The organism is Vicinamibacteria bacterium, assembly GCA_035570235.1.
Classification (GTDB): Bacteria; Acidobacteriota; Vicinamibacteria; order Fen-336; family Fen-336; genus DATMML01.
Window position 1 is genome coordinate 1 of record DATMML010000022.1, and the last position, 41,343, is coordinate 41,343.

A 41,343-nucleotide genomic window follows, 5' to 3' on the forward strand; every position below is an offset into this window, starting at 1 on the left:
TACAGCCGACACTGCCTTCTTTACTCGAGGTCAACACTCGGGAATTCAAGGGTCTGGAGTGTTGTGGGTTGCACCGGGGGCGTCCGATGCTCCTCCTTTAACTCTCAGGCGCGGCAGCGCCCAGGCAAGGCCTGCGCTTGGCCTTGACGCCCTCGGAGGTCCCACTCCGCCACTCTTGTAATGCAACTCAGCGATGGCCGCGGAATGCCGCGATCTCGGGCTGGGGCGGATCGGCTAAGGAGGAGGCGCGAGATTGACGGCCCTTGGCCTGACCGTAATCGACAGTCAACGTCACAAGAAAGCTGTTGCTGTCGGTCCCGAACAAGTCTCCCACGCGGCTTCGGCCCATGTTGCCCACATAGGCGAAATCCAATCGGAACGGGGCGAACTTTCCTGAAAGGCCGACCGTAGGGGAGGTCTCGTCCAGACCGCACCTTGCCGTGAGCCGCCCCTGCAGCAACACCTGTTCGAAGCCCAGGTTGGGGTGATAGACGAGTGTGTGCGTTCCAGCGAGAGCGTTCTGGCGTTGGAGACGGGTTGCGCCGACATCGACCAATGCCCCCTGCCATGGGGAGATGGAAACGCCCAACCGGTACTCCGTGGTGTGGACCATGCCCTCATTGACACCTGCAGAGTCGGTCCGGCGCTCAAGGTCCCTGTTCAACAGACCCCGAAAGCCGAGGAGCACCCGCTTCTCGGGTTGCCAAGCCACACCGAACCCGCCGGATGGGCGCCACTCCGTTTCGTACCGTACACCCTTCTGCTGAGGGCTCTGGTTGGCTTCGAATTGGGACGTCTCGTGAGACAACAGCACGCCGACGGAGAGTCCTTTTCCCAACGGCATGGCAATCTTCGAGAAGACGGCATGATCGGAACCCTTCCCGATCAGTGGAACCGAACCGGGGCCCAGCCCCGGAGCCTTGGCCGTGAAATGCACATCGTTGGTGTCCTGGAACATTGCGATCACGTAGATCGTCAGGCCATGCCAAAGGGAGGGCGTGGTCAGGCCGACGGCCGCAAAATGGAAGTCGTTGCCGTTCGTGTAATGGGTATCTCCGTAGTCGACGAGCGCTGTGTCCGCGTCCCGCCACACGAGGGCATAGTTACCCCAGGTAGCCCCGTCCCCGCCGAAGCCGATCGAACGGACCCCTTTCTTGATCTGGCCGGATGAAAACTCGCGTATCGAGAGCTCTGGCGACTGGGCGTGTGCCCAAGCCGGAAAAGCACAAACACTCCCCACGAACACGCCGAGCGCCGGCCAGGAGAACCGGGGTCGCCTCGCTTCGCACCCGCCAAGCCCGAGAGCGCCCGAGGCTCCGGCCTTCTTCTTGCGACACCGGGGTCTTGCGCTACCACCTTTCATCACACCCCACCAGTTAGGCGAGAAGGAATTCAATCCTTGGCGACTTAACCCCTATCTCCAACGTGGAAACCCAGACCTCTGATTGTCATCGTCTCTACTTGCGGTGTCGACGCGATAGGCGGACAGATCAGATGCCCGAAGGCCCGGGTCAGATGATAGCGACAGCGCTCGCCAAAAACACTTCTCCCCCCTGTCTCCGGCCTCTGCACCAACTGACGCAGGCGGCGTTGGGCATGCGCCCCAGGCGGACAGAGTCGCTTAAGATAAAGAGGAGACCTTCCATGCAACTCAGATGTCTTTCGGTGCTCATTGTCACGACTGCGTTCGCGGTGATGAGCCAGCCCGCCCGGACGAGCAGACTGCCTACGAAGGCTTCGGCCCAAGCTTCCCCATCTACGCCAATGGCGGTACCGGCTTCAGCGGTCCCTGGACTCAGGGCGGATTCAACCTGCACCAGATGGTGCACCTCAACTGCACGTTATCGTCGAACACCAAGCCGCCGCTGCTGCTCCTGGGGCATCTGCTCCGCCCCTAAGTCCTTACCGATGCTGTCATAGCAAGGGGAACGACGCTTTCTCCTTTAGGCTGGCATTGGATGTGCCACTCTGCGCACGGGGGCTCGTGTACCCCCCCCAACTCCTCCTGGAGGGGAGATAACGACATGCTGAAGAAACTCGCTTTGCTGGTCGCGTTTGTCTTCGCCTTCGGCGTCACCATGACGCTGCCGGTCGCTGCTCAGGCACAGGAGAAGAAGGAAGACAAGAAGGAAGACAAGGCCGAGAAGAAGGCGGACAAGAAGGAAGACAAGAAGGAAAAGAAGGACAAGAAGAAGGACAAGGCCGAAAAGAAGGCGGACAAGAAAGAAGACAAGAAGGAAGATAAGAAGGAAGACAAGAAGTAAAAGTAGACCCGCTTCGAACGTCCTTCAGCACGAAAGGGGGGCTACCCGGCCAAGAGTAGCCCCCCTTTTCCTGTTTCTCGTTCCCTTCCGTGAGGAGCCACCAAACACTCGCTTAGATTCGTAGCATTGCCCAGGAAGAGTTGCGCTCAGAAACCGATTGCGCAAACTCACCGTGAAGGAGGCCCCTGGAGTCACCACACCGGCAGAGTCAACGTCCCGGCGGGACTCGTCGACGGACGCGTCATCGATCGCAATCCCTAGGTTCGGTTCTCAACCCCGGTGAAGGGCCAGCGCCGAACCCGCCAGGACCAGATGACGAAGAAAACGAGGCCGACACTGAGCGTCCCGAGGCCGAAAAGGATCACCCTCGGCTCCGTGGTGGCAAAGACAAAGATCCAACCGCCCAAGGCGACAAGGCTCGGCAAGGGATAGAGCCAAATCTTATAGGGGCGGGACATGCCCGGCTTGCGCCTTCTCAGAAGGGCAACCGCCCCGATCTGGCCCATGAACTGGATGAGGATCCGGGTCGTGACGAGGGCGTCGATCACCAAGCCCAGGGAGAGGAAGCTGCACGCGATCGCGATGAGGCCAACCACGAGCAGGGAGATGTAAGGGAAGGGTCTTTTCGGGTGGAGACGGCCAAACGCCCGGAAGAAGTACCCGTCGTTGGCGGCGGCGTAGGGGATGCGAGAGTAGCCGAGGAGAAGGGCGAAGACGGAGCCGAACGCCGTCCAGAGGATTGCGGCCGTGAAGAATGACGCGACGGTCTTGCCGTAGATCTTCTCCATGAAAATCGAGACCACGAACTTGGACTGCGGGTGGTCCCCCGGGGGGACGAACTCCCGCCAGGGGACGACGCCGATCACGGAGAGGTTGATCGCGAGGTAGATGAGGGCCACCCCCACGATGCTGAGCAGGATGGAGCGAGGGATCACGCGCCCCGGATCCTTTACTTCGTCGCCGATGTAGCAGATGTCGTAGTAGCCAAGGTAGTCGTAGATGCCGACCCGCGACGCCGCCCCCAGGCCGATCAGGAAGCCGAGCGAGAAGTTGAATGCTCCGGGCGGGAAGTCGAAGGCGAGCCGCGGGTCGAAATGCCGGGCGCCGCTCACGATCACGGCCAGGGTGGTCAGGATCGTCCCCCCCCAGAGAGCGAGGGTGAGGGGGCCCAGGGATCCCAGAGGCCGGTAAAGGAGCACGAGGTTCAGGACCCCCACTCCCGCCGCCACGAGCGCGAAGTCAAAGTCCGTCAGGGACGGCCACAGGTAGCCAAGGTACTGCGAGAACCCGATGTATCCCGAGGCGATCTCCAACGGGCCGCTCAGGATGAACTGCCAAATGAAAAGGAAGGCGGCGAGCCGGCCCCACGTCTCGGGGCCGTACCCCTCCCGCAGGTAGACGTAGGTCCCGCCTGACCCGGGCATGGCCGCTCCCAGCTCGCTCCAGACCATGCCGTCCGGAATCACGATCAGGAGGGCGACCAGCCAGCCCAACATCGCCTGCGGCCCGCCGAGGGCGCCCATCAGGAGGGGGATCGTGATAAACGGCCCCACTCCGATCATGTTCGTCATGTTGAGGGCCGTGGCTTGGAGCAGGCCAAATCGGCGGGGTAGCGCCGGACGGCCGTCGCGTGCGGAAGGCCCGAAGGCGTCGGGATCCGTCGCTGGCGGGGTCATGGAGTTCTCCAAAGAGGGGTCGTGCGACACAGGGTCCGCTTACGCCGGGATCTACGGGGCCGCCGGCCCCATTCCGGGGTCATCTCGTGACGGCCCCGATCCTATACGATGCGGGTGCCCAAACGGGCCGGGGCTCGACGCGTGCTCGACGAGGGGTCGCCCGTGGGCCGGTCGGGCCCAACGAGAGCGTTCAAGACGCGCCTGCTGGTAAAGCGAGACCTGTCCCGACCGGCGGTGTGCGGCTCGTCCCGCTCGTCAGGGTGGAGGGTCACCCTGAGCTGGCCGCCCCCCAGTTCCCTCGCCGTCGACAGGTTCCTTAGCGAGGGTGGGCGGGGTTCCGTCTAGGGGAAGCGTGAACTTGAATGACGCCCCGCCGCGGGGACGATTCTCAACCCAGATACGCCCACCATGGGCCTGGATGATGGCCCGGCAGATGGCGAGCCCGAGGCCCACGCCGGGCCGTCTCTCGCTGGACGCCCGGCGGAAGGGCTCAAAAATGCGCCCCTCCTCCCCGGGGGGGATGCCCGGCCCCTGATCGGCCACCTCCACCAGGATCTCCCCGTTTCCCGCCCGAGCCCCGATCTCGATCTCGGCCTCGGCGGCCGTGTATTTGAGCGCGTTCTCGAGCAGATTGACGAGGACCTGCTCGACGAGCACGGTGTCGAGGGGCACAAGGGGCAGGTTCTCCGGCAAGTCCGTCCGCACCCGGCGCCCCCGCAGCCTCTCCTCCATCTGGGTGAGGGCGGCCCCCACCGCCTCCTCGAGCGGCTGCCATTCCTTGTTCAGGGTGATGGCCCCCGCCTGCAGGCGGGTCATGTCGAGCAGGTTGCGAACGCGTCGGTTGAGCCGCTCCGCCTCCTCGCGGATGGTTTCCAGGAGGTCGTGCCGCACGCTGGAGTCGAAGGAGACCTGTCGGTCCAGGAGAGTCGTGGCCGCCCCCTCGATGGCGGCGAGCGGGGTGCGAAGGTCATGGGAGACCGAGCTCAAGAGCGCGCTTCGCAGCCTTTCGCGCTCGGACTCCAAACGCACGCGCTGTGTTTCCTCGACCAGGCGGACGCGCTCCAGGGCCACGGCGGTCTGGGCCGCGAAAGCGTCCAGCAAGCGTCGCTCTCCCGAATCCTCCAACCGGCTGCGGTCCTTGGGAACGATGCTGAGAACTCCCAGCTTCCCTCGCGAGGTCACGAGGGGGAGGTGGAGGCCCAATGCACCCGGGAGCGTGCTCGTGGAGAGGCCTGCTTCGCGCCCGTTGGTCCACACCCATTGGGCGACGCCCCTTTCCTTGGTGTCGAGATCCAAGCGCTCGTCCGTCCGAAAGAGGACCTTCAGCCCGCCCGCCTCGTCCGGTGCCCAGATGGCCACCGCGCTGTCGAAGAGGCGGGCGATATGCCGCGCCGCCCCTTCGATCAGGCCCCGGTTCTCCATGCTTCGGGCCAGCTCCCGGCTCATGTCATAGAGAGCGGCGGTGTGCCGTTCCCGCTCCCGCGCCGCCTGCGCCTGGTTACGGACCCGGCGGGTGAGATCGCTGATCACGACCGCCACCAGGAGCATGACCACGAAGGTGACCACGTGCCGGAGGTCGCTGACGCTGAACGAGAAGTAGGGGGGGATGAAGAAGAAGTCAAAGGCAAGTACGCTGAGGGCGGCGGAGAAAAGGGATGGGCCGTAGCCCAAGCGGAGCGAGGCGATCACGACGCTCAGCAGATAGACCATCACGATGTCGGTGAGGTAGTCGGGGCCAAAGGCCACCCACCCGAGGCCGGTGGCGAGGGCCACGAGCGCGGCCGCGGCCGCATAGCCGGCTCGCCCAGGCTCTCGGTCGCTCCGGCGATCCGGGACCCACTCCGCGGTCTCCGCCCCCCCCGCGGTCACGTAGATGTCGATGTCGCCGGTGTGGCGGACCAGGTCGTCGACAAAGCTCCCGACCAACCGCTCGCGCCATCCGCGGTTTCGGGGCTTGCCCACCACGATCTTGGTCGCGTTGCGCTCCCGAGCCAGGCGCACGATCGCCTCCGCGGCCCGCTCATCGCTGAGGGTCTCCACATCCGCCCCCAGCTGGGCGGCGAGGCTGAGGTTTTGGGATAGGCACGTGCGGTCCTCCTTGGACAGCCGGATCGAAGCCGGGGTCTCGACGTAGACCGCGAGCCAGGGCGCATGCAACCCGCGCGCCATGCGGCAGGCGTCGCGGATCACCCGCGCCGAGTGCGGACTCCAGCTCACGCACACCAGGATCCGCTCCGAAGCCGCCCAGGTGGTCTCGATCCCCTTGGCGCGACGGTACTGGCGCATCTCGGCATCGACCCGCTCCGCGGTGCGGCGCAGCGCGATCTCGCGCAGGGCGATCAGGTTCCCTTTGCGGAAGAAGCTCTCGATGGCCCGGTGCGCCTGCTCTGGTACGTAGACCTTGCCTTCGCGCAGCCGCTCGAGGAGCTCGTCCGGCGTGAGGTCGACGAGGCGAATCTCCTCCGCCGTCTCCAGGATCGAATCCGGAACCGTCTCGCGGATGGTCACGCCGGTGATCTGGGCCACCACGTCCGTGAGGCTCTCGACGTGCTGGACGTTCAGGGTCGTGTAGACGTCGATGCCCGCCTGTAGCAGCTCCTCGACGTCTTGCCAGCGCTTCACGTGCCGGGAGCCCTCGGCGTTGGTGTGGGCGAGCTCGTCGACGAGGAGCAGGCCGGGACGTCGGGCGAGGGCCCCATCGAGGTCGAACTCTTCGATGATGATGGATCGGTAGGGCACCCTACGCCGCGGCAACACCTCCAGGCCTTCGAGAAGAGCCGCCGTCTCCTGCCGGCCGTGGGGCTCCGCCACCCCCACCACCACGTCCCGGCCCTCCCCGCGCTCGCCCTGGGCCGCCTCCAGCATGGCGTAGGTCTTGCCGACCCCCGGGGCCGCCCCGAAAAAGACCGTCAGCTTCCCCCGCCGCGCGCGCCGCTCTTCCTCATCCACGCTGCGCAGGAGCTCGTCCGGGTTGGGACGCTCAACGGACACGATCGGAACCAAGCCTTCCTAGGGCGCCTTCTGGCCGTGGGCGGCCATTTCGCAGCCGTCGGGGGGAACCTATCCTCTTTGTCGAACCGGGTCTAGGCCCAGGTCAGGGGGCGCCTTTCGCTCCCGGCACCTGGTGTCCGAGCTCCTGGTCGAGGGCGAGGTTCAGCAAGAGCACGTTCAGCCGGCGTTCGCCCAGGAAACCGAGATCGCGGCTCTCGGTGTAGGCCGCGACCAAGGACTTCACGCGTTCCTCGTCGACGGCCCGGGCCTGGGCTACACGTGGCACCTGCCAGAAGGCGGCTTCGGGGGAGATGTGCGGATCGAGGCCACTGGCCGACGTGGTTGCGAGGTCCGCGGGCACGGGGTCGTGGGCGCCAGGATTCTCCTTGCTCAGGCGGGTCACCTCTGCCCCGACGCGGTCGCGGAGCTTGGCCGAGGTGGGACCCAGGTTGGAGGCACCGGAGTTGGTGGCGTCGTATCCATCCCCGGCCGCAGAGGGTCGCGGATGAAAGTAGGCCGGGCCCGCGAAGGCCTGTCCAATCAGCTCCGAACCCACGATCCGCCCCCCGGGCCCCGTGACCAGGCTCCCATTCGCGCGGCCCGGGAAGAGGGTCTGGGCGAGAACGGTCATGGCCAGTGGATAGGCCAGGCCCGTAAGGGCCAGGGTGACGATGGTCAACCGGAACGCAATGTCGAGGGTCTTGAGCATGAGGGCCTCCTAGACCATACGGACGAACTCGAGGACGATATCGATGAGCTTAATGCCCAAGAAGGGCGCTATCACACCGCCCACTCCGTAGATGAGCAGCGAACGCTTGAGGACCGCGGCCGCTCCCAGAGGACGGTACCGTACGCCTTTCAGGGCCAGCGGTATCAGGAGCACGATGATGATCGCGTTGAAGATGACCGCGGACAGAATCGCGGTCTGCGGGTCCAAATGCATGACGTTTAGGGGAGCGATCTGCGGGAACACCCCCACGAACAGAGCGGGGAGGATGGCGAAATACTTGGCTACGTCGTTGGCGATGGAGAAGGTGGTCAAGCATCCGCGGGTCATCAACAGCTGCTTCCCCACCTCCACGATCTCCAGGAGTTTCGTGGGGTTGGAGTCGAGGTCGATCATGTTCCCGGCTTCCTTGGCCGCCTGGGTGCCCGTATTCATGGACACCGCGACGTCTGCTTGGGCGAGGGCGGGCGCGTCGTTTGTCCCGTCTCCCGTCATCGCGACCAGCTTGCCCTTGGCCTGTTCGGCCCGGATCAACTCCAGCTTCTGAACGGGCGTGGCCTCGGCCAGAAAATCGTCGACCCCTGCTTCGGCGGCGATGGCGGCCGCCGTCAAGGGATTGTCGCCGGTGATCATCACCGTGCGTATCCCCATGGCCCGGAACCGCTCGAACCGCTCGCGTAGCCCTCCCTTCACCTTGTCCTTGAGGTGGATGACCCCCAGCAAGCGGAGACCCTCAGAAACGAGGAGGGGCGTTCCCCCGGATTCGGCGATCCGCCGGACCATGCCGTCCGTCTCTGCGGGGATGCTCCCGCCGAGGGACCGCACGTGGCTCAAGATGGAGTCCGGAGCCCCTTTGCGGATCTGGCGACCGTCCAAGTCCACTCCGCTCATCCGCGTCATCGCGGAGAACGGGATGAAGGTGGCCTGCAGCTCATGGATCTCCCGCGCCCGAAGCCCGTATTTCTCCTTGGCGAGCACGACGATGGAGCGGCCCTCCGGCGTCTCGTCGGCAAGGCTGGCGAGCTGGGTCGCCTCCGCCAGCTCCCCCGGGCTGCAGCCCCCCACGGGGAGGAACTCGGTCGCCATGCGGTTACCGAGGGTGATAGTGCCGGTCTTGTCCAAGAGTATGGTATCGACGTCGCCCGCCGCCTCCGCCGCCCGCCCGCTGAGCGGGATCACGTTGCTGCGGACGAGACGGTCCATGCCTGCGATCCCGATGGCGGAGAGCAGCCCGCCGATCGTGGTGGGAATGAGGCAGACGAGCAGGGCCACCACCACGGGGACAGAGATGCTGACGCCCGAGTAGACGGCAAAGGGAACGAGGGTCACGCAGGCGATCAGGAAGATGATGGTCAAACCCACGAGCAGAACGTGCAGGGCTATCTCGTTCGGAGTCTTCTGACGCTTCGCTCCCTCCACCAGCTGCACCATTCGGTCGAGGAAGGACTCCCCCGGGTTCACGGCGATACGCACCACGATCCGATCCGAAATGACGCGCGTTCCACCGGTTACGGCCGAGCGGTCCCCGCCGCTCTCGCGGATGACGGGAGCCGACTCTCCCGTGATCGCGGACTCGTCCACGAACGCCACACCTTCGATGACGTCGCCGTCACCGGGAACGAGTTCCCCCGCCTCCACCACCACCACGTCGTCCTTGCGCAGATTGGAGGCGGGGATGCGCTCCTCCTTATTGTTCCGGAGAAGGCGGGCGATCGTGTCGCGGCGCAGGCCCTTGAGGGCGGCGGCCTGCGCCTTGCCCCGCCCTTCCGCGACCGCCTCCGCGAAGTTCGCGAAGACGACCGTGAACCAGAGCCAGAGGGCCACGTTTCCTGTGAACCAGGCGGGAGGGGCGCCTGCGGCCGGGGCGACAAGGTCGCGCACCCAGACGAGGGTCGAGAGCACGCTCCCCACCTCCACCACGAACATCACGGGGTTCTTGGCCACCTGCCGGGGGGAGAGTTTCAGCATGCTGTCGATGATCGCCCGCTTCAGCAGGGTGGGCTCGAAGGCCGATACCGCGCGCACGTTCGAGGCAGCCATCAGTACACCTTTCCGTTCAAGGCCAGGAAGTGTTCGACCACTGGGCTCAGGCAGAGGGCCGGGAAAAAGGTCAAAGCTCCCACGATCACCACCACCCCCACCAAAAGCACCACGAACAGGGCCCCGTTGGTGGGGAAGGTGCCTGGCCCGGGAGGGCTGACCTTCTTTCCCGCGAGCGCGCCCGCGATGCCGAGGGCGGGGATCATCATCCAGAAACGGCCGGCCAGCATGCCCAGCCCCAGCGCGACGTTATAAAAGGGGGTGTTGCCGTTCAGGCCCGCGAAGGCGGATCCGTTGTTTCCGGCCACGCTTGTGAAGGCGTAGAGGATCTCGGTGAGTCCGTGGGGCCCCGTGTTGCCGAGAGTGGAGGTCCCGTAGGGCTCGACGGCCGCCCAGCCGCTCAGACTAAGAATGATGAGCGGGAATACCAGCGCGTAGAGCATGGCGAGCTTCACTTCCCGAGTTTCAATCTTCTTGCCCAGGTACTCGGGCGTCCGCCCTACCATCAGACCCGCGATGAAAACGGAGAGGATGGCCATGACCAGGATCCCGTAGAGCCCCGCCCCCACCCCGCCGAAAACGACTTCTCCGAGCTGGATGTTGAAGAGGGGGACGAGACCCCCCAAGGGTGTGAAGCTGTCGTGCATGGCGTTGACCGCCCCGCACGAAGCGTCGGTGGTGACGGTCGCGAACAGGGCCGAGTTCGTGGCCCCGAAGCGGACCTCTTTCCCTTCCATGTTGCCCGCGGCCTGGTTCACGGCGAACCCTCTCAGCGCCGGGTTGCCTTTGGACTCCGCCCAATACGCAACGGTTACCCCCACGAAGAACAAAAGCGCCATGGCGGCAAAGAGAGCCCAGCCCTGTCGGCGGTCGTTGGCCATTCGGCCGAAGGTGTAGGTGAGGCCGGCCGGGATCATGAAGATCAGGACCATCTCCAGGAAGTTGGTGAGCGGGGAGGGGTTCTCGAAGGGGTGGGCGCTGTTGGCGTTGAAGAAGCCGCCCCCGTTCGTTCCCAGCTCCTTGATCGCCTCCTGCGAGGCCACCGGGCCCATGGCGAGAACCTGCTTGCCTCCCTCCAGGGTCGCAATTTCTCGGTAGGGGGCGAGGTTCTGGATCACGCCCTGGGAGGCGAGCATCAGACCGAAAACCACGCTCAAAGGGAGCAGGATGTAGAGGGTCGAGCGGACCACGTCCGCCCAGACGTTTCCGATCGTCCCCGGCGCCTTCCCGTCCGATCGTCTAGTGATCCCGCGGGCCAGGGCGAGGGCGACCGCGATCCCGACCGCTGCGGAGGTGAAGTTGTGCCAGGCGAGGCCGGCCATCTGGGTGAGGTAGCTCATGGTGGCCTCGCCCGTGTAGTTCTGCCAGTTGGTGTTGGTGGTGAAACTGGCGGCCGTGTTGAAGGCGAGGCCCGGCTCGACAGCGGGAAACTTCTGCGGGTTCAAGGGGAGCAGGTGCTGCAGCCTTTGCAGCGCATAGGTGACCAGCAGCCCAAAGACACTGAAGGCAAGCACGCCGAGGGTGTATTCCCGCCAGCCCTGCTCTCGTCGCGGATCGATCCCGCACAGCCGATAGACCACTCTCTCCAGGGGCCCGAGGACGCGCCTGAGCCAGTGTCCGTCGCCCTCCAGGACTCGAAACATGAAATTCCCCATGGGCCTGGTGAGGGCCAGGATCACGAGGAAGAAGAGCAAGATCTGCAGCCATCCATTCGCGGTCATCGCATCACTCAGAAGCGCTCCGGGCGCAAGAGGGCGTAAACGAGGTAAACGAGCACCAGCAAGGAAATGACGAGGCCCAGGAAAAGCTCAAAGCTCAAGGGCGCCTCCTCAGAGTCGGTCGCAGCCCTGGACGTACAGCCAGGACAGGGCGAAGAAGGCCAGAGTGGTCAGAACAAACACGAGATCGAGCATTAGAACCTCGTCCGAGACCCCTTGGGTACTGCAGGGCGCGGAATCAGAGCTTTACGAGGAAAGCGAACGTGAGTCGGTTCTCGGACTTACGAAGATCCGGAGAAAAGCCCGGAACCGCTGAACCAGCGGGCCCTACGTTGCCTCCTGGCGGCGTCACCCCTCCCGACCCCGAAAAGTAGGGGACGTTTGCCGCCCGGTGATTGCCCTCCAGCCGAAAAGTCACGAACTGATTCGGCATGTAGTCTAGCGTCACTTGCATGTCCCAGGCCTTGAACACGTCGCCCGGGTTGGCGGTGAAGTACGGCGTTCCCGAGAAGGCCGTCGCACCGTTGATGGGCGGCACCAGCACCAGGTACCGCCCCGGGTTGGTGATGGCCCCACCGCCGATCGTGAAGCCGTAGCGGCCGTGATCGAGCCACAGCCGGTTGTAGGCCATGAAGCCGAGGAAGTACTGCGACGGGCTCAGGGCGGTGCCGCCCGAGCAACTCACGCCACCGCCGTACTCGCATCCCGCGTCGAGGGTGAGGGAAGCCGCGGCCTTGAGCCCTCCCTTGTCGTAGTACTTGACCATGACGCTGTCATCGGTGTGGACGCGTTTGCGGTCCGGGGTGGCGAGCGTGTCGGCGCCGAAGTACTGGTTGCCGAGGAGCGAGAGCCAGCCGTTCGGGCGCCAGAGAACCTGAAGCCCGAGCCCGGGTGTGTTGTTGAACTTACCGTACGACTGCCAACCGTTGATGAACCAGGGCTCGATCTTCAGCTTGTCGTTCGGGAAGATCTGGACGCGCATGCCGTTGAAAAACCACGGCGTGTTCGATGAGACGTAGGAAGGCTGGTAGGTCCAGTTGTCGAAGTTGTAGTAGCTCCAAAGGCCCACGTACGACATGAAGATGCCGGCCTGGACGTTGATGCCGTTCCACTTGTTGATGTGATAGCCACCGTACGCCTCGGAGATGTAGCGGTAGGCACCATCCAGGGTCCATTGCCCGCGCGCCGGGCTCGCGTCGTTGCGGGGCGTGGTGAAGGAGTACATCCCGAATTGGGTCATCAGCCGGCCCTGCACGTTCTTGTAATTGAAGTCGCCACCGATGCCCAGCTGGGTGAGCTGGAACTCGTTGTGCCGGAATACCTCGCTCGAGCCGGAGATCGTGTCGTCCTGCGGGCGGTTGAAGCTGTAGTGGTAGGCGGTGTCGACCCTGAACTCTCCGGTGAAGGCGGTGCTTGAGAGCACCCTCTCGGCGGCCCCATAGTTCCCGGGCACCCATGAGAAGTCCGCAAACGCAAATGGCTCCGGCGTCTTCTCCGGGGTTTTCTGTTCGAGCTCGGCGGCAGGCGATGGCTCGGCGGCCGGAGTCGGTGACGCGGACGCGGCCGAAGGCTGAGCCGCGTCGGTTGCCGGCGCGCCCCCTGACGGCGCTGCCTCGGCGAGCGACGCCCTGCCCTCGACCCGGGCGCGTTTCAGCTCGCCCTCAAGCCGTTCGATCCGCTCTTTCAGGAGAAGGATCTGATCGGTCCCTTCTGGGAGCGGGACCCGAGGGGAGGTCTCGGACTTCCTAGAGACGTTGGGTTCCTCCGCTCCGAGGCTGGAAGCGCCCATGAGCACGACAAGCGCGGCGAGGAGGGCAGGCGGCACACCGACAAGAGAGAACCGGCACGTGGCGACGGTGGCGTTACACCACCGTTCCTTTCGAGCCCGCGTCCTCTCACCATCTCGCCTCATGTAAATGGCCTCCATGACAAAAAGCCGTTCTTGAACGGCCTCGGCAAAGCCTCCAGGTTTCCGGAGCATGGCCCGTGACCGGCCCAAGTCCGCACAGCAATAGACGCTACCCCCTCCGGTGTAAGGAAGGTGTAAACACTGGCCTCCCGGTCATAAGGATCTGGTAAAAACAGCCTGGCGCGGGCGCCCGCGGCAATCCCGGAACGGGTAGCACGCCCGCCGGTTGTTGGGCGGTGCGCTCTGCGGCCCGCTCCCGGTTTGGGATGGGGCAGTGTCGCGAAAATTGGGTAATGGGTCAGCTCGAATGGGGGCGGTGTTCTCGGGGCACTGCTAGACTAGCGGCCCCATGGACCCCCTGACTGCCTTCGGGCTCATTGGCGTCTCGGCAATGCTGGTGACCTATGCGTTGGAGAAGCGCAGCAACTGGTTCATTCTTGCCTTCTCCGCATCCTGTGCCCTTGCCTCAGCCTACGGCTTCCTGCAAGGCAGTTGGCCCTTCGGCATCATCGAGGCCATCTGGTCTATCGTAGCGTTTCGACGCTGGGTTCTTGCTCGGTCGTCAAACTGACCCTACCGAGGATTGACGCAGGTCCGGAGTCATATGATAGTGATTTGTGTTGATGGCCTTCACCACACGGGGCGCGAACCGTGAGCCCATGGGATCTGCTGGCGTGAGGGCGACGTCACTGCCCGGGTCGACTGGGAGAAGAGAACCCAAGACCGACGAATCCGACCTCGGAGGGAGGCTGACGCCCTCGGGGTTTACTAACCTGATCCCACCGCTCGCGGTTGGGTCGCGGTTTTCGCTCAGGTTCGTGCCCACACGACTCGAGGGAGCTGAATACCCGGAGGCTAGGGGAGGGGAGAGAGTTGCGGACCCGGGTTGCCCGCGCGGCGAGGAGGGTCGGCGTCTCAGAACCGGCCCTGTGAGCCGTTGATGGATACGGCAATGCAGTGGGTCGCTCAGTACGGCTATGTCGCGATCTTCTCTCTCCTCGTGCTCGGGATCATTGGCCTGCCCATACCAGACGAGACGCTCCTCCTGTTTGTGGGCTACCTCATCTATAAAGGGCAGCTCCGGCCCATCCCGAGCCTGGCCTCCGCCTTTCTGGGCAGCCTCTGCGGGATCACCCTCAGCTACGCGGTCGGACGTACCTTCGGGTTGTACGTCATCAGAAAATACGGCCGGTACGTTCGCGTCACCGACGAGCGGATGAAGCGGGTTCACCGTTGGTTTCAGCAGATGGGCCGGTGGGCTCTCACCTTCGGCTACTACGTGCCGGGCGTGAGACACCTCACGGCGTATGTCGCGGGGGCGTCGAAGCTGGAACTGCCCGTCTTTGCTCTATTCGCCTACAGCGGCGGACTCCTCTGGTCAGGGACCTTCATCGGCTTGGGTTACGCACTCGGCCAGAGATGGTCGCACGTGGGGCTCGGTCAGCTTCACTTGGCGCTGACCGCCGCTGTCGCCCTCATCCTGATCTTTGCGTACATCTGGTACCGGAGGCGGGGATCGGCTTGATCGATCGGGACCCGCCCTGCCGGAAGCAGGGGTCCAGCGGAGACGAGTAGATAGTCTTCAGGCCGGGAGAAGGTCTACGTCTCCTTCTTTCCGTTCTTTCCCTGCTCGGGTTCGTCCTTCATGGCTTTCTTGAAGTTCCGAATGCCTTCGCCAATGCCCTTTCCGAGCTGGGGAAGACGACTCGTGCCGAAGATGAGCACGAACACGATAAGGATGAGCAAGACTTCGGGTGCGCCAAGGGTGCCAAACATCGCAGTTCTCCAGTTAGGCACAGATAGCCTACCACGCCGCGTAGTCGGTCAGGGGAACGGGAAAGATACAAATCCGCGCCCCCAAGGCCCCCTTAGATAGGGAACCCAGCCTCGAAATCGCCCCGCGGACGTTACCCTCCCCCTCAAGCCGTGGCTCCCGTGGAGCCGCCAAAGAATCCGTCCGACCGCGCGCTGGGTCTGAAGCCGTTTTCGTGTAACCTTAAGGTGGCGACGGGGTTGACGACCGTTTTGCATCGACCCGGCGGGCTCAGCGGAGAGCCGGTGGGGGTTGCTGACGGGCCCGGAGCACGGCTGATGAGGCAATGGCAACAGGGGTGGTTGCGCTGCCTCGAGAGCGACCCGCTAGATAGAGTGCGCACGCGGTCGTCAGCACTGCCACCGAACCGACACCGAGGGGCCGAGAAACGTCCGTGTACTGGATCAGCAAGACCTTCCATCGCCTGAACCGCTTTCAGCGGCGTCTTTTTGTCTTCCTCGCCGTCCTCGGCCCCGGGATCATCACCATGGTCGCCGACAACGACGCGGGTGGAATCTCGACCTACGCCGTGACGGGATCGAAGTACGGCTTCAGCCTGCTCTGGGTGTTCTTCCTGCTCGTGCCCATGGCCTACTACGTCCAGGAGATGACGGTGCGGCTGGGTGCGGTGACCAAGCGGGGCCATGCCGAGGCCATCTTCGAGGGCTTCGGGCCGACGTGGGGCTGGTTCTCGCTGGCGGACCTGGCCATAGTCAACTGGCTGACCCTGGTCACCGAGTACATCGGCATGACCGCGGCCATGCGCCTGTTCGGCGTCCCCCCCTGGGTGACCTTCCTCGGGGTCACGCTCGTGCTCTTTCTGGTCGTGATTACGGGGCAGTATTGGACCTTTGAGCGGCTCACGCTCTTCTTCTGCCTTTTCAACCTCGTCTATATCCCGGCCGCCTTCTGGGCCATGGCCACCCCCACCGCCCCCGGGTGGGGGAAGGTCTTCGAGGGCCTTTTCGCGCCCCACTTGCTGGGCGGGTTGAGCGGGGAGATGCTCTTCATCATCCTCGCCAACATCGGGACGACGATCACCCCCTGGCAGATCTTCTTCCAGCAGAGCGCGGTAGTTGACAAGGGCCTCGACGTCCACGACGTGAAGTACGGGAAGGTGGACACGTTTGTCGGTTCGCTGGTGACCTGCGTCGTGGCGGCCTTCATCATCGTGGCCACGGGGGCCGCCTTCTACTACCACCACCCGCCGGTCGTGATCGAGGACGCGGAGCAAACGGCGAAGGCCCTGGTGCCCCTCCTGCCCACGGGGGAGGGCGAGCTGGCCCGGAGGCTGTTTGCCATCGGCCTCTTCGACGCGGGGTTTCTGGGCGCCCTCTGCATCTCGCTCTCCACCTCCTGGGCGGTGGGCGAGGTCTTTGGTTGGGCGCACTCCTTGAACAAGGGGGTGAAGGATGCCCCCTGGTTCTACGCCATCTACCTGCTGATGCTCCTCACCTCGGGGGCGGTGGTGCTGATCCCGGGCGCCCCCCTCATCACGATCACGATGTTCGTGCAGGTCGTGGCGGTGACGCTTCTGCCTTCGGCCCTCGTGTTCCTGATCCTGATCCTGAACGATCCCTCCTTCATGGGCAAACACGTCAACACCCGCTGGGAGAACATCGCCAACTGGTCGATAGTGGTCTTCGTCACCTTCATGTCGACGCTCTTTGCCGTGAGCACGCTGTTCCCGAAGTGGTTCGGGATGTCTTCCTAGGAGGCCCCGTGGCCGCTACCCCCCGCGAGGTACCAAGAGGTTCCGACCTGCCCCCGACGGGGGGAGGGGTCCGGTTCTTCTTCTTCTCCGAGCTCATCAAGCGGCCGGTCTGTGCGGGGAAGCTCGGCGACCGCATCGGCCGCCTCAGCGATCTCGTCTTTGCCCTGAAGGATCCCTACCCGGAGGCGGCCGGGATCTACCTTGAGTTCGGGTGGGCCGTGCCCACCCAGTTTGTCCCTTGGGAGCGGGTTTCGCGCATCGAGGACGACGCGATCTTTGTAGAGCCTCCGCCCCCCGGTGGCCCCTATCCGCCCTTTGTGGACCAGGCCGGCTGGATCATGCTCGGGAAGCACCTCATGGGTCGCACTATCCTCGACATGGACGGGCGGCGCATCGAGGTCGTGAACGATATGCAGCTCCTGGAGGCCCGGGGCCGCCTCCTCCTGATCCACGTTGACACCTCCTTCAATGGGTTCCTCCGGAGCTGGGGGCTGGGCAAGCTCGACTGGATCAAGGGCGAGTTTATCTCCTGGAAGTACGTGCAGCCCCTCTCCGTGGAGGACGCCGTGACCACGGACAAGCTCGAGCTCTCCGTCACGCGTCGGCAGCTCAAGGAGCTGCCCTGTGAAGACTTGGCCGACGCTTTGGAGCAGCTCTCCGGGCAAGAGCAGGAGGCGTTGTTCTCCGCCCTGGACTCGGAGAAAGCCGCGGAGACCCTGGCCGAGGCCGAGCCCCGGGCCCAGCGGCAGCTGGTGGCCCGGCTCAGGAAAGAGCGGGCCCGGGCGATCCTGGGGGAGATGACGGTGCCCCAGCTGGCCAAGCTGCTCTCCGCCCTTCCCCATGACGATGCCGAGGAACTGCTGGCCGTGCTGCCCCCGGACATCGTGCGACGGCTGAAGGGCATCCTCTCCGAGGAGGAGGTCAGGGCCCAGGAGCTCATGGACTCCGACTACGTGGCCTTTCCCGCCGGAGCCAAGGTGGGGTCGGTGCTCGCGGAGATCCGGCGGTCGGGCCGCGCCCGCAATGCCGTCTCCTACGTCTACGTGGTGGGCAACGACGGGGAGCCGCTCCTGGGGGTGGTCGACCTCCGGGAGCTGGTGCTGGCGCGGGACGAGCAGACCCTGGGCGAGATCATGTCCACGCCCGTGGTAACTGCGGAGGCGGAAAACGTCCAGGACGAGTTGGCGGAGATGTTCGCCAAGTACACCTACCAGATGATTCCGGTCGTTGATGCCCACGACCGCATCCTAGGCGTCGTCCGCTACAACGACATCATGAAGGGGGCCTCCGTTCCGGCTAAGGATTAAGGTCAAGGACTAGGGTGCCTGAGTGCCTCGCGTGAAGACGACCCGGACGGCCCGTATCGCGCTCTACTCGCTCCGCGTGTATCTGGCCGTGCTGCTGACCCTGCTCGTCATTCGCTTCCTCAGGATCCTGGGCTAGGGGGCCGGGCCCTGCCCGCGAACGGGGGTGGAGAGCCCTGCGGGGGCGCCGCTTCAGGCCCGGAAGAGCTGCAGGCCGGCGAAGTTCGGGCCGAGGATCCTCTCCGCGGGAATCTTGAACCAGTCGCGCAGCACGGACGCGTAGACGGAGCGGAAGTCGACCGCGAAGGGAACGTCACCGCCCTCGAGCTTGGACAGATCGGGCGCCGGCCCGTAGAGGCCGCCCGCCACCTTGGCGCCCACCACGAAGAGGCTGCTGGCCGCCCCATGGTCGGTGCCCGCGCTCGCGTTCTCCTGCACCCGCCGGCCGAACTCAGAGTAGGTGAGGACGGCGACCCGCTCGTCAAGGCCATGCGCCTTCAAGTCCTCGAGGAAGGCGGAAACACCCTCTGCCAGCTGGGCCAGTAGGTTGCGCTGCTGGGGCTTCTGGTTGGCGTGGGTGTCAAAGCCCCCCAGGGTCACGTGGAAGATGCGCGTGCCCACTTTCGCGGTGAGGAGCTGGGCGATGAGCCGGAGCTGGTCGCTGAGCCCGCTCTTGGGATAGGTCACCATCGAGGAGTAACCGGCCACCGCCGCCCGCAGCTCGTCGGAGGAGCGCAGGGCGCTGCGGCCGACTTGGCGGACGAAGCCGGCGCCCGCGGGCTCACCGTTCTCCCCGTACATGGCGCCGAGCGCGGTGCGGAGCGCCCCCGCGTCGGCCGGATATCGCCGGTCGGGCTGCACGGAGAAAGCATCGAGGGAGAGAAGCGAGGGAACGGGGGTGCGCGGGGCGTAGAGGGCGGGGGTGAGGCCACCGCCCCCGATGCCGAGGGCCTCCAGGGCCGCGGGTTCGCGGGGATGGCGTGGGTCGGGCTGGAAATCGATAGCCCGGCCGAGCCAGCCCGTGGGCTCCCGGTAGGGATCCAGCCGCGCCGTCTGCCAGACCGCGGTGGAGAGGAAGTGCGAGCGGTCGGGGTTGGGATAGCCGACGCCCCCCACCACCGCCAGGGTGCCCTGGGCAAAGCGCTCGCGGAAGGGAGCGAGGGCTGCGTGGAGGCCAAGGCGCTCGTCCAGCTTCAGGAGCTCGCTTTCCGAGAGGGCGACGGTGGGCCGGAGCTTGGGGTAGTGCGGATCGGCGTAGGGGACCACGGTGTTGAGGCCATCATTGCCGCCCGCAAGCTGGATCACGACCAGGGAGCGGCCAGAAGCCGGGCCTCCTGTGTCCTCCGCTCCCAGGGCGGCGGCCATCCGGGGGAGGAGGCCCGAGCCGCCGAGGGCCACGAGGGTCGCCCCGCTGCTCCCCAAAAAGCGACGGCGTGTGATGCCCATGGCTCCCTAGCTCAACTGGAAATCGGGGGTGGAGAGTATCAGGTGGATGAGGCCCCGCAGTTTCTCGTCCATGGTTCGGGTGTCGGAGGTGATCGACGGGGATTTGCCGCCCAGCTCCTTCATCCGCTGGGGGTCCGGTGTCTCGACGTAGGCCACCAGGGCCTGGCGGGTGGGTTCCGAGAGCACCCCGTCGAGGAGATGCCCCACGGCCAGGTCCACGATCTGCCGGGGGGTAGTGGGGGTGACTCCCTCGAAGACCCTCTCCGGTTCGATGTGGCTGGTCCCCTTGGGGCCGCGCGCGGTCGTGATCGAAGCCGCGAAGTTGAGGCGCTCGAAGAGGGTCGAGGTGGAGATCCAGGCCTTACCCCCGTCCCAGCCCTTGACGCTCGGGGGGTTGAACAGGTCCTGGCCCATGCGAGCCATGAGGGAGACGACTTGGCGGGGGGTGATGGTGCCACCCAGGCTGCGGATGGCGCCGATCACGAACTCGGCCGGACTCTTGACCTGGGCCCGGAATGCCCGCTCGGAGGAGAAGACGGGGGAGAGGAACATGGCGCGGAGCACCTCGCGGATGTTCCCGCGGGTAGAGCGCCAGGCCTGGACGAACGGGGCCAGGGTCGGCGGCTCCGGGTTCTCATAGACGAAGAAGGAGAAGAGCTTACTCGTGACGCGCTCGGCGGTGGCGGGGTGCTCGGCCAGGATGTTCAGGACATCCGAGCCGTCGAGGTTACCCTCGTGCCCGAGAAAGGTCTTGGGTCCGACGTCGTGCTCGCTCGCATTAAAGAAGAAGCTGTCGTCGCGCAGGTTCCATCCGGAGAAGGCCCGCGCCGCCTCCTGGACGTCCGCCTCCTTGTACTGGCCGCGACCGATGGTGAAGAGCTCCATCACCTCCCGCGCGAAGTTCTCGTTGGGGTGGGCCTTGCGGTTGGCGGAGCCGTCCAGCCAGACGAGCATGGCCGGATCGCGAGCCACCCGCTGCAGAAGATCCCCGAAGGAACCGAGGCCCCGCTCGCGGAAGAGCTGGTTCTGCAGGTACATCAGATAGGGGTTGCCGACCTTGCTGATCGCGGTCGCAAAGTGGCCGTGCCAGAGGAACGTCATCTTTTCGATGAGCGGGCACTGGCTGTGGATCATGCGGTAGATCCACCAGGTCCGGACGTCTTCAATGTTGTTGAAGTCCAGGAGGCCGCCGATCTGGCGGTCGATCTCGCCCAGGCCGTCCGAGACTCCCCCCGGTTCGAGGAGCAGGTGAACCGTCTGCTCGAAGCCTTCGTTGAGCCGGGCCTCGACTTCGCCCGGGGCGGGCCCGAATCCTGCCCGACGTAGCAGGTGGGCCATCCGTATGCGTGGTTCCACGCGAGCCCTCCCACTACCAGTGTAAACCGGGCGGCCGAGCAACGCACGTGGCCTTCGGGGATCCCCACCCCGGGCGGGAGCGCGCGTTCCTTTCAAGCGAGGGACTCCGCCCCCCGGCTACGGGGTCCCCGCCATTGCCCGTCCCTCCTTTAAGTGAGTCGAGTTGGAGGTGATCGGTGAGGGCACGGGCCGCCGCCGCCCTGACCGTCCTGCTGCTTCTGGCCCTCGGCCCCGCGGAGCCTGCTTAGGGCGCCAGGGGAAGGGAGGCCGTGGGCACGGAGAGAGCCTGGACGGCATCGATGTCGGCGCCTTCGGTGACCGTATCGCCCGGGCAGGGATAGAGCTCTCCGTCCTCGATCTTGATGTACCGCGCCCGCTTAAGGCCGCCGCTGGCGAGATCGAAGTCGCAGTAACCCAGAAGCCGGCTGATGCGGCCTTCTGGGGTGTTGGGGCAGTTCTTGCGGTCGAGGAATACAAAAGGTCCATCCGGCGACTCGGAGGCGTAGACGGACACGGGCTCGTTGCCGACGATCTGGAAGACGCGGATGTCGTAGCCGGGCCCATCCTCGATGCAGCCGCCCATGTCTACGGTGACGTAACCACCGAACCCCACGCTCATGAAGCCCGCGTAGTGGTCCGGCCCAAAGCCCGATGCGTTGGGCGGGCCCAGGACCTCCTCCGGGTTGTTGTAGATGTTCTGGGCCAGGGTGCAGGCGGGGAGCCACCAGTCGACCACCTTTTGCCCGTATGCGGAGGGCGGCGACGTGCAGTAGTTGGGGGGCGGGGTGGGAGTGGGAGTGGGCTGGGGACTCGGTGTGGAGCCGCCGCCGCCACAGGCGGAGAGGGCGACCAGGGGGACCAGGCGCAGGAGCGGGCGGCGGAGGCTCACGGAGCGGGCTCGCGCCCGCAGGCGCGGAAGGCGGCATTGCCCGGGCCGCGCGTCAAAAAGGCGAGGAACTGGCGAGCCCCCTCGCGGTTGGCGCTCGCGCGCACCCCCACCGCGCGCACCAGGAGCGGGGGCAGAGACAAAGGCGAGACGCGCCCCTTGCCGGCGAGGCTCAAGGGAACCACCGCCAGCTCGCTCTCGGTCAGTTGCACCGGGCCGTTGAGGGTCGCGAGGCTGCGGACATTTTCCGGCGGCAGGCGCTCAAGCATGCGCCGGGCCTCGAGGCCCAGCGTACCTCCCAGCACGCGGACCCGCACCGACGGCTGGTCGAGGGCGCGGACGTCCGGGGTGGCGTCCAGGCTCGGGCCCACGAGGACCCACGGGATCGTCGCGACATCCACGTCGAGGTCGGGATGGGAGGCGCCCCCTTCGATGAGACGGGTGAGTTCCCCCTCCGCTCCCACCACCGCGTCGGCCCCCGTCGCAGAGGCTGCTGATTCCAGCCGGGCCACCTCCACGGTCAGCTTCCTCTTGAAGGTCGCCTCGTAAAGGGGTTTCACAGCCTCGACACAAGGACCCACGGCGGGACTCACCCTGACCCGTAGCTCTCCGCTCGGGGCGGTCGAGCCCACGGCGGCCAGGATGAGGAGGGACGTCAAGCGTGCGCTCACGATCGGCACCTCATTGCGGCTGCAGCGACCATGTGTGGTCGCGGCCCCCGAGGCAGGCTCCCAGCGTGTCCGGAGCGTCATCGCGGGGCCGGCTCATCTCGATGTCGCCAATCGCCGTCCCCTGCGCCTGCGGTCGGCCCAAGGTCGTGGCCGTAGCATTGGCGGTCCCCGCCAACCGCACCCACACCCGGAGTCCCTCCAGGGTCCGGATGCCGAAGTCCTTTGTCCCAAAGCCGCCGTGGAGCTGATCCCCCTGCCGCAGGAGAACGAAACGTCCGACTGTGGAGTCCCCGGCGGTGCCTTGCCCGAAGACCTCCGAGCCTTGAGCGATGGGGTCCGCTATCGAGGCCGGCTGGCGGACTGGGCTTTCGCTGAGGTCGACGAGAACCGTGACGCTGGGCACCGTCATCGTGCAGCTTGGGCTTGCCGTCAACGTCAGCTTGTACTGTCCGGAGAACGTCCCCGTCGCCAAGGTCCGTGGGGGCGCGGTCGGGGCCCCATCCTGGGCCCGTTCGGTGCTCTCCGTCCGCCAACCCGGGACGAAAGCCAGGGCGGCGGCGAGAACGGTCGGTAGGTGCTTCATACCCTTATTCTTTCCTATTCATCGGGTCCTCCGCTGCGCTCTTTCTGACCCCGGACCGCGTCGGGGGCACGCCCCTGGTCCGCGAGGGGCTGAGGCAACAAGGACGGGAGGGCTGCCGCGGTCGCTGGGGGGACCATCTCCCTTTCCCGAGACCGAAGCGGCGTGGCGGGCAGAAGCGTCTGCCCCTCCCGATCTCGCCCCGGCGCGCGGAAGCCTCCTCGGATCACGATTTGCCCCCTTCTCCGGGGCCGCCGCCCGGTCCCGGCCGGTGGTCGTGCTCGGGATGCATCTCGTGGTGGTAGTCGTTTGCGCGCCGCTGAGGGGAAGCTAGGAACTCGTCGGTGCCCGGCTTGGGCAGGAAGCGGTGGGCGGCCAGGAGGAGGGCGGGCTGAAGGGCCCGGCTCAAGAGGGCCAGGGCCAGAGCGCCCCCGATCACCACCACCGCCAAGGGCTTCTGGGTCTGGGCCCCGAGGCGGTTGGAAAGCGCGGCCGGGAGCAGGCCGAACATAGCGACCAAGGTGGTCATGAGCACGGCCCGCAGGCGGTGCTGGGCCGCGTTCAGGACCCCCTCCTCGGCTAATCTCCCCGCATCCCATTCTCGCTGCGCGTAGGTGACGACCAGGATCGCATCCTGGATGGCGATGCCAAAGACCGACACGAAGCCCATCGCCGCGGACACGGAGTTGTTGATGCCGGTAAGGAGGAGGGCGATGAGCCCACCCGTGCAGGCGATGGGGATGTTGGCGAGCACGACCACGGTCAAGGCGGCGCTCCGCACAGAGCTGTAGGCCAGGAAAGTAATGAGGGCCAGGGTGATGGGAATGACGACGATGAGGCGCCCGCGGGCCTCCTCCAGCTCATTGATCTCCCCCGCCCATTCCAGGTGGGTGTCCGGGGGTATCGCCACCCGCTGGGAGATTCTCTCCTGAGCCTCGCTGATGACGCCGCCCAGATCGCGCCCGCGCACCGAGAACTTCACGGGCGTGTTCCGGCGGCCGTCCTCCCGGTAGATGACGGAGGGACCGTCCTCCTCGCTTATCCTCGCGATCTGGGCGAGGGGAATCTGCGTTCCATCGGGTACGGACACCGTGATGCGCCGGATGGCCTCCAGATCGCGACGGAAGGGCTCTTTCCAACGGACCACGAGGTCGAATTGCCGCTCCCCTTCGAAGACCTGGGTCGCGGTCTGTCCTCCGATGGCCGCCTGCACGACCGCTTCTACGTCGCCGGTATTGAGGCCATAGCGGGAGCACATCTCCCGATCGGGGATGATCTTGACGCTGGGCTGGCCTAGTGAGCTGAAGAGTCCCAGATCCTTGACCCCCGGAACCCCGGCCATGACCTCCACGACTTTCTCCGCCAGCTGCTGGTTGACCTTGAGATCCGGACCCACGATCTTCACGCTGTTCTCACCCTTGACCCCGGACAAGGCTTCCTCCACGTTGTCGGAGATCATCTGCGAGAATCCGAAGACGATCCCCGGGAATGCCTCTTGGAGGTCTCGGGACATGTTCTCGATGATCTTCTCCTTCGTCCAGCCCGCGGGCCACTCGCTGGATGGCTTCAAGGGGGCGAAGAGCTCGATGTTGAAGAACCCAGAGACGTCGGTGCCGTCGTCCGGCCGCCCCAGCTGGGAAACGACCGTGGTCACTTCGGGATACTTCCGGACGATGTTGCGCATGGTCCCCACTGAGCGCGAGGACACCTCGAGGGCGACCGAGTTGGGCAGGGTGGCCCGGATCCAGAGATTGCCCTCCTCCAGCTTGGGCATGAACTCGCGCCCGATGAAGTGGAGGAGCAGAGCGCAGAGGGCGACGGGGCCGATCAGGTAGAGGAGGGCGAGCCGCGAGGTCTTGATGCCGAAACGGAAGAGGGGAGTGTAGAGCCCCTGCAAGGATCGCATGAAGCGGCTCTCCGTCTCCTCATCGTGAACGCGCAGGAAACGCCGGGCCAGCACGGGGGTCAGGGTGAGCGCCATGAAGATGGCTCCCCCGATGGCGAAGGCGTACGTGTGGGCGAGGGGGGAGAAGATCACGCCCGAGACGCCGGTCATGGTGAATAGGGGGAGGAAGGCCACGCCCATGATGAGGGTGGAGAAGGCCATGGGCGTGCCCACCTCAGCGGCGGCAGTGGATATGCGGACGCGCAGGGTTCCCACTGAGTGCTTCCCGAGGTGACGGACTATGTTCTCGATCATGATTACGGTGGAGTCGATGATGATGCCGAAATCCACCGCTCCCAGCGAGATCAGGTTCGCCGAGGTGTGCGTGGCCACCGCCCCGCAGAACGCGGCCAGGAGGGCGAGGGGAATGTTTACGGCCGCGATCAACCCCGCCCGTAGGTGGCCGAGGAAACCGAGGAGTACGATGATGACCAGCACCATGCCGAGGAGCAGGTTCTCCAGGACCGTGTGGGTAGTGGCATCCACAAGGTCCCCGCGATCGTAGTAGGGCTCGAGGGTCATGCCCGGGGGGAGGAGGCGAAGCCGACGGATGTGCTCCACGCGCTCCTTGATGCCCTTCAGCGTGGGAGAGGTCTCACCCCCGTAGCGCATGAGGACGATACCTTCCACGGCGTCGGGCTCGTCGTCGTGGCCGACGATGCCCAGGCGCGGTTTGCTCCCGATCGCGACCTCGGCCACATCCCGCACCCGGATGGGGACGCCCCTCTGGACGGCCACCACGATGTTGCCCACGTCGTTCAAGGAACCGATGAGGCCCACCCCGCGCACGTCGTACGACTGCTCCCCGATGGTCAGGCGCTGCCCCCCCACGTTCTGATTGGCGTTGCTGATGGCGGCCTGGAGCTGGGCCAGGGTGACCCCGTAGGCCCGCAGCCGATGAGGATCCACCGCCACCTGATATTGCTTGGTGAGGCCTCCAAAGCTCACCACGTCGATGACCCCCGGGACGCGCTTGAACTCGCGCTCTAGGATCCAGTCCTCGGCCGTCTTCAGGTCCATCAAGGAGTAGCCCTTCCCCTTCAGGAAGTAGCGGAAGACCTCTCCCACCGCGTTGGAAGGGGAGATCTGGGCCTGGACGTTACCCGGCAGCTGGAGGAAGGACAGCCGGTTGATGACCTCCTGCCGGGAGTCCTCATAGCGGGCTCCCCAGCGGAAATAGCACTTCACGTCGGAGAGCCCGAAGAGAGACTGGGAGCGGATGTGGTCAAGGCCGGGCATGCCGGAGAGGCTCACCTCGACGGGAATGGTCGTGTAGCGTTCGACCTCCTCGCCGCTCCGGCCCTCCGGCTGTGCGATGACCTCCACCAGCGGAGGGACGGGGTTCGGATAGGCCTCGATGTTGAGAAGGTCGTAGGAGACGGCCCCCGCCACCACGAGGCCCAGGGTGAGAAGGACGATGACCCCCGGGAACCTGAGGGCAAAATCGACGATGCGCTGGATCATGCCGTCAAATCATTCCCGCGAGGAAGATTGCCCCCCCCGTCACAACCCTGTCTCCGGCCGCCAGTCCCTCGAGCACGGCCACGGGGTCCCCCCCTCCGTCCCCGATCCTGACGTTTCGGGGCTCGAACCGGAGGAGACCACCGGGCGCCGGGCCCTTCTCCACGAAGACCACCGTGCGGTCGCCAAGGCGCAAAACGGCGGAGCGCGGCACCCCCAGGGCTCGCGATTCCCCCAGCAGTATCGAGACCGTGGCGTACATTTCGGGGCGAAGCTCCCGGCCGGGGTTGAGGATGGAGCAACGCACCCGGGCGGTGCGGGAGACGGGGTCGAGGGCGCCTGAGATCCAGTCCACCGTCCCCTGGAATCCCTTGTCAGGGTAGGCGATGACCTTCACCGTCACGGTTGCGCCCTTCTTGATCTTTGGCAGGTCCACCTCATAGATATCAGCCAGGATCCAGACCCGGTCCAGCTCTCCGATGGTGAACAGCTCGACCGCGGTCCCACCTGAGTACTGCCCCTGAACCTCGGTTCCGGGGTTGACATTCCGGGCGATGATCTCCCCGGCAATGGGCGCGCGTAGGAGGTAGTCCTGGGTGACCTGCGCGTCCGAGCCCGGGGCGAGAAGGGAGACCTTCTGCTGGGCACGATCCAGCTCGGCCTGGGCCTTGCGAAAGTTGTCCTCCGCCGCCTCCAAGTCCCGACGGGCGCCGGCATGGGCGTCGACCAGCTCCTTCTGCCGCTGGAACTCGCTCTGGGCCGCGGTCAAGTCGGCTTTGGCCTTGACGAAGTCGGAGAAAGCCTGGCCGATGTCGGGTGACGCCATGGCCAGGAGGGCGCTCCCGCGCTCCACCCACTGGCCCGGCTGGGCCAGAACCCGCACCACCCGCCCGTTCACGGGGGCGAAGACGTGGGTCACGCGAGCATCGTCGAAGGTGACGCGGCCGCTGGTCACCACCGCGTTGCCCACCGGCTGCTCCCCGACCGGACTCACCACAATCCCGGCCTTGGCCAGCCGCTCCGGGGAGAGCCAGGCTTCGCCCGGGGGCGGCTGATTCCCGGCGGTGGGGTCTTGGGCCCGGCCGCAGGCGGCCGCGCTGGCCAGGGAGAGGGTGATGATCAGGAGAGTCGATGGCCGAGTCATTCTCTTAGATCCCTGCTCGCGGCCGCCCCCAGGGGCAGACGATCGTCCCCTACCATTTTGAAACAGTGTCGAAGGACTGGGCTATGACCGGGCGCCAGAGAAGGGCACGTTCGACATTGCACCTCCTGCAAAGACTACCATCCTAGCGTTCACAACGCACGAGTGGGTCACGGAGCAGCCCCTGAGTAGGCGTCGCACCCGGAGGCGCGGAATGGGGGCCCTCCATCCCGGGGCGTGCTGGCGCTGACGTGGCCTCTCAGAACTCGAGATGCGCGCGAAACCCTACGATGTCGACCGGACCGCGGTCCTGGTTGTAGGCGGGATTCACGACGTGCTGGTAGTCGCCGCTCAAGCTCAAGCCGTGGGGGAGCTGGAGGTTGTAAAAGGCCTCCAGGACCAGCTCTGAACCGTAACGGAGCGCCCCGTCCCCGATGATGAACCCGTAGCCTCCGGCGGCGAGGTAGTCCCTGTGGTCCCGCGAGAGGCCGTTGACGACCAGAGCGCCTCCCACGGAGTCTTTCTTGCGCCCCCAAGCCTTGCCGCTCCAGAGCGCGCCTAGGCTGGCGGTTCGGTCGATCTCCGTGAACGCCCATGTCTCGTTGCGGCCGTCGCTCCAGCCCACCCGCATAAAGAGCCCCGCGTCCTCGGCCACCTCCTGCTCCAAGCCGATCCCGGCTCCGTTCTTGTCCCGGCCGTACCTGCGGGTTTGGGTGATGTCGGGGGCGGTCGGGGACAGCGCCAGCGCCTCGCGGTAATTTCCCATGCGAGCCAGGTTGCGGTAGAGGAAGAGGCGGGCCGCACCGGGGTGCCCGAAGAGGCTGTACTTTCGCTCCCCCTCGAAATTCCACGCGTGGGCGTCGTGGATTCGGAGGTCCAGCTGCAGCTGGTTGGCCACGACCGGTACGAGCACGGCGGCGGCCCGGAGGGCCCAGCCCCGCTCCTGGTACTCGGCGTGAACGCCCCAGGTGTAGCCCCGGGTGTCGGCGGCGTAGTCCCAAGCCCCGTTGTCCATCAGGGCCCAGTTCAGGAACTGCCCCCGGGGGTCGTGGCTGAAGCGGTTGTCGTCGAAGGAATCGGTCAAGCTGAACTTGCCGAACTTCACGACCAGGCGCCGAACCGGGTAGCGGCCAGGGAGCTGGTCGGGCGCATCCGCGACCGGCTCGGTGTCCTCGCCGAAGCCGAAGGTCTGTTGGAGGTAGAGCCGAGCCACGACTACGATCGGGGCGGCGTTGCCTATGCGGTAGACCTCTCCGTTCGGAAAGCCCGCGATTCCCGACGTCCGGCTCAAGCCGTCGCCGCCGCTCAACTCCGGGCTGGTGTAGAGCTCGGCCCCCTTCCAAAGCTTGGCACCCGCCCAGATCGTCGCCGTGACCGAGGTCTTGGACTCGGCTACCGGGATCAGGCTGTTCTGGCCGGAATAAGCGGCGGGGAAGCTCCCGTGGTGCTGGGTCACGATTGTCTGCTGAAAATGGAAATTCCACCAGGGAGGGGATTCCGGGGACTCCGCTGGGGATGCCTCTTGGCCGCGGAGGAGGGGGTTGGCCGAGAGCAGGATCCCCAGACTCAACGTCCGCAGGGCTGGCCACGCCCTGCGGTCCCTCGGGGGCCCGGAACGTGCCGTTCCTTGGAGGGCGCGCTCTCTTCTTCCCGGTCCTAGTTTCGGCACGCGGCCCCTCGGCAGGTTTTGAGAATGGCGACCCGGCTGCTGAGGGGCCCGAGGGTTGTGGAGGGGGCCTGGTTGCCCAGGTTGTTCAGCTGGTAAGGATCGGTCGTCATGTCGTAGAGCTCGATCTCGCCCGTGACGTACTCCACGTAGGTCTTCTGGTCGGCGGTGCGTAGGCCATAGAAGGTCGGAATGCCCCCCCGGACCTGCTTGGGATTGTCGGGGTCGGATAGGTTCTGCCAGTGCTCGAGGAGGAGGTCCCGCCGCCAATCCGTCGGTGGCGAGGCGGTTAGAAGGGGAGCGAAGGAGCGCCCGTCGACGGTGTCGGGGGGGGTGGCGTGGGCCCACTCCGCGAAGGAGGGGGCAAAGTCGATGTTGGCTACGATCTGGTCGCGGGTCTGGCCGGCCGGCACGCCCGGGCCCCGCACTATCAGGGGGACCCGTACGGACTCCTCGTACGCCGCTTCCTTCCCGTGGGGAAACCGGTGAGGTCCCAGGATGAAGCCGTTGTCGGAAGTGAAGAGGATGAAGGTATTCGCGAGCCGGCCGTCCGCCTGGAGCTCCTGCACGATCTTCTCGACCATGTCGTCCGCGGCCAGCATAGTCATCAGCCGATTCTGGTACAGGGTATCGATCTGCACCTCCACCTTGTCGGTAAAGAGGGGCAAGTCCTGGAGCCAGTTCGGCTTGTTGCTCACGTCCCCCTCGTTGAAGGAAGGGACGCGGGGAGCGTTTTGATCGGCGAGAAGGCCCTTGTGTCGGTCGGCGGGGATCGCCGGGGTGTGGGGCGCGGGTGGAGCCAAGTAGAGGAAGAATGGCTCCGGGCCCTTTGCCGCCGCGGCCTGGATGCCCGCCACCGCCTTCTGGGTCAGCACGTCGGTGAGGTAATCCTGCTTGTCGCGTGTGACAACACCGTTGTCGTTGATGATGAAATCGTAGTAGTCGCCGGAGTCGGGTTCGCCCCCCGGAGCAAAATCCCCATGCCAGTCGTCCCAGCCCGGGGGCACGTGGGCGGGGTCACCTATCCCATAGCCGTTGATGTACTTGCCGACGAAGATCGTGCGATACCCAGCCGCCTTGAGCCAGGGGGCCAGCATGGACGCCTCCGAGACTTGCGTGAGCAGGATGTCGTAGCCCCCGGCGGGCGCCGAGTTGGCGAGGGCGTGGTGGTTGTGGGCATATTGGCCGGTCAGGATCGAGGCCCGCGAGGGGCAGCAGAGAGAGGTCGCGACGAAGTTCCGCGTAAAGGTGACTCCCTGGTCGGCAAGAAGCGACTTGACCTTGGGCATGAAGGGCATCGATTGCGTGTCCTGATCGTCCGTGAGGATGAAGACGATGTTGGGCGGTGGGAGCGGAGTCGGCGTGGGGGCGGGTGGGGCGGGCGAGGACGAGCCCCCGCAGGAGGCCATGAAAAGACTCGTGCAAACCAGCAGGCTCACTCCCGCTGGACGCCGGCTGATTGATTTGAGGGCAGGGCCCATGGTGTCGAACGCTCCTCCTCGACCCCGCAAACGTCGGGTCGCTTGAGCTGGGATCCAGAGTGTACCGTAGCGTGTTGCTACCGGCCACCGCGGCTCTCCTCAAGCGATCGGTGTCATCGGTCATGGTAGGCTACGCGCTCCGGTGGCCCAAGAAGCGCGATCAGACAGAGAAGAAACCCGTCAAGATCATCCCCGAGCCGAGGGAAGCTCCGAATCGGATGAAGGGAGCCCTAGATACTACGCCGTGAGGGAGGGGCGCCCTCGGTGTGGCTGATCCTCATCCTCCTGGCTCGCTTCCTGGACTTCGCCGTCCCTCTGGTTCCGGGCACTTGGTGGGAGTACCGGGAGTCCTATACTGAACACATAGGGAGCCTCGACTCGACCAGCGACGATACCACCCGTTTCGAAGTCCGTGGAAGCAGCGTACGTCCGTACATTCGACAGAATGGTGGCGCTGATCCCACGTCGGGGCCCGTGGAGTCTGGGCCGGGTTGGATTCGTCTCACGCCTTGGACGGGCGAGGACGCGCTGCCCGTTCCTCTCGAGCTGGGCCGCTCGGGACCGCCGTCCGGAGCAGGAGCGGCCTGGACGGTGGAGGAGGTAGAGGAGGTGACGGTTCCCGCGGGCACGTTCCCAGCCCTGCGCTGCGCGCTGCGCACCCGGCACAATGCATCGGTCCTGTGGATCGCGCCGGGGGTGGGGGTGGTGAGGGAGACCCAGGGTACGCCCGGCCAGCGGCCCGAAATCGAGCGCGTCCTGCTTCGCTGGGGAGCACCGTCGGCGGCCCCGTCTTCGTCCCTGCCCGGCGACCGGCCTTAGATCAGAACCGCTTGAGGAGGTCCTCGCGCTTCTCCGCCGCCAGCGAGGTCAGGAGAACCTTGAGGCTGTCCAGAGACTCGGTGGTGAGGGTCTGGAAATCCTGACGGATGGCCTGAATCTGGTCCCACTCCCGGTCCGCTTCGGGCTCCTTCCTCACGATCCGCTGGGTGGACTCCATGAGGAAGCGGGCCCCGAGGGCGAAGCTGCGGCCCAGGATGTAGACCCGCAAGCGGTACCGTTCCGCGGTGGAAACCAAGAACTGGTGAAGGAGTCCGTTCAGGTAAGCAAGGCTCACGATCTGGGCCAGTTTGAAGTCGCGGGGGCGAAGGGGGTTGACGGGGGCCATAGCCGAGACCATGCGGGAGAAGGTGGCCATGGCAGCGAGGAGCTTCAGCATGTTGGGGGCGAACTTCTCGATCACTCGGTAGCCCACGTCTATGAGGTGGATGGCCTCGTCCACCGACCCCAGCTCGCGGACGGAGAAGGCCTCGTCGTAGGTCAGCTCGGCCAGGGCCATCTCAGAGTGCACGCGGCCCTCGATGCTCTTGTAGAGTTTCTCGCCCCGCGGCGTGAGAAGCAGTTCCCAATCTCGCCGGACGGCCCGCTCGTTGCGCAGCCCGAACAGGAAGAGGACGACCAGGCACCCTAGCGCCGAGAGACCGATCATCCAGAATACGCCCACGCCTTGTCCTTCCTAGCCCGGCAGTCGCTGCAGGGCCCGGACCCTTTCCGGGGCCTGGATGGGGGCGGCAGCGGGCAGCCAAGCCGCGCGCGCCCAGTAAGCCATGAGAGCAATATAGGCGCCCACGTCCGCGTAGTTCACGAGGGTCCGAAGGTCCCAGCCATAACTGTCCAGAACGTTGAGACCGGTAGTGAAGACGAGTAAGTAAGGTACGAACCCGATTAAGATGGCTTTGTGGAAGGGATCTACGGGAAGCCGGTACCAGAGGATCGTGGCCGCGATGGCGGCGAAGAGCCAGATGGTCCCGTTCACCAAGCGCGGCTGGATGCGTCCCGCGATCAGCTCGAACGTAGGGGGAGCGGAGGCCGTGCTCTGGCTGCCGTCCCCGGTCACGGCCAACACCGTCACAAACGTTACGGCCAAGAGTAGAAGCACCACGCCCCTCGCCGTGGACCGCGCTCCTGGGAACGCGCGGAAGGTCCGGAAGGACAACTCGAGAGCCACCCCGAAGCGGAGGGCGGCGACGAAGACTTCCTTCAGGACCCAGGCCATCCGGGTGTAAAACCACGCTGGCCCGAAGATCACCAGGAGGTCGAACGTCAGCACCGCCCCCAGGTACAGCACGAACGTGGGGCAGATGCGGTAGCGCCGCCGAATGACAATCCCGACCACGGCCGCCAGGATCAGCAAATCCCCGGCGAGCGCGACGGCGATCTCGATCAGGCTCATGTGACCCATCGACGCCTCGCCGCCGGCGTCCCGCAGCCAAGGAGCCGACTACGGGAGCGTATCCCCTCCCCCCCGTTAGGGGGAAACCCGCACTTTCGTCGCGGCGGTCCCTAGTGTAATCCCTAAAGCCGGGAGAAGCACCCGGAAACCCAGGTGTCCTCTTTCCGGAAAGCCAAATCACCGCGGGGGGATCCCGGTCATTCCATCCAAGGCGTGATAGGCCGCGTTCGGCGGGATGCCCGTCATGCCATCATTGGCCTTGGGGGGGATCCCGGTCATGCCGTCATTGGCCCGCAGCGTACCGCTCACGCCTCCGCCGAACCCCACGCCCCCTAAGTCACCGTCAAACCTGAACAAAGACACCATCATGAAGATCCAGAGCATTTTCGCCTCCCTTGTTAGTGTGTACTGCGGTGGTCAGTATACACTTCTTGTCAATTGTGATATACGTAACATGTACCGTTGTCGCGAAGACCGGTTCTGGAGGGTCCAACTTCTTGACGTGGCTGCTAGGAAACGGTTAATATTGGGTTCCCAATTGGAGGTGAGCCTGTGAAACGTCGCGTGGACCTCATTGATCAGTTCGCCGACCTTGTGGTCGGCGCAGACGATCCACGACGTCTGGCGGAGCGGACGTTGGAAGTCGTCATGTCGCTGAACAACGGCCGTAGCGGGGCTGTCTTTTCGTGCTCCGACGACCGGGTCGCGCTCTTCGCCTCCCGCGGGATCGATCAAGCGGTGCTCGATGCGGTTGAGACCGTCTGGAGCCGCAGCCGCGATTCCCTGCGGAAGGGGGAGACGTTCTACGTTCCGGACCGTACGGTCGAGCGGAGGCTACCGCCAGAGAATGGGGATCAATCGGGCGCGGCCAGCTTCGCGGTGGTGCCGGTCTTCGAGGCGGAGACCCTGGTGGCGTTGCTCTACGTGGACAGCCATGACCCCCACTTTTGTGCGTCCCACGACCTCGAGCGGCTCACCAAGTTCTCGCGGATCGTGGCCAAGGCGGTGACGGACAACGTGCCCGTCCGGGACCGCGCGCGGGCTCAGGCCGACGCTTGGGAGACGTACCTCGAACGGACGCCGGTGGAAGACATGGAGCGCGAGAAGCTGTTGCTGCTTCTCAACCGCAACGAGTGGAACATCGCCCGCGTGGCGCGCCTCATGGGCGTGACACGACGCACGATCTACTTGCGGCTGCAGCGATACAACATCCCGCGCGAGCGGGTGCCTAAGACCCGGCTGCGTCCCGCCACCATCTGAGTCGATCCCTCCGGGGGGCCTCACGCTCCCTCCAACCCCCGGAGGGCGTAGAATCCCGGCTGCATGACAGTACGGGTCCGCTTTGCTCCCAGCCCCACCGGTTATCTCCATGTCGGGGGAGCTCGCACCGCTCTCTTCAACTGGCTCTGGGCCCGTAAGAACCAGGGCACCTTCATCCTTCGCATTGAGGACACCGACCGCGAGCGGTCCACCGATGCGAACACCCGCAGCATCCTGGAAGGGCTCGACTGGCTGGGCCTGCACTGGGACGAGGGGCCTTACCTTCAGAGCGAGGGCATCGAGCGGCACCGGGCGATCGCCCGTCGGCTACTGGAGGAAGGCAAGGCCTACCGGTCGTTCGCGACCCCCGAAGCGCTAGAGGCCCAGCGCAAGCTGGCCACCGCTGAGGGCCGGCCCTGGCTGCGCGATCACGAGAGTCGCGGTCTCTCGGAGGAGGCATCGGCGGGCCGGGCCGGCGCCGGAGAACCGTTTGCGATCCGCTTTCGGGTCCCTGATGACGACGGGCTCACACGCTTCGAAGACAAAGTCTATGGCACCCAGGAACGCCGCCACCGGGACATCGAGGATTTCGCGCTCCTGCGCCCCGACGCCACGCCTCTTTACAACCACGTGGTCGTCTGCGACGACGTGGAAATGCGGATCACCGACGTCATTCGAGGCCAGGACCACCTCTCCAATACCCACAAGCAGATCCTGCTCTACGAGGCCCTGGGGGTCAGACCGCCGCGCTTCGCTCACCTGCCCCTGATCAACGCCCCCGACCGCACCAAGCTATCCAAGCGGCGCCACGGCCCCGTGGTTTCGCTCACCACCTACCGCGACCGCGGCTTCTTGCCCGAGGCCTTTCGTAACTTCCTCGCCCTCCTGGGCTGGTCGGGGGGGGATGACCGCGAGATCTACACTACGGAAGAGCTCATCCAGGCTTTCAGCCTGGAAGGAATCGGCCGCTCCAACGCCATCCTCACCTTCTCGGAAACGGATCCCCGGCAGTGGACCGACCGCAAGGCCCTCTTCCTGAACCAGCAATACCTCTCGCGCATGCCCCTTCCCGACCTTCTCCCCCGGGTGGAGGCCGTGCTCAAGCAGGCGGGCCTCTGGCAGGAGAAGTGGGGAGCGGATCGCCCCGAGCGCGCATGGTTGGAGAAGACGGTGGATCTCATCCGACCACGCTACGTCACCCTTCTCGATTTCGGGGAGGCGGGCCGCGCCTACTTCGACGACACATTCGACCGCGATCCGGAAGCGGTGGAGAAGAACCTTAAGAAAGAGCCGCGCCTCTCCGAGTGGCTGCCCGAGCTCGCCCGCCGCTTCGAGAGCCTCGATCCCTTCGATGCCGCTTCCTCGGAGACCGCGTTGCGGGCCTATGCGGAGGAGCTTGGGATCAAGGCGGGCGTTCTCATCAACGCTGTCCGTACCGCGGTCACGGGCCGTTCGGTCGGTCCCTCGCTGTTCCCCGCGCTCGAATGCATCAGTCGTGGGCGTGTGGTGGCGCGGCTGCGTGACGCCGCCCAGCGCCTTTAGCGGCGCGGAACCACGAACGGGCGGTCCAGGCGAACGATGAGGATGGTGCCCGCTGGCAGCTCCACCTCGTCTCCTCGGGTGCCGACCACGGCCCCCGTCCCCCCGATCAAGATTCCGGCGATGGCGCCTTTGTTCCCGCCCAAGATCCCGCCCAGGACGCCACCCAGCAACGCGCCGATCCCCGCCTTGCTCGCGGTCTCCCCCGTCCCTTCGCCGTCATTGAGGGAAACCACTCGGGCTCGGATGTCCAGCCGATCACGATCCAGATAGAGGGTGTCGAAGTCCAGGTCCAGCTTTCCGCCTTTCGAAGGGCGCTGGGCGGGCTCCACGTCCCGCACGATGCCCCTGATCCGGGCGCCCGCAGGGATGACAAGCACGCCTTCGCTGCGGACGGGGCGGAACACGGAGGCCTCAAAGCGGTCCTCCCGTCGTGCCGTACGCGAGGAGAGGGGCTCGTCCAGGCGCACCCTGAACTGCGTTCCTTCCGGGATCTGCACCTCCCGCCGGTTGTCTGCCCCGAACGCCCGCTCCAGGTCGTCCCGGAGCTGACGAATGGACCGCCGCAGCTCCTCGACCTCGTCCATGCCAACGCCCGTTCCCTCCTGGCCGCTGCGCTCCTGGCGACGCATCTTTACCTTAAGGGCAATGGTGTCTTCGCGGATCTCCTCCGCCCGTTGCCGGAAGGCCTCGGCCCGCGAGTCGCCCGGCTCGAGGGCCCGGAGATCCTCGTCGAGGTTGCGGAGGTCGTCCTGAAGGCGCTGCAGGTCGCGCGGTCGTGCCTCCTCCCGGCTTTGGGCGGCGGCGGAGAAGGGAAGGGCGAGCGCAGCCAGGGCCAGCACGGTCAGTGGTCTCATGTTTCCTCCTCGTCCCAAGGAGCAGCATATCCTGGGAAGACCCCAGCCCACCATTTCTTGTCGGCCGGCCTTTAAGACGGATTATTGGTTCTGCCCGCTCGTCCTTGACACCCCCCGGCTTTCATCCCTATATTGATGAGTGGCGCTATCGTCTAGGGGTTAGGACGGATGGTTCTCAGCCATCAAACCAGGGTTCGATTCCCTGTAGCGCTACCAACCTAGATTCAATCACTTACATCTTTCGGCGGCCCGCGGCTTCCCGATCCTGTTCTTTACAGGCCTCGCCCACAATCCCTCGCAGGAAGCGCGTCGTTGTAGTCACCGTCCCCCGAACCCCTGAAGCTGACCGCAGGCGATGCAGGAGCTGAACGTGAGGCCGCAGCGTAGGCCTGGTTTCGACAGACACTTGCGGGGAGTGACGAAGGACACTTCGTTTCGGTTGAGCGGAACCGCCTTGCCTTACCGGCCGTCTTTCTTTGCAAGGGGATCTCGTGTACGTCGAGCAACGCCTGACCATCTGCGAGGCATGTTGCCGCGTTCTCGCTCTTCAATATCACTGGGCTGCTCCTCGCGTCCCATCAAGCCGAGAGCGCATTTTCCTAAGACCGTTCGCCTGCCCTGCGTGTGGCACTTCAATCCATTCTTCACTCTGATGTATGCGTATGCGTTCGTGCTGAAGGCAGTCCCGGGGCCCGACCCTGAAGCCCGCGCTCATCAAAGCAGCGTGAGACGCGTCTATGCGGCGACTGGCGGCGGCAGGACGAAGGATGGCATTCGGGCAGAACCGTCGATCGACTTACCTCGGGGTCTCGTGCGGCATCTCGAGCAGCTGTGGGTCTTCGTTCTTTGGCAGCTCACTCGGTTTTTCGGGCAGTAGGGGAGGCTGAATCAACAAGGAGGCCGTGGACAGAACCCGCGCGGGCTAGAATTGACGCGGGCTTTGCAGCGTGTTCCGGTGTCTGATTGGGGCTTCGCAACAGTGAGCAGCTGTGAGCAGTCAGAACTCTTTGTGAAGCAAGAAGCTCGCTGGCAATGCTAGAGTTACGGCCAAATTCTATGCCGCGGGAGCCGGGCGTGCCCAAGAGCCCTGCCGGCCAATACGGCCTCCTGGCCCTGCTCCTTGTTACCGCACTCGCTTATCAGACGCGAGTGACGGCATACCAATATCCCCACTGGTTCGGTGGTCCGGATAGAGCCGCGAGCCCCTTCTACGTAGCAACAGACGCAAATGGAGTGGTGATCAGACTATTGACACCTGAAGCCCTGGCCGCAGGTGCTCGCGATGGCGACGAACTAATGGCCGTCCAGGGTCGACGCGTAGAGGGGATTGCGGTCTTTGGCGAAGCGCTCGCTAAAGCCCGCCCCGGTGATGTCCTGCAGATAGAGCTCCGCTCCCGGGAGGGGGGAAAACCACAGCCAGAGCGCGCGGTGCACGTCACACTGCGAGCCCACGAATGGGGCGATGCCTTAAGCCTGATTTTCTTCGTGATGATGCCCTTTTTCTGTCTGCTGCTTGGATTCTGGGTGGCCGCGGTAAGGCCCCGGGATCCCTTGGCGTGGCTGCTCTTGGCGCTCATGCTGAGTTTCACCGCGTTCCCCTATCCGGGGGTCGAGACTTGGGGGGCGGTCTGGCGCGATCTGGGACAGGTGTACCAGAGGGGCCTCAACTCGACGTGGGCTTTGGGAATGATGCTGTTTGGCATCTATTTCCCAGCGCCGTTTGCTCCGGACCAACGCCGGCGTTGGTGGGACTGGTGCAAGTGGTTGATCGGTGTGCCCCTAGCCGTCCTGGCGGTGCCGAGCATGATCGAGGCTGTGGGTGAACTGGAAAACCTGGCTGCGGTCATGCCCCTTGAACGCCTGGATATCTATTCCAACACTGTGGTCTCCCTCCTCTCCTATGCCGCGGTGGCGGTGTTCTTTGCCTCGCTCGGAGCCAAGATGGGCCGGGCCGGATCGAAGGACGCTAAGAGGCGCCTCCGGCTCCTCTTCTGGGGCGCCAATGTCAGCTTGAGTCCCATCTTTGTCCTCACGATCATCGCTCACTACAAGCACGTGCTTCTCGAGGCTGCTGTCCCAAAATGGGTGAGCGCTCCCGCCTCTCTGCTCCTTTTTCTTTTCCCGGTCACCCTCGCCTACGTCATCGTCGTGCATCGGGCGATGGATGTCCGGGTGGTCATCCGGCAGGGACTGCAGTATGCCGTGGCCAAGGGTGGCATCCGTCTGTTGCGCTTGGCGGTCGGCTTCGCGCTCGGGGCCGCCGTTCTGGGGGCCCTCAGGGGCGTGGACCGGGGCGGGCTGACCTTTTATGCCATCATCGCGGCCGGGGTTGGGGTCTGGTTCGGGCTGCGGAGTGGTCTCGAGTGGCTACACGCCTGGACGGACCGCCGTTTCTTCCGCGACGCATACCAGGCCGAGAAAATCCTGAGCGAACTGAGTGACAGCGTGCGCTCGATCGGCGAAACCAAGTCCTTGCTCATGACGGTCGCCGAGCGCATCGCGGAGTCCATGCACGTGCCCCGCATCGCGGTCTTGATAGATGGTAGCGGTCCCTATCGCCCCGCCTACGCGCTCGGTTACCCCGAGATCCCAGACGTGACCTTCCCCCCAAACGCGGTCACGGTTCGTCAGCTCGGGTGCGAGGGCAACCCCCTGCGCGTGTATCTTGACAATCCGAACTCGTGGGTAAACCGTTCGCCCGAGCTGACCCCGGAGGAACGCGCCCAGCTCGAGCTGCTCGAAAGCGAGCTCTTGTTGCCCCTAACCTTGAAGGACAAGCTCCTCGGGTTCGTGAGCCTCAGTCAAAAGCGATCCGAGGAGCCCTATTCCGGCGGCGACCTGCGGCTCCTTAAGTCGGTGGCGACCCAGACCGGTCTTGCCCTCGAAAACTCACGCCTCACCGCGACCATAGCGGAAAGCGTCGCCCGGCGCGAGAAGCTGAACCGCGAGCTGGAAATCGCGCGTGAGGTTCAGGAGCGCTTGTTCCCCCAGAGGCTGCCCGCAGTCGCGGGGCTTGATTACTTTGGCAAGTGCCGCCCCGCGCTCGGCGTGGGCGGGGACTACTACGACTTCCTGGCCCTACCCGGGGGAAAGCTAGGCATTGCGATCGGCGATGTCTCCGGCAAGGGAATTGCGGCCGCTCTCATGATGGCTAGCCTTGAAGCGTCGCTCCGGGCCGAGGCCATGCGCGGCACCGATGATCTGTGCACCCTCATTCAGAGCGTGAATCGCCTGGTGTTCGATGCGACGGCGGAGAACCGTTACGCGACGTTTTTCTACGCCCAGTACGACCCTTCTTCTCGCCGCTTGACCTACGTGAACGCCGGGCACAACCCCCCCATGCTCTTTCGGCGAACGGGCGGAGCCGGCATGCCATCGCGATTGGAGGCGACGGGCACCGTCGTGGGACTGCTTGCCGACCCCGCCTTCCATCAAGCTTCCCTCACCCTTCAGCCCGGGGACGTCTTTCTCGCCTACACGGACGGGGTGAGTGAGGCAATGAACTCCGCGGATGAGGAGTGGGGCGAAGGCGGGATGATAGCGACGATGGGAAGCGCGGATGGCTTATGCGCGGCCGAGACCGTGGAGCGCATCATCGGTGCCGCGGATTCGTTCGCGGCGGGTGCTGAGCAACACGACGACATGACCTTGGTGGTATTGAGGGTTCTGATTGAATCCGCCGTAGCCGGTCAACACGCTGAAGGACTAACGGTAACCCCCAGGACCTAGGCGTCCCATTCCGTGCCGAACGAGCGGCCAACCAGCTCTGGGTTGGTTGGGCCCGTGGGAGCTCGAATCTCGAGCGCCTATCGGACCTTAGCCACGACCATCGTCATGTCGTCGTGCTGCTGCATGCCGTGCGCGAACTCGTCCACCGCTTGGATCACAGCCCCGACGATTCCCTCCGCCGGTCGTTCCGACGCCGCCCACAGAGCCTGCTCCAGGCGTTCCTCACCGAACTCCTCACCCTCCGGGCTGAAGGCCTCGGTGATTCCATCTGTGTAGGCGACCAGCAAATCGCCCGGGTTGAGGTGGATCCGGCACTCCTCGTAGGTGGTCCGTTGCAACGCGCCGATCACGAGGCCCCCCGTGCTGAGGCGTAGAGCCGTCACCAGCTCCGGGGCGACGGCTACTCCTCCCTCGTTCGCGGAGCCGGGCCAGCTCGCTTGCTTCGCCAACGAGCCCGCGCCGGGCCCGTCGCCCCCCCGGCTGCCCCGGAACAAGAGGGGCGGGTTGTGGCCGGCATTGACGTAGGTGAGCTGGCCGGTGTGCTCGGCAAACTCGGCATAAAAGAAGCTGGCGAAGCGATTGCGCTCGGCGGAGCGATAGAGCAGCCCGTTCATGGCCGCCACGAGTTGCCCGGGGGCGACGCTGCCCGCCTGGCTGCGAAGGGAAGCCTGCACCACCGACATGAGCAGGGCGGCCGAGATCCCCTTACCCGCCACGTCCGCGACCGCGATTCCGAGCCGTCCTTCCCCCAGCCGCAGGAAGTCGTAGTAGTCACCCCCCACCGCCTGCGCGGGGCGACACACGCCCGCCAGTTCCAGGTGCGGGGACTCGGGCGGGCGGTCCGGGAACAACCGCCGCTGTACGTCCGACGCCATGGCGATCTCCCGCCGCAGGAACTCCTCCTCTGCCCGACGGTGCACGAGCTGGCTGTTCTCGATC

Annotated in this window: 33 protein-coding genes and 1 tRNA gene; 10 read left to right on the forward strand and 24 right to left on the reverse strand. The window is 65.4% G+C overall.

Features of this window, described 5'->3' with window-relative positions; all coding sequences use genetic code 11:
• Nucleotides 1-187 precede the first annotated feature (187 nt).
• Entirely contained in the window at nucleotides 188-1,246 is a 1,059-nt protein-coding gene (locus tag VN461_03800; GenBank protein ID HXB53882.1) for a hypothetical protein, read from the reverse strand.
• 778 nt (nucleotides 1,247-2,024) lie between these two features.
• Between VN461_03800 and VN461_03805 the strand changes: the two genes are divergently transcribed.
• Nucleotides 2,025-2,264: a hypothetical protein gene (locus tag VN461_03805; GenBank protein HXB53883.1), complete on the forward strand. Its 240-nt coding sequence runs from the start codon at nucleotides 2,025-2,027 to the stop codon at nucleotides 2,262-2,264.
• A gap of 257 nt (nucleotides 2,265-2,521) precedes the next feature.
• On the opposite strand, the gene VN461_03810 is transcribed toward VN461_03805, so the two are convergent.
• The 7 genes from VN461_03810 to VN461_03840 all read right to left on the reverse strand — a co-directional run bounded on the left by VN461_03810 (nucleotide 2,522) and on the right by VN461_03840 (nucleotide 12,839).
• Nucleotides 2,522-3,940, reverse strand: a complete 1,419-nt coding sequence (locus tag VN461_03810) for an APC family permease (GenBank protein HXB53884.1) — start codon at nucleotides 3,938-3,940, stop codon at nucleotides 2,522-2,524.
• 255 nt (nucleotides 3,941-4,195) lie between these two features.
• Nucleotides 4,196-6,943, reverse strand: a complete 2,748-nt coding sequence (locus VN461_03815) for a sensor histidine kinase KdpD (GenBank protein HXB53885.1) — start codon at nucleotides 6,941-6,943, stop codon at nucleotides 4,196-4,198.
• A gap of 91 nt (nucleotides 6,944-7,034) precedes the next feature.
• Nucleotides 7,035-7,640, reverse strand: coding sequence for a potassium-transporting ATPase subunit KdpC (gene kdpC, locus VN461_03820; protein HXB53886.1), 606 nt, complete (start codon nucleotides 7,638-7,640; stop codon nucleotides 7,035-7,037).
• A gap of 9 nt (nucleotides 7,641-7,649) precedes the next feature.
• Nucleotides 7,650-9,698 carry a potassium-transporting ATPase subunit KdpB gene (gene kdpB, locus VN461_03825; protein ID HXB53887.1) on the reverse strand — a complete coding sequence of 683 codons (2,049 nt, stop codon included), beginning with the start codon at nucleotides 9,696-9,698 and terminating at the stop codon, nucleotides 7,650-7,652.
• Nucleotides 9,698-11,419 (reverse strand): potassium-transporting ATPase subunit KdpA, encoded by a 1,722-nt coding sequence (gene kdpA / locus VN461_03830; protein HXB53888.1) that lies wholly within the window; start codon nucleotides 11,417-11,419, stop codon nucleotides 9,698-9,700. Before kdpA ends, kdpB begins: the two co-directional genes overlap by 1 nt.
• A gap of 8 nt (nucleotides 11,420-11,427) precedes the next feature.
• The gene (gene kdpF / locus VN461_03835; GenBank protein HXB53889.1) at nucleotides 11,428-11,517 is read right to left on the reverse strand and encodes a K(+)-transporting ATPase subunit F; all 90 of its coding nucleotides are present in this window, start codon (nucleotides 11,515-11,517) and stop codon (nucleotides 11,428-11,430) included.
• Nucleotides 11,518-11,654: 137 nt separating this feature from the next.
• Nucleotides 11,655-12,839, reverse strand: a complete 1,185-nt coding sequence (locus tag VN461_03840) for an outer membrane beta-barrel protein (GenBank protein HXB53890.1) — start codon at nucleotides 12,837-12,839, stop codon at nucleotides 11,655-11,657.
• An 835-nt stretch (nucleotides 12,840-13,674) separates the two neighbouring features.
• Here VN461_03840 and VN461_03845 point away from each other — a divergent pair.
• Both VN461_03845 and VN461_03850 read left to right on the forward strand, forming a co-directional pair.
• The gene (locus tag VN461_03845; protein HXB53891.1) at nucleotides 13,675-13,896 is read left to right on the forward strand and encodes a hypothetical protein; all 222 of its coding nucleotides are present in this window, start codon (nucleotides 13,675-13,677) and stop codon (nucleotides 13,894-13,896) included.
• A gap of 381 nt (nucleotides 13,897-14,277) precedes the next feature.
• Nucleotides 14,278-14,850, forward strand: a complete 573-nt coding sequence (locus VN461_03850; GenBank protein ID HXB53892.1) for a DedA family protein — start codon at nucleotides 14,278-14,280, stop codon at nucleotides 14,848-14,850.
• A 74-nt stretch (nucleotides 14,851-14,924) separates the two neighbouring features.
• Here the strand turns inward: VN461_03850 and VN461_03855 are convergent, their stop codons facing one another.
• The gene (locus VN461_03855; protein HXB53893.1) at nucleotides 14,925-15,101 is read right to left on the reverse strand and encodes a twin-arginine translocase TatA/TatE family subunit; all 177 of its coding nucleotides are present in this window, start codon (nucleotides 15,099-15,101) and stop codon (nucleotides 14,925-14,927) included.
• A gap of 431 nt (nucleotides 15,102-15,532) precedes the next feature.
• Between VN461_03855 and VN461_03860 the strand changes: the two genes are divergently transcribed.
• Nucleotides 15,533-16,852, forward strand: a complete 1,320-nt coding sequence (locus VN461_03860; protein ID HXB53894.1) for a divalent metal cation transporter — start codon at nucleotides 15,533-15,535, stop codon at nucleotides 16,850-16,852.
• Between the two features lie 8 nt (nucleotides 16,853-16,860).
• Nucleotides 16,861-18,159, forward strand: a complete 1,299-nt coding sequence (locus tag VN461_03865; GenBank protein ID HXB53895.1) for a CBS domain-containing protein — start codon at nucleotides 16,861-16,863, stop codon at nucleotides 18,157-18,159.
• Nucleotides 18,160-18,348: 189 nt separating this feature from the next.
• Here the strand turns inward: VN461_03865 and VN461_03870 are convergent, their stop codons facing one another.
• The 9 genes from VN461_03870 to VN461_03910 all read right to left on the reverse strand — a co-directional run bounded on the left by VN461_03870 (nucleotide 18,349) and on the right by VN461_03910 (nucleotide 30,789).
• Nucleotides 18,349-19,602, reverse strand: coding sequence for a DUF1501 domain-containing protein (locus tag VN461_03870; protein ID HXB53896.1), 1,254 nt, complete (start codon nucleotides 19,600-19,602; stop codon nucleotides 18,349-18,351).
• 6 nt (nucleotides 19,603-19,608) lie between these two features.
• Nucleotides 19,609-20,958 carry a DUF1800 domain-containing protein gene (locus tag VN461_03875; GenBank protein ID HXB53897.1) on the reverse strand — a complete coding sequence of 450 codons (1,350 nt, stop codon included), beginning with the start codon at nucleotides 20,956-20,958 and terminating at the stop codon, nucleotides 19,609-19,611.
• A gap of 244 nt (nucleotides 20,959-21,202) precedes the next feature.
• Nucleotides 21,203-21,847 carry a hypothetical protein gene (locus VN461_03880; protein ID HXB53898.1) on the reverse strand — a complete coding sequence of 215 codons (645 nt, stop codon included), beginning with the start codon at nucleotides 21,845-21,847 and terminating at the stop codon, nucleotides 21,203-21,205.
• Entirely contained in the window at nucleotides 21,844-22,515 is a 672-nt protein-coding gene (locus tag VN461_03885; protein ID HXB53899.1) for a hypothetical protein, read from the reverse strand. Before VN461_03885 ends, VN461_03880 begins: the two co-directional genes overlap by 4 nt.
• A gap of 10 nt (nucleotides 22,516-22,525) precedes the next feature.
• Nucleotides 22,526-23,098 carry a hypothetical protein gene (locus VN461_03890; protein HXB53900.1) on the reverse strand — a complete coding sequence of 191 codons (573 nt, stop codon included), beginning with the start codon at nucleotides 23,096-23,098 and terminating at the stop codon, nucleotides 22,526-22,528.
• A 223-nt stretch (nucleotides 23,099-23,321) separates the two neighbouring features.
• The gene (locus VN461_03895; protein ID HXB53901.1) at nucleotides 23,322-26,504 is read right to left on the reverse strand and encodes a CusA/CzcA family heavy metal efflux RND transporter; all 3,183 of its coding nucleotides are present in this window, start codon (nucleotides 26,502-26,504) and stop codon (nucleotides 23,322-23,324) included.
• Nucleotides 26,505-26,508: 4 nt separating this feature from the next.
• A complete protein-coding gene (locus VN461_03900; protein ID HXB53902.1) occupies nucleotides 26,509-27,645 on the reverse strand; it encodes an efflux RND transporter periplasmic adaptor subunit in 1,137 nt (378 codons plus the stop codon).
• 256 nt (nucleotides 27,646-27,901) lie between these two features.
• Nucleotides 27,902-29,098 carry a carbohydrate porin gene (locus VN461_03905; GenBank protein ID HXB53903.1) on the reverse strand — a complete coding sequence of 399 codons (1,197 nt, stop codon included), beginning with the start codon at nucleotides 29,096-29,098 and terminating at the stop codon, nucleotides 27,902-27,904.
• A gap of 200 nt (nucleotides 29,099-29,298) precedes the next feature.
• Nucleotides 29,299-30,789 carry a sulfatase gene (locus tag VN461_03910; GenBank protein HXB53904.1) on the reverse strand — a complete coding sequence of 497 codons (1,491 nt, stop codon included), beginning with the start codon at nucleotides 30,787-30,789 and terminating at the stop codon, nucleotides 29,299-29,301.
• A gap of 264 nt (nucleotides 30,790-31,053) precedes the next feature.
• Between VN461_03910 and VN461_03915 the strand changes: the two genes are divergently transcribed.
• A complete protein-coding gene (locus VN461_03915; protein ID HXB53905.1) occupies nucleotides 31,054-31,608 on the forward strand; it encodes a hypothetical protein in 555 nt (184 codons plus the stop codon).
• 1 nt (nucleotide 31,609) lies between these two features.
• On the opposite strand, the gene VN461_03920 is transcribed toward VN461_03915, so the two are convergent.
• The 3 genes from VN461_03920 to VN461_03930 form a co-directional block, all read right to left on the reverse strand.
• Nucleotides 31,610-32,290 carry a hypothetical protein gene (locus tag VN461_03920; protein HXB53906.1) on the reverse strand — a complete coding sequence of 227 codons (681 nt, stop codon included), beginning with the start codon at nucleotides 32,288-32,290 and terminating at the stop codon, nucleotides 31,610-31,612.
• A 12-nt stretch (nucleotides 32,291-32,302) separates the two neighbouring features.
• Nucleotides 32,303-33,019 carry a hypothetical protein gene (locus tag VN461_03925; protein HXB53907.1) on the reverse strand — a complete coding sequence of 239 codons (717 nt, stop codon included), beginning with the start codon at nucleotides 33,017-33,019 and terminating at the stop codon, nucleotides 32,303-32,305.
• Between the two features lie 177 nt (nucleotides 33,020-33,196).
• Entirely contained in the window at nucleotides 33,197-33,403 is a 207-nt protein-coding gene (locus VN461_03930) for a hypothetical protein (GenBank protein ID HXB53908.1), read from the reverse strand.
• A gap of 168 nt (nucleotides 33,404-33,571) precedes the next feature.
• Here VN461_03930 and VN461_03935 point away from each other — a divergent pair, with 168 nt between their 5' ends.
• Nucleotides 33,572-34,279 (forward strand): helix-turn-helix domain-containing protein, encoded by a 708-nt coding sequence (locus VN461_03935; protein ID HXB53909.1) that lies wholly within the window; start codon nucleotides 33,572-33,574, stop codon nucleotides 34,277-34,279.
• Nucleotides 34,280-34,342: 63 nt separating this feature from the next.
• Nucleotides 34,343-35,821, forward strand: a complete 1,479-nt coding sequence (gene gltX, locus VN461_03940) for a glutamate--tRNA ligase (protein ID HXB53910.1) — start codon at nucleotides 34,343-34,345, stop codon at nucleotides 35,819-35,821.
• Here the strand turns inward: gltX and VN461_03945 are convergent.
• Nucleotides 35,818-36,675, reverse strand: coding sequence for a hypothetical protein (locus VN461_03945; protein ID HXB53911.1), 858 nt, complete (start codon nucleotides 36,673-36,675; stop codon nucleotides 35,818-35,820). The genes gltX and VN461_03945 overlap by 4 nt on opposite strands.
• Before the next feature lie 141 nt (nucleotides 36,676-36,816).
• Between VN461_03945 and VN461_03950 the strand changes: the two genes are divergently transcribed.
• Nucleotides 36,817-36,891: transfer RNA gene (locus tag VN461_03950), tRNA-Glu, on the forward strand.
• Between the two features lie 1,077 nt (nucleotides 36,892-37,968).
• Here the strand turns inward: VN461_03950 and VN461_03955 are convergent.
• Nucleotides 37,969-38,127 (reverse strand): hypothetical protein, encoded by a 159-nt coding sequence (locus tag VN461_03955; GenBank protein ID HXB53912.1) that lies wholly within the window; start codon nucleotides 38,125-38,127, stop codon nucleotides 37,969-37,971.
• Between the two features lie 36 nt (nucleotides 38,128-38,163).
• Between VN461_03955 and VN461_03960 the strand changes: the two genes are divergently transcribed.
• Entirely contained in the window at nucleotides 38,164-40,404 is a 2,241-nt protein-coding gene (locus VN461_03960) for a PP2C family protein-serine/threonine phosphatase (protein HXB53913.1), read from the forward strand.
• A 77-nt stretch (nucleotides 40,405-40,481) separates the two neighbouring features.
• Here VN461_03960 and VN461_03965 read toward each other — a convergent pair.
• Nucleotides 40,482-41,343: PP2C family protein-serine/threonine phosphatase (locus VN461_03965; GenBank protein ID HXB53914.1), on the reverse strand; the 862-nt coding region annotated here is incomplete at its 5' end.

Excerpts from the sequence above, each read along its gene's own strand:
- VN461_03805 (HXB53883.1), top strand. The coding sequence starts at position 2,025 with ATGCTGAAGAAACTCGCTTTGCTGGTCGCGTTTGTCTTCGCCTTCGGC.
- VN461_03810 (HXB53884.1), bottom strand. The coding sequence starts at position 3,940 with ATGACCCCGCCAGCGACGGATCCCGACGCCTTCGGGCCTTCCGCACGC.
- kdpC (HXB53886.1), bottom strand. The coding sequence starts at position 7,640 with ATGCTCAAGACCCTCGACATTGCGTTCCGGTTGACCATCGTCACCCTG.
- kdpB (HXB53887.1), bottom strand. The coding sequence starts at position 9,698 with ATGGCTGCCTCGAACGTGCGCGCGGTATCGGCCTTCGAGCCCACCCTG.
- kdpA (HXB53888.1), bottom strand. The coding sequence starts at position 11,419 with ATGACCGCGAATGGATGGCTGCAGATCTTGCTCTTCTTCCTCGTGATC.
- VN461_03845 (HXB53891.1), top strand. The coding sequence starts at position 13,675 with ATGGACCCCCTGACTGCCTTCGGGCTCATTGGCGTCTCGGCAATGCTG.
- VN461_03850 (HXB53892.1), top strand. The coding sequence starts at position 14,278 with ATGCAGTGGGTCGCTCAGTACGGCTATGTCGCGATCTTCTCTCTCCTC.
- VN461_03855 (HXB53893.1), bottom strand. The coding sequence starts at position 15,101 with ATGTTTGGCACCCTTGGCGCACCCGAAGTCTTGCTCATCCTTATCGTG.
- VN461_03870 (HXB53896.1), bottom strand. The coding sequence starts at position 19,602 with ATGGGCATCACACGCCGTCGCTTTTTGGGGAGCAGCGGGGCGACCCTC.
- VN461_03890 (HXB53900.1), bottom strand. The coding sequence starts at position 23,098 with ATGAAGCACCTACCGACCGTTCTCGCCGCCGCCCTGGCTTTCGTCCCG.
- VN461_03895 (HXB53901.1), bottom strand. The coding sequence starts at position 26,504 with ATGATCCAGCGCATCGTCGATTTTGCCCTCAGGTTCCCGGGGGTCATC.
- VN461_03900 (HXB53902.1), bottom strand. The coding sequence starts at position 27,645 with ATGACTCGGCCATCGACTCTCCTGATCATCACCCTCTCCCTGGCCAGC.
- VN461_03910 (HXB53904.1), bottom strand. The coding sequence starts at position 30,789 with ATGGGCCCTGCCCTCAAATCAATCAGCCGGCGTCCAGCGGGAGTGAGC.
- VN461_03925 (HXB53907.1), bottom strand. The coding sequence starts at position 33,019 with ATGAGCCTGATCGAGATCGCCGTCGCGCTCGCCGGGGATTTGCTGATC.
- VN461_03930 (HXB53908.1), bottom strand. The coding sequence starts at position 33,403 with ATGCTCTGGATCTTCATGATGGTGTCTTTGTTCAGGTTTGACGGTGAC.
- gltX (HXB53910.1), top strand. The coding sequence starts at position 34,343 with ATGACAGTACGGGTCCGCTTTGCTCCCAGCCCCACCGGTTATCTCCAT.
- VN461_03945 (HXB53911.1), bottom strand. The coding sequence starts at position 36,675 with ATGAGACCACTGACCGTGCTGGCCCTGGCTGCGCTCGCCCTTCCCTTC.
- VN461_03960 (HXB53913.1), top strand. The coding sequence starts at position 38,164 with ATGATGCCCTTTTTCTGTCTGCTGCTTGGATTCTGGGTGGCCGCGGTA.